This is a genomic window from Algoriphagus sp. SE2 (assembly GCF_039563885.1).
In the GTDB taxonomy this organism is placed as follows: domain Bacteria; phylum Bacteroidota; class Bacteroidia; order Cytophagales; family Cyclobacteriaceae; genus Algoriphagus.
The window spans coordinates 288358-346028 of the sequence record NZ_JBCLWJ010000001.1; the positions used below are offsets into that span (position 1 = coordinate 288358).

The 57671-nt window shown below is 36.3% G+C and carries 55 protein-coding genes and 2 tRNA genes (2 of these 57 only partly in view); 30 read left to right on the forward strand and 27 right to left on the reverse strand.

Annotated elements, in window-relative coordinates:
- The 13 genes from AAGF08_RS01160 to AAGF08_RS01220 form a co-directional block, all read right to left on the reverse strand.
- Positions 1–1774 carry the 5' portion of an acyl-CoA dehydrogenase family protein gene (locus AAGF08_RS01160; RefSeq protein ID WP_343509059.1) on the reverse strand. Its footprint begins 20 nt before the window's first position, so only the first 1774 of its 1794 coding nucleotides appear in the window; the start codon lies at positions 1772–1774; its stop codon lies beyond the left edge, outside the window.
- 40 nt (positions 1775–1814) lie between these two features.
- A complete protein-coding gene (locus tag AAGF08_RS01165; RefSeq protein WP_343509060.1) occupies positions 1815–2990 on the reverse strand; it encodes an acetyl-CoA C-acyltransferase in 1176 nt (391 codons plus the stop codon).
- A gap of 51 nt (positions 2991–3041) precedes the next feature.
- The gene (locus tag AAGF08_RS01170; RefSeq protein WP_343509061.1) at positions 3042–5447 is read right to left on the reverse strand and encodes a 3-hydroxyacyl-CoA dehydrogenase/enoyl-CoA hydratase family protein; all 2406 of its coding nucleotides are present in this window, start codon (positions 5445–5447) and stop codon (positions 3042–3044) included.
- A 45-nt stretch (positions 5448–5492) separates the two neighbouring features.
- On the reverse strand, positions 5493–5963 hold the full coding sequence (locus AAGF08_RS01175) for a MarR family winged helix-turn-helix transcriptional regulator (RefSeq protein WP_343509062.1): 471 nt from the start codon (positions 5961–5963) through the stop codon (positions 5493–5495).
- A gap of 280 nt (positions 5964–6243) precedes the next feature.
- Positions 6244–7992 carry a long-chain fatty acid--CoA ligase gene (locus tag AAGF08_RS01180; protein WP_343509063.1) on the reverse strand — a complete coding sequence of 583 codons (1749 nt, stop codon included), beginning with the start codon at positions 7990–7992 and terminating at the stop codon, positions 6244–6246.
- A gap of 476 nt (positions 7993–8468) precedes the next feature.
- Positions 8469–10130, reverse strand: a complete 1662-nt coding sequence (locus AAGF08_RS01185) for an Ig-like domain-containing domain (RefSeq protein WP_343509064.1) — start codon at positions 10128–10130, stop codon at positions 8469–8471.
- The gene (locus tag AAGF08_RS01190) at positions 10127–11023 is read right to left on the reverse strand and encodes a class I SAM-dependent methyltransferase (protein ID WP_343509065.1); all 897 of its coding nucleotides are present in this window, start codon (positions 11021–11023) and stop codon (positions 10127–10129) included. The genes AAGF08_RS01185 and AAGF08_RS01190 overlap by 4 nt, the downstream gene beginning before the upstream one ends.
- 2 nt (positions 11024–11025) lie before the next feature.
- Positions 11026–12891 carry a tRNA uridine-5-carboxymethylaminomethyl(34) synthesis enzyme MnmG gene (mnmG, locus tag AAGF08_RS01195; RefSeq protein WP_343509066.1) on the reverse strand — a complete coding sequence of 622 codons (1866 nt, stop codon included), beginning with the start codon at positions 12889–12891 and terminating at the stop codon, positions 11026–11028.
- A 78-nt stretch (positions 12892–12969) separates the two neighbouring features.
- Positions 12970–13395 (reverse strand): rRNA maturation RNase YbeY, encoded by a 426-nt coding sequence (ybeY, locus tag AAGF08_RS01200; protein WP_343509067.1) that lies wholly within the window; start codon positions 13393–13395, stop codon positions 12970–12972.
- 3 nt (positions 13396–13398) lie between these two features.
- Entirely contained in the window at positions 13399–13800 is a 402-nt protein-coding gene (locus AAGF08_RS01205) for an ATP-binding protein (protein ID WP_343509068.1), read from the reverse strand.
- A gap of 32 nt (positions 13801–13832) precedes the next feature.
- Positions 13833–14597, reverse strand: a complete 765-nt coding sequence (locus tag AAGF08_RS01210; protein WP_343509069.1) for an exodeoxyribonuclease III — start codon at positions 14595–14597, stop codon at positions 13833–13835.
- Between the two features lie 3 nt (positions 14598–14600).
- Entirely contained in the window at positions 14601–14963 is a 363-nt protein-coding gene (locus tag AAGF08_RS01215; RefSeq protein WP_343509071.1) for a hypothetical protein, read from the reverse strand.
- An 8-nt stretch (positions 14964–14971) separates the two neighbouring features.
- A complete protein-coding gene (locus AAGF08_RS01220; protein WP_343509072.1) occupies positions 14972–15313 on the reverse strand; it encodes a carboxymuconolactone decarboxylase family protein in 342 nt (113 codons plus the stop codon).
- 83 nt (positions 15314–15396) lie between these two features.
- Between AAGF08_RS01220 and AAGF08_RS01225 the strand changes: the two genes are divergently transcribed.
- The 8 genes from AAGF08_RS01225 to AAGF08_RS01260 all read left to right on the forward strand — a co-directional run bounded on the left by AAGF08_RS01225 (position 15397) and on the right by AAGF08_RS01260 (position 21276).
- Positions 15397–16089, forward strand: a complete 693-nt coding sequence (locus AAGF08_RS01225) for a ComF family protein (protein ID WP_343509073.1) — start codon at positions 15397–15399, stop codon at positions 16087–16089.
- A 7-nt stretch (positions 16090–16096) separates the two neighbouring features.
- Entirely contained in the window at positions 16097–16630 is a 534-nt protein-coding gene (locus AAGF08_RS01230) for a YfiT family bacillithiol transferase (protein WP_343509075.1), read from the forward strand.
- 32 nt (positions 16631–16662) lie between these two features.
- Positions 16663–18078 carry an MBOAT family O-acyltransferase gene (locus tag AAGF08_RS01235; protein WP_343509076.1) on the forward strand — a complete coding sequence of 472 codons (1416 nt, stop codon included), beginning with the start codon at positions 16663–16665 and terminating at the stop codon, positions 18076–18078.
- A complete protein-coding gene (locus tag AAGF08_RS01240; protein WP_343509077.1) occupies positions 18078–18989 on the forward strand; it encodes a hypothetical protein in 912 nt (303 codons plus the stop codon). The genes AAGF08_RS01235 and AAGF08_RS01240 overlap by 1 nt, the downstream gene beginning before the upstream one ends.
- A gap of 5 nt (positions 18990–18994) precedes the next feature.
- On the forward strand, positions 18995–19753 hold the full coding sequence (locus AAGF08_RS01245; protein ID WP_343509078.1) for an SDR family oxidoreductase: 759 nt from the start codon (positions 18995–18997) through the stop codon (positions 19751–19753).
- A gap of 38 nt (positions 19754–19791) precedes the next feature.
- Positions 19792–20382: a hypothetical protein gene (locus AAGF08_RS01250; protein ID WP_343509080.1), complete on the forward strand. Its 591-nt coding sequence runs from the start codon at positions 19792–19794 to the stop codon at positions 20380–20382.
- 9 nt (positions 20383–20391) lie between these two features.
- The gene (locus AAGF08_RS01255) at positions 20392–20838 is read left to right on the forward strand and encodes a PaaI family thioesterase (RefSeq protein ID WP_343509082.1); all 447 of its coding nucleotides are present in this window, start codon (positions 20392–20394) and stop codon (positions 20836–20838) included.
- A gap of 228 nt (positions 20839–21066) precedes the next feature.
- Positions 21067–21276, forward strand: a complete 210-nt coding sequence (locus tag AAGF08_RS01260) for a hypothetical protein (RefSeq protein WP_343509083.1) — start codon at positions 21067–21069, stop codon at positions 21274–21276.
- On the opposite strand, the gene AAGF08_RS01265 is transcribed toward AAGF08_RS01260, so the two are convergent.
- Entirely contained in the window at positions 21273–21806 is a 534-nt protein-coding gene (locus AAGF08_RS01265; protein WP_343509084.1) for an RNA methyltransferase, read from the reverse strand. The two genes, AAGF08_RS01260 and AAGF08_RS01265, sit on opposite strands and share 4 nt — an antisense overlap.
- A 91-nt stretch (positions 21807–21897) precedes the next feature.
- Between AAGF08_RS01265 and mutS the strand changes: the two genes are divergently transcribed.
- The 6 genes from mutS (at position 21898) to AAGF08_RS01295 (ending at position 28322) form a co-directional block, all read left to right on the forward strand.
- Positions 21898–24504, forward strand: a complete 2607-nt coding sequence (gene mutS / locus AAGF08_RS01270; protein WP_343509085.1) for a DNA mismatch repair protein MutS — start codon at positions 21898–21900, stop codon at positions 24502–24504.
- Between the two features lie 56 nt (positions 24505–24560).
- A complete protein-coding gene (locus AAGF08_RS01275; RefSeq protein WP_343509086.1) occupies positions 24561–25370 on the forward strand; it encodes a LuxR C-terminal-related transcriptional regulator in 810 nt (269 codons plus the stop codon).
- Between the two features lie 126 nt (positions 25371–25496).
- Positions 25497–25569: transfer RNA gene (locus AAGF08_RS01280), tRNA-Gly, on the forward strand.
- 66 nt (positions 25570–25635) lie between these two features.
- Positions 25636–25719: transfer RNA gene (locus AAGF08_RS01285), tRNA-Leu, on the forward strand.
- Between the two features lie 228 nt (positions 25720–25947).
- Complete coding sequence (gene betB, locus AAGF08_RS01290) at positions 25948–27399, forward strand: betaine-aldehyde dehydrogenase (RefSeq protein WP_343509087.1); 1452 nt, start codon at positions 25948–25950, stop codon at positions 27397–27399.
- Between the two features lie 71 nt (positions 27400–27470).
- Positions 27471–28322, forward strand: a complete 852-nt coding sequence (locus AAGF08_RS01295) for a mechanosensitive ion channel family protein (protein ID WP_343509088.1) — start codon at positions 27471–27473, stop codon at positions 28320–28322.
- Between the two features lie 2 nt (positions 28323–28324).
- Here AAGF08_RS01295 and AAGF08_RS01300 read toward each other — a convergent pair whose 3' ends face one another.
- A complete protein-coding gene (locus AAGF08_RS01300) occupies positions 28325–28792 on the reverse strand; it encodes a nucleoside triphosphate pyrophosphohydrolase family protein (protein WP_343509089.1) in 468 nt (155 codons plus the stop codon).
- Between the two features lie 254 nt (positions 28793–29046).
- Between AAGF08_RS01300 and dapF the strand changes: the two genes are divergently transcribed.
- From dapF to AAGF08_RS01325, 5 genes are all read left to right on the forward strand, one after another.
- Positions 29047–29820: a diaminopimelate epimerase gene (dapF, locus tag AAGF08_RS01305; protein ID WP_343509090.1), complete on the forward strand. Its 774-nt coding sequence runs from the start codon at positions 29047–29049 to the stop codon at positions 29818–29820.
- A 97-nt stretch (positions 29821–29917) separates the two neighbouring features.
- Positions 29918–33295: a preprotein translocase subunit SecA gene (gene secA, locus AAGF08_RS01310; RefSeq protein WP_343509091.1), complete on the forward strand. Its 3378-nt coding sequence runs from the start codon at positions 29918–29920 to the stop codon at positions 33293–33295.
- A gap of 9 nt (positions 33296–33304) precedes the next feature.
- A complete protein-coding gene (locus AAGF08_RS01315; protein ID WP_343509092.1) occupies positions 33305–33847 on the forward strand; it encodes a hypothetical protein in 543 nt (180 codons plus the stop codon).
- Positions 33828–35018, forward strand: coding sequence for a M20 family metallopeptidase (locus AAGF08_RS01320; protein WP_343509093.1), 1191 nt, complete (start codon positions 33828–33830; stop codon positions 35016–35018). Before AAGF08_RS01315 ends, AAGF08_RS01320 begins: the two co-directional genes overlap by 20 nt.
- Positions 35019–35076: 58 nt before the next feature.
- Positions 35077–35850: a S1/P1 nuclease gene (locus AAGF08_RS01325; protein ID WP_343509094.1), complete on the forward strand. Its 774-nt coding sequence runs from the start codon at positions 35077–35079 to the stop codon at positions 35848–35850.
- Between the two features lie 178 nt (positions 35851–36028).
- Here the strand turns inward: AAGF08_RS01325 and AAGF08_RS01330 are convergent, their stop codons facing one another.
- A complete protein-coding gene (locus tag AAGF08_RS01330) occupies positions 36029–38068 on the reverse strand; it encodes a cytochrome c biogenesis protein CcdA (protein WP_343509096.1) in 2040 nt (679 codons plus the stop codon).
- 54 nt (positions 38069–38122) lie between these two features.
- A complete protein-coding gene (locus AAGF08_RS01335) occupies positions 38123–39511 on the reverse strand; it encodes a dipeptidase (protein ID WP_343509097.1) in 1389 nt (462 codons plus the stop codon).
- Between the two features lie 104 nt (positions 39512–39615).
- Here AAGF08_RS01335 and AAGF08_RS01340 point away from each other — a divergent pair, with 104 nt between their 5' ends.
- The 3 genes from AAGF08_RS01340 (at position 39616) to AAGF08_RS01350 (ending at position 43261) form a co-directional block, all read left to right on the forward strand.
- Positions 39616–40593, forward strand: coding sequence for an NADPH:quinone oxidoreductase family protein (locus tag AAGF08_RS01340; RefSeq protein WP_343509098.1), 978 nt, complete (start codon positions 39616–39618; stop codon positions 40591–40593).
- A gap of 174 nt (positions 40594–40767) precedes the next feature.
- A complete protein-coding gene (locus AAGF08_RS01345; RefSeq protein ID WP_343509099.1) occupies positions 40768–41931 on the forward strand; it encodes a BamA/TamA family outer membrane protein in 1164 nt (387 codons plus the stop codon).
- 10 nt (positions 41932–41941) lie between these two features.
- On the forward strand, positions 41942–43261 hold the full coding sequence (locus tag AAGF08_RS01350; RefSeq protein WP_343509100.1) for a BamA/TamA family outer membrane protein: 1320 nt from the start codon (positions 41942–41944) through the stop codon (positions 43259–43261).
- Between the two features lie 105 nt (positions 43262–43366).
- Here the strand turns inward: AAGF08_RS01350 and AAGF08_RS01355 are convergent, their stop codons facing one another.
- The 4 genes from AAGF08_RS01355 to AAGF08_RS01370 are packed head-to-tail and all read right to left on the reverse strand — an operon-like array spanning position 43367 to position 46838.
- A complete protein-coding gene (locus AAGF08_RS01355) occupies positions 43367–43789 on the reverse strand; it encodes an Ohr family peroxiredoxin (RefSeq protein ID WP_343509101.1) in 423 nt (140 codons plus the stop codon).
- Positions 43786–44226: a MarR family transcriptional regulator gene (locus AAGF08_RS01360; RefSeq protein ID WP_343509102.1), complete on the reverse strand. Its 441-nt coding sequence runs from the start codon at positions 44224–44226 to the stop codon at positions 43786–43788. Before AAGF08_RS01360 ends, AAGF08_RS01355 begins: the two co-directional genes overlap by 4 nt.
- A gap of 58 nt (positions 44227–44284) precedes the next feature.
- On the reverse strand, positions 44285–45502 hold the full coding sequence (locus AAGF08_RS01365) for a redoxin domain-containing protein (protein ID WP_343509103.1): 1218 nt from the start codon (positions 45500–45502) through the stop codon (positions 44285–44287).
- Positions 45503–45530: 28 nt separating this feature from the next.
- Positions 45531–46838, reverse strand: a complete 1308-nt coding sequence (locus tag AAGF08_RS01370) for a Gfo/Idh/MocA family oxidoreductase (RefSeq protein ID WP_343509104.1) — start codon at positions 46836–46838, stop codon at positions 45531–45533.
- A 178-nt stretch (positions 46839–47016) separates the two neighbouring features.
- Here AAGF08_RS01370 and AAGF08_RS01375 point away from each other — a divergent pair, with 178 nt between their 5' ends.
- Complete coding sequence (locus tag AAGF08_RS01375; protein WP_343509105.1) at positions 47017–47949, forward strand: LysR substrate-binding domain-containing protein; 933 nt, start codon at positions 47017–47019, stop codon at positions 47947–47949.
- Here the strand turns inward: AAGF08_RS01375 and AAGF08_RS01380 are convergent, their stop codons facing one another.
- The 5 genes from AAGF08_RS01380 to AAGF08_RS01400 all read right to left on the reverse strand — a co-directional run bounded on the left by AAGF08_RS01380 (position 47950) and on the right by AAGF08_RS01400 (position 50040).
- A complete protein-coding gene (locus tag AAGF08_RS01380) occupies positions 47950–48411 on the reverse strand; it encodes a copper resistance protein NlpE (RefSeq protein WP_343509106.1) in 462 nt (153 codons plus the stop codon).
- Between the two features lie 114 nt (positions 48412–48525).
- Entirely contained in the window at positions 48526–48762 is a 237-nt protein-coding gene (locus AAGF08_RS01385; protein ID WP_343509107.1) for a hypothetical protein, read from the reverse strand.
- A gap of 12 nt (positions 48763–48774) precedes the next feature.
- Positions 48775–49134, reverse strand: a complete 360-nt coding sequence (locus AAGF08_RS01390) for an energy transducer TonB (RefSeq protein WP_343509108.1) — start codon at positions 49132–49134, stop codon at positions 48775–48777.
- 85 nt (positions 49135–49219) lie between these two features.
- Positions 49220–49591 (reverse strand): glyoxalase, encoded by a 372-nt coding sequence (locus AAGF08_RS01395; RefSeq protein WP_343509109.1) that lies wholly within the window; start codon positions 49589–49591, stop codon positions 49220–49222.
- Positions 49588–50040 (reverse strand): DUF1569 domain-containing protein, encoded by a 453-nt coding sequence (locus AAGF08_RS01400; protein WP_343509110.1) that lies wholly within the window; start codon positions 50038–50040, stop codon positions 49588–49590. Before AAGF08_RS01400 ends, AAGF08_RS01395 begins: the two co-directional genes overlap by 4 nt.
- A gap of 133 nt (positions 50041–50173) precedes the next feature.
- Between AAGF08_RS01400 and AAGF08_RS01405 the strand changes: the two genes are divergently transcribed.
- The 4 genes from AAGF08_RS01405 (at position 50174) to AAGF08_RS01420 (ending at position 52230) form a co-directional block, all read left to right on the forward strand.
- Positions 50174–50749, forward strand: coding sequence for a hypothetical protein (locus AAGF08_RS01405; RefSeq protein ID WP_343509111.1), 576 nt, complete (start codon positions 50174–50176; stop codon positions 50747–50749).
- Entirely contained in the window at positions 50742–51023 is a 282-nt protein-coding gene (locus tag AAGF08_RS01410) for a transcriptional regulator (RefSeq protein WP_343509112.1), read from the forward strand. Before AAGF08_RS01405 ends, AAGF08_RS01410 begins: the two co-directional genes overlap by 8 nt.
- A gap of 42 nt (positions 51024–51065) precedes the next feature.
- On the forward strand, positions 51066–51569 hold the full coding sequence (locus AAGF08_RS01415; RefSeq protein ID WP_343509113.1) for a hypothetical protein: 504 nt from the start codon (positions 51066–51068) through the stop codon (positions 51567–51569).
- A 106-nt stretch (positions 51570–51675) separates the two neighbouring features.
- Positions 51676–52230, forward strand: coding sequence for a hypothetical protein (locus AAGF08_RS01420; RefSeq protein ID WP_343509114.1), 555 nt, complete (start codon positions 51676–51678; stop codon positions 52228–52230).
- A gap of 9 nt (positions 52231–52239) precedes the next feature.
- Here the strand turns inward: AAGF08_RS01420 and AAGF08_RS01425 are convergent, their stop codons facing one another.
- Positions 52240–52824, reverse strand: coding sequence for a TetR family transcriptional regulator (locus AAGF08_RS01425; RefSeq protein WP_343509115.1), 585 nt, complete (start codon positions 52822–52824; stop codon positions 52240–52242).
- A gap of 187 nt (positions 52825–53011) precedes the next feature.
- Here AAGF08_RS01425 and AAGF08_RS01430 point away from each other — a divergent pair, with 187 nt between their 5' ends.
- The 3 genes from AAGF08_RS01430 to AAGF08_RS01440 all read left to right on the forward strand — a co-directional run.
- Entirely contained in the window at positions 53012–53896 is an 885-nt protein-coding gene (locus tag AAGF08_RS01430) for a metallophosphoesterase (RefSeq protein ID WP_343509116.1), read from the forward strand.
- Between the two features lie 341 nt (positions 53897–54237).
- Positions 54238–57477 (forward strand): TonB-dependent receptor, encoded by a 3240-nt coding sequence (locus tag AAGF08_RS01435; protein WP_343509117.1) that lies wholly within the window; start codon positions 54238–54240, stop codon positions 57475–57477.
- Between the two features lie 19 nt (positions 57478–57496).
- Positions 57497–57671, forward strand: the beginning of a protein-coding gene (locus tag AAGF08_RS01440; RefSeq protein ID WP_343509118.1) for a RagB/SusD family nutrient uptake outer membrane protein. 1616 nt of this gene lie beyond the right edge of the window; 175 of the gene's 1791 nt are visible here — the first part of the coding sequence; its start codon is at positions 57497–57499; its stop codon lies beyond the right edge, outside the window.

Consider the following 57671-nt stretch of genomic DNA (forward strand, 5'->3'; position numbering starts at 1 on the left):
TCTCGATCATGTAATCAGCTACTTTCCTTCTGAGCTCTTTTGTATTGACTAAATCTGCTTTAGTAAACCTCTTCAATCCCATAAGCATGACTTTTTGCTCATCTCCTTTCGTGAAACTGGCAATCGCTTCTTTGGCAGCTGCATTGATTTTATCCACTGCTTCAGCCAGGTAAACTTGGGACATTGCAATTTGATTTGCACATTCAGATTCCCCTTTGATTCCTACTAGTTTTTCTGCTCTTAGGATTGCTGATTCCGCTGCGTAAATTTCAATCATCACATCGGCAAGATTCATCATGATTTCCTGTTCATCCTCAATTTTATCTTGAAGTGCCATCGCTGCCTTTCCACCAACCATCAAAAACACTTTTTTCAGCTTTTTAATAGTTTCTTTTTCTGATGCAAAAAGCTCTGAAGTATCAATTGTTTCAAAAGATGGTACCGATGTTAACTCCGCTGATACAGCCATTGCAGGCTCGAATAAATTGATTTCACCTTTCATCGCTCGTTTCAACAACATACCAATCATAAGCATCCGGTTGATTTCATTGGTTCCCTCGTAGATTCGGGCAATTCGTGCATCTCGATAAGCTCTTTCCATAGGAGCTTCCGCGGAATAACCCATTCCACCATAAACCTGAACACCCTGATCTACTACATAGTCCAAAACTTCTGAGCCATGAATTTTTGCTATTGCACATTCCATCGCAAAGGCTTCAACGCCTTTTAGTTTCGCCTCATTTTCTTCCATTCCCTCAGCAACATAAGTATTGATTTGTTCTTCAATATCTTGTCCAGCTCTGTAACAAAGAGATTCTGAAACGTAAGTTCTAATCGCCATTTCGGCCAACTTTGACTTAATGGCTCCAAACGAGTTGATGCTAACCCCAAATTGTTTTCGCTCAGTCGAATATTTAATGGCTTTAGTAGTAACTGTTCTGGTGCCTCCTAAAACCCCTGCTCCTAATTTTACTCTACCAATATTCAAAATATTTACTGCTATCTTAAATCCATTCTGACGATCAGAAAGCATATTTTCTACAGGAACTTTACAGTCATTGAAGAAAACCTGACGGGTAGAAGAACCTTTAATTCCCATTTTCTTTTCTTCTTCATTCATAGTGATTCCACCAAAAGTCTTCTCCACGATGAATGCTGTCAAATTTTTATCATCTTCAATTTTTGCAAAGACAATAAACAAATCAGCAAAACCTGCATTTGAAATCCACATTTTCTGCCCATTAATCAGATAGTGCTTACCATCCTCAGTCAAAGTAGCCTTTGTCTTACCACTATTTGCATCCGAACCCGCATCTGGTTCCGTCAAACAATAACAAGCCGCCCATTCACCTGTTGCAAGTTTAGGAAGGTACTTTTCCTTTTGTTCTTCTGTACCATAATACAAAATTGGTAATGTACCGATACCAGTATGAGCACCATAAGTAGTAGAAAAAGAACCGGCTGATCCAATGATATCTGCGATAAGCATGGAAGTATTAAAACTCATACCCATTCCACCATATTCCTCAGGAACTGAAATTCCCAATAGTCCCAATTCTCCTGCTTTTTTGAAAATAGACGGCACAAGATCTGGGTTCTTCATACTGTCAATCTCCTCAATATTTGGGGTAATTTCAGTATCAATAAAATCTTGGCAAGCTTGCGCCATCATTTTTTGTTCTTCAGTGAACTCCTCAGGAATAAATATTTCCTGAGCTTCGGTTTCCCGGATAAGGAATTCTCCTCCTTTAATAGATTTTGATATTGTTGCCATATAGAATGGATATTTTTAATTTTTGAAACTCGACCAAGAATTATTTTAATAACTCGTAAACTCCGGCAACTCCCTGACCTCCTCCTACACAAGCTGTCACTAAACCGTATTTTTTGTTTTGCCTTCTTAACTCATTAAATATTTGAACAGATAGTTTCGCCCCAGTACATCCCAGCGGATGGCCTAATGCTACGGCGCCCCCATTAACATTGACGATTTCAGGGTTCATTTCTAAAGACTTAATTACTGCCAAACCTTGTGCAGCAAAAGCTTCATTTAATTCAATCAAATCGATATCATTCAATGTAAGGCCTGCTTGTTTCAATGCTTTTGGAACAGCTTCTTTCGGACCTATTCCCATGATTCTAGGATCAACACCAGCTACACTGTATGACATCAAACGAGCGATAGGCTCCAATTTCAAAGATTTCATGAATCTCTCAGACATAACAACTACGAAAGCTGCTCCATCAGATGTTTGAGAGGAATTTCCCGCAGTAACCTGTCCGCCATTTTTGAATGCAGGCTTCAACCCCGCCAATACCTCTTTTGTCGTTCCTGATCTTGGGCCTTCATCGGTGTCAACGATATATTTTCTAGTTTTCTTTTTTCCTTTTTCATCCAAATAGGTTTCCTCTACCTCTACGGGTACTATTTCATCTTTGAATTTACCGGCAGCTATTGCTGCCAAGGCTTTTTCGTGTGATTTAACCGAAAATGCATCTGCCTCTTCTCTGGTTATATCATATTCCTTTGCGAGTTCTTCTGCTGTCAACCCCATACTGATGTAATAAGAAGGGTGTTCGGTAGCGATCTTATAATTCAAAGCTGTCTTGTATCCCATCATTGGAACAAGAGACATACTTTCAGTTCCACCAGCGATGATACAATCGGCCATTCCTGCTTTTATTTTTCCGACTGCTAATGCAATTGCTTCCAGGCCTGATCCACAATATCGATTAATGATAAATCCAGGGTTATCAATACCCATGGCAAGAAGAGAAATCATCCTTCCCATTTGCATACCCTGTTCCGCTTCGGGAACTGCATTACCTACTATAAGATCATCCACATGTTTAGGTTCCAAACCAGGGGTATTTGCTATCAAATGCTTAATTACATCTGAGGCAAGATCATCTGGTCTATAAAATCTAAACCCTCCCTTTTTAGCTTTTCCTACTGCTGATCTATATCCATTTACTATATATGCTTCCATGATTTATTGCGTTTTTTGATTGTTGAGATGCTTGATTCTTACTACTAGCTTCTAATTTCTGAGCGGTTTTCCCTTGAATAGAATACTATGAATTCTTTCCAATGTCTTTTTCTCACCGGTTAAACTCAAGAAAGCCTCTCTTTCCAAATCCAATAAATATCTTTCTGATACTTCCGTAGGAGAAGACAAGTCTCCTCCAGACATTACCCAAGCTAATTTTTTGGCAATCTTAGCATCATGTTCAGAAATATAGGCTCCATATCTCATGCCTGTAATCCCTGCTTCAAATAGTGCAAGAGAAGATTTACCCAAAACTTTGATGTTTTTTTGCTCTAAGGGTTGAGTGTACCCTTCATCAAAAAGGGATAAGACTTTTGCTTTTGCGTCTGCTAATTGTCTTTTTCTATTCAAAGTTATCCCGTCGCTCTTCCTTAAATAACCAAGATTTTTGGCCTCTTTGGCTGACGTTGAAACTTTTGCCATAGCAATATTCATAAAATACTCTTGCAATTGGTTCAACTCGACATCTCCATCAATAAGGCTGTTGGAGAACCTTAAGGTCATTTCTTTGGTACCACCTCCAGCAGGGATCAATCCTACTCCAACTTCCACTAATCCCATATATAATTCAGCATGTGCTTGGACATGATCAGAATGAAGCGAAAGTTCGCAACCTCCTCCTAAAGCCATATTGTGAGGTGCAACGACTACAGGAATAGATGAGAAACGTGCTCTCATCATTGTGTTCTGAAATTGGGCAATCATTAAATTGATTTCATCAAAGTCTTGATCGCCTGCAAACATGAACAACATCGCTAAATTGGCTCCTGCAGAAAAATTAGCACCTTCATTTCCTATGACTAATCCCTTGTGTGATTTTTCAGCCATTCCAATTGCCGTATTGATTCCTTCAATTACTTCAGCTCCCATGGAATTCATTTTGGTATGAAATTCCAATCCGATCACGTCATCTCCCATATCGTAAACAGTCGCTCCAGAATTTCCCCAAACCTTCTTTCCAGCAGATTTTAAGGTATCTAAAATGATAAATTCCTCAATTCCAGGAATTTCCAAATATGATTTTGAAGGAATGTCGTAATAATGCTTTTTACCATCAATGACTTTATAAAATGACTCATTGCCAGCTTCTAACATCTCATGAACCCAAGCTGCTGCTTTTTCACCAGCAGCTTCCATATTCTTGACTGTTTCTTTTACTCCCAATACATCCCAAGTCTCAAAAGGACCAAGTTCCCATCCAAAACCTGCACAAACTGCTTGATCTATTCGATACAGCTCATCTGATATTTCTGGAATCCTATGAGAGCAATATTTAAATAAATCGTAAAAAGATGTTCTATAAAATTCCCCGGCCTTGTCATCAAAATTTACCAAGAACTTGATTCTTTTTTTAAGATCCTCGATTTCCTTGGAAGCTTCTAATGCTTTGAATTTAGGTTTCTCTACATCTTTGTATTCGAAAGATTCGAAGTCAATCTCTTTGAGCTCCTTCGTACCATCTTTATGTCGAATCATTTTGAAATAACCCTGTCCTGTCTTATCTCCAAACCACTTGTTATTATAAAGAACCTCGACAATTTTAGGAAGCTTGAATTTATCTCTTGACTCGTCATTCGGCAAGGCCTTGTAAAGGTTATTAGCCACATTCACTGTCGTATCCAAACCTACTATATCCATGGTTCGGAAAGTCGCAGACTTTGCTCGACCAATTACAGGACCAGTAAGTTTATCTACCTCAGATACACCCAACCCCATCTTTTCGATAGCGTGCATACCAGAAATAATCGCGTAAACTCCAATTCTATTGGCAATAAATGCAGGCGTATCTTTACAGAGTACGGTCTCTTTTCCTAAAAATTTATCGCCATAATCCATTAAAAAATCGACGATTTCAGGGTTAGTCTTAGGTCCTGGGATTATTTCCAATAATCTCAGATATCTCGGAGGATTGAAAAAGTGCGTACCAGCAAAGTTTACTTGAAAATCCTCAGATCTTCCTTCACACATCATATGCATGGGGATCCCCGATGTATTAGAAGTAATTAGAGTTCCAGGCTTTCTAAATTTTTCTACTTTCTCGAAAAGTGATTGCTTTATATCTAATCGTTCAACAACTACTTCCATTACCCAATCATAATCCTTGATTTTGGGTAAGTCATCGTCAAAATTTCCCGTTTTTATCCGGCTTGCAAATGCTTTGTCATAAATGGGCGATGGATTAGACTTTAATGTGCTTTGTAGAGCTGTGTTTACTATTCTATTTCGAACACCTGGATGTTCTTTTGTATGTCCTTTTTTTTGCTCCTCTTCTGTTAATTCAAAAGGGACAATATCAAGTAAAAGTACTTGTACGCCAATATTAGCGAAATGACAGGCAATTCTTGACCCCATCACTCCTGAACCTAAAATGGCAACATTTTTAATTGCTCTTTTCATTTTTTTGGGTTTTTCGGTTATTCTTGGCCGAAACCAATTATTATTTTACAATTCAAATACGATCTTATTTATTTCAACTGAACCTTCAGATTGAACTTGGTCTATAACCAGTTGAATTTTTTCAAAAACCTTAAAGAAATTGGTTAACTCTGACTCGCTTACCACTTCTCTTATCTGCTCATTAAACTCCCGAATAGTATTGATTGAAATTTCCTTCTTTCTCTTTCCCTCTTCAGTTAAAAATATTCTTACGGATCGCTTGTCCACTAAATCAGGTTTTTTGTAGATCAATCCCTTTTCCTCCATATTCTTGAGCATCCGGGTAAGACTCCTAGTTTCCAATCCCATTAGGGGAGCAATTTTTGTGGCTGGTGTACCTTCTTTGGAATTTATATTTATCAAAACGAATCCAATTGCAGTAGTAAAACCTTCTCCCGCAGCCTTCTGGTTATACATCCTCGAGATGGCATGCCACGCACTTTTAATATGATAATCTACTGTCTCTTCTCGCTTCATACTACCATTATTATCCAAATTCTATAGAAGTCTAATGTAACGAATATTTTGTATGCATGCATACCATATTCAATAAAAAGTTATGCATGCATCACAAATTAAAAATTGTTATTTTTAATAATTCAGAATATTTGTCTGATAAACAATATTAAAAAGTATAAATCAGAATAAAATTTAATTTTTTTATTGGAATCAAAATCATGTTTGGAAAAAATCAATTATGGAATTAAAAATACTCTAAGACCTTGTATTGTATATTTTGATCTGGATCAAAACACATTTAAGAGTTATAGATTGAATCAACATGTTTTTCATACTTTGACATAATCACTTTTCTCTTCAATTTTAAAGTCGGGGTCAATTCTCCAGTTTCGATTCCCCATGGATCAGATAGAAGCTTAAAGCGTTTTATTGTTTCCCATTTTGCAAAATATTTATTCATATCCTCAATGACCCGATCATATTTTGCTACAATCTCAGGTTTTTGAATCATTTCACTCATTTCTGTAAAAGGAAATCCCTTATGTCTACAATATTCTTTTAAACCTTCTTCACTCGGTACAATAAGAGCTGCAGGGTAATTTCTGTTTTCACCTACTACCATTACCTGGTCAATGATATTTGATTCCTTTATCTTATTTTCTATAACCTGAGGAGCAACATATTTTCCTCCGGACGTTTTAAACATCTCTTTCTTGCGATCAGTGATTTTCAAGTATTCTCCATCCAGCTCTCCTATATCTCCTGTATGAAACCAGCCATTTTGGAGTACTTCCGCAGTCATATCAGGTTGCTTATAGTAACCCTGCATTACGTTAGGTCCTTTGACCAAAATTTCACCATCCTTAGCGATTTTTACCTCAACATCTTTTATGATTTTACCAACGAATCCAATTCGAATCTCATCATAATTACAAATTGAAACTGAAACAACGGGTGAAGTTTCAGTTAATCCATATCCTTCACAAATTTTTATCCCAGCTGCCCAGAAAACTCGGGCAAGTCTTGGTTGCAACGCTGAGGCACCAGAATTTATTTGTAAAACTTCACCACCCAAAGCTTCTCTCCATTTACTAAAAATCAGTTTATTTGCCATTTTTAATTGCCAGTTATACCATGCTCCCTGGTCTTTACCGGGATCATATTTATGTCCCAACTTCAAAGCCCAAAAGAAAAGTGACTTTTTAATCCCTGATAATTCATATCCTTTTGAGACAATCTTATCATATATTTTTTCCAACAGTCTTGGAACAGTGTTAAAACCTTGTGGTTTAATTTCCTTTAGGTTATCACCTATTTTTTCTAAACTCTCCGCATAATAAATTGATAACCCCATATACAAACAACAAAATGAACCAGTCCTTTCATAAATGTGACAAAGCGGCAAGAAACTTAAAACTCTATGTTTGCCTTTTTCAAGTAAAAATGTATCTGAAACTGCTAAAACATTACTCAATACATTGTGATGAGTCAACATTACTCCTTTTGGTCTACCAGTTGTACCAGAAGTATAAATTATAGTAAATATATCATCTGACTTCACTTTAAATTTTGAATTTTCCAGTAATTCCAAGTCTCCATTTTCACCAGAAATCATGAAGTCTTTCCAAAAATTTACTCCCTTCATTTTTAAAAAACTATAAATTTTTCTTTCCCCAGCTACATTTTTTGCTTTCTCATAAATCTCCTCATCGCCAACAAAAATCATTTTGACCTCAGCATGCTCAAAAATGTACCTAAAATCTTCAGAAGTGATAGTTGGATACATCGGAATAGAAATAGCACCTATTTGCTGAAGTCCTAAATCAATAAAATTCCATTCCGGTCGATTTTGAGAAATTATTGCGACCTTATCTCCACCTGATATTCCAGCGTTTAAAAAAGCTAAACTTAAATTGTCTACAATTTTTTTTACTTCTCTTGATGAATAAGTTACCCAGACTTCATTTTCTTTAAAAGCTAAGGCAATCTCTTTATCATACTCACTGATCTGATAGGATATTAGATCAAATATTCGATTTAAGAACATGGCTGAGTTTTTGGGTTTGGGGTATATAAGTTAATTAAAAAAATTAGCCTTTTTATCAAGCTATCAACATTGTCCACCTTTTAATAGTAATTACATCTTTTTTAAAAAAATAATCTATTATAGTTATTAGCAATGTGTATTTGTGGACAATTTACTTTTTAAAAGTTCTCCACTAGTTTCAAAAAGCTGTTTTATATTTATCCATCTAGTTATACCATGTTTATCAACACATAACTAATTGGTAATCTGAATAGTGATTATTTATCCACCAATTTCCTCTTTTATGATATTTATTCCTTGTTGGTAATTCTTCTGTGGATTAATTGATATGCTAATGTGGATATACCTGGAGTTATCCCCCAATGTATTTACTGTTTAATTAGCCAGTCTTCAAATTGGGGATAAACTGGAATTTCTTCTTTTTTATGAGCTACTTTTCCACCGTTATTACACACTTATCAACATAAGATTTTTGATTAATTTAGTCCTGTTTTTGGTGTAGCAATTATGCTAAGATCGTCCAAAGTCCAACCTGCTTTAATTACAACTTCTTGAAGTTTGGTTTCTTGATCTTGAAAGTAAAAGATCCTTTCTGCATATCTTTTTTCAATATAATTCGATGGATCCCATCTCTTATTGCCATTTATATCTTCTATTACTCTGATTTTATAAGTTCCTGGCTCTATTAGGGATATCATAAAGTTGTTTTGATCTTCCACATAGATTTCTCTATTAATTTGAGATTTAGTGTCAATCAATTGGATGATGTAAGGAGGAGTGGCCCCTAAAATCTTTCCAGATATCCCATCTGCAAGAGTTTCTCTTTTAAGCTTTCTATAATTAGCAGATAGAACTGCCTCGTTAAATTCCCCTTCAATGTCTAAAAAAGTAGAATCAGATGCTTTTATTGTAAATATTTCTTTATTTAATGAATCTGGTATGGTAAGATTTATTTGTATAAGATCTCTTTTTAAAGAATCAACTATTTCTACCATATCCGGTGTTATAGGGATCATTGATGCTGTATCATAGGTAACGTATAATGAATCGTAACTTATTTCTATGATTGGTTTATTGAATTTTAATTCGATGTTTAAATCTTGATAAAAGCTTTTGCCTGAATTTGCATTGAAAGTTAGTTTTTCAGCTCTTCTTTCTGATTCTTTAAATTTAGCATAGATCGTTGTGTCAACTTTGAAACTTAAAGAGTCCTGTAATTTTAATTCGATTTTAACACTATCTGTTAAAGGTAATCTTGAGTAGAGCTTAATACGTTGGTCGCTGACATTATAATTAATGCTATCCCCTATTTTTTCATTTATTAACTGTATTTGTAAAGGACTTTTGTTTAAGACTATATCGTAATTACTTCCTGATTCTGAGGATCTTGTAAGTTTTATAGGAGTTAGATCTGCTTTCGATATGTTGAAAATAGCACCTGTGACATTCGATTCAATAGAAATGGTATCTAAAATAAAATCGTAATCCTCACTTTTATATTCTGCTTTCAGCGTGTTGTTTCCATCATGCCAAGCATAAGCTCTATATTTTCCAGATTTAATATTTCCAATAGAAAATAAACCTAATGAATCTGCTTGTGAAAGGTAGTATGGCTGGGCTGTAAAGACATCGGTTGTATCCTCATATTCATAGAGTCCAACTATTACATCATTATAAGAAAAACCTCTACTTGGTAAATAATTATTGACCTTTCCGGAAAATGATAAACTATCTATGCTTTGACCAGTAGAAAAAACAAGTTTTAGATTTTCGGTAGGATTACTTTCAGACAAGTCCTGAATCGATTTCTGAAAATTGAAGACATAAGTTGTACTGTCCTCTAATTCTTGGTTTAACTCTATTTTAACCGTGTTTTTTAGAGCTGTAATGACGAGCTCATCCTTATTTAATTTTGGTGTGATAATAATATTTTTATTGGGGTTATCAAGTTTGATATATTCGTCAAAGACTATTAGAATTTCGTCGGGTTTTTGATTCAAACTTTGATTTTCTGGATACATTTCAAGTACTACAGGGGGATCTTCATCTCTGGGACCTCCCATGGGCGTACTTTGCTTTGCACAAGAATTGAATAGGAAAGCAATAATAAATAAGGCTATGTATAGTCTGTAATTCACTTCTTTCTAAAAATAAATAGATTACTTGAGTATTGACCAATTTGGTTTTTTGCTGCTTTATTGGATTTCCACCCCTTTTTTATTGCTTTTAGATATTTCAAAATTATGGATTGATCTGGTTTAATGTAGCCTTCAGATAATAAGGAGACATAATAGCTATCAAAAGGCATTGGATTTACCCTAACTAACTCTAAATCAAAGAGTTGTTCAAAGTTTTTCATTGCTACCTGATCAAAATGATAAAGATGCCTAGGCACATCCCATCCTGCCCAATCTTTTCCATATAGTTTTGCATCATAACTTTCTGGGTTTGGTACAGCTATTATAATGTAACCATCTGATTTTAAATGTTTTAGTATCTTTTTCACCGTTTTTCTTAAACGATGAATGTGTTCTAATACATGAAATAAACTGATGATATCGTATTTCTTCTTATCCCCTATTAGATCTATATCTTCAACGATTGCATTTTCAAGAATTGTATTTGCTTGATTTCTTGCTTTTTCGGTTGGTTCTACTCCATTTACTTTCCATCCTTTATTTTTTGCTGCTTGCAGGAATTCGCCTGTTCCACAGCCATAATCTAATATTTTGCCTTCTCCTTTTAGTTCGGTAATCAGTTTTACTTTCTTTGATACTGTATACTCTCTAACAAGTTTATAGATAATTTGAGTGATGCTTTTATTATTCTTTTCATGGGAATAATATTCGGAGAAATCGTAGTATGGACCAATCTTGTTCTCTTTTGGTCTTGGATTTGTAAAGAGTAAAGAACACTTTTGACACCGACAAACAATAAAGGATTGTTTACTTACTGCGTGATCTTTTATCTCGGTATAGTTAAGAAAAAGCCCACTTTTACAGAGTGGGCATTTACTAAGTCTTTCGGCCATAATTATCTACCTAAATAAACTGTAAGTATAGAAAGATCAGCTGGAGACACGCCACTGATTCTTGATGCTTGCCCTAAAGTTTCAGGTTTTATTTTATTCAATTTCTGTTTGCCTTCATTTGATAGTGCGGAAATATTTAAATAGTCGAATTTTAGTGGAATTTTATAATTTTCCATGTTACTAAGTTTTTCAACCATTTGCTGTTCTTTTTCTATATAGCTATCATATTTAACCTGTACTTCAGCTTGTTCTCTTACTTCTTGAGGGAAATGGGAAAGATAAGTGTCAAATTCTGGATCGAGAATCATTATTTGGTTGAGTCCTATTTGAGGTCTTTTTAAGAGTTTCTCAGCAGAAACTTTTTCTTTTATTTCAGCAGTTCCTAGTTGTTCTAATCCTTTGTTTATTTGTTCAGGAGAAAGCTTTTTCTGTTTAAGATAATTTATCAAGCGTGCGGTTTCTTTCTTTTTGCTAAGAGTTTTATCAAGCCGTTCTTGACTGGCTAAATTTATGTCAAAACCGAGTTTGGTTAATCTTAGATCCGCATTGTCTTGTCTTAATAGTAATCTGAATTCTGCGCGAGAAGTAAACATTCTATAAGGTTCTTCGGTGCCTTTATTGATTAAATCGTCAATAAGAACTCCTATATAAGCGTCTGATCTTTTTAGAAGAAATGGATCTTTTTCCTGGATTTTTAAGCTTGCATTTATGCCTGCTATTAATCCTTGGGAAGCTGCTTCTTCATATCCTGTCGTTCCATTTATCTGTCCTGCAAAATATAGATTTTCGATAAGTTGGGTTTCTAAAGTTAATTTTAATTGAGTCGGCGGGAAATAATCGTATTCTATAGCATAGCCAGGCCTGAACATTTTAGCATTTTCAAAGCCTTCTATTTTCCGAAGGGCTTTATATTGTATATCTTCTGGAAGGGATGTTGAAAACCCGTTTACATAAATTTCCACCGTATTCCATCCTTCAGGTTCTACGAAAATTTGATGCCTTTCTCTTTCAGCAAATCTGTTGATTTTATCTTCAATGGATGGGCAATACCGAGGGCCTAGACCCTGGATTCGACCATTAAACATAGGAGATCGATCAAAACCTTCTTCTAGTGAGCTGTGAACCTCTTTATTTGTATAGGTAATCCAGCAAGTTCTTTGCTCTTTTATGGGACTTGTTTCATCAGAATAACTGAATTTTTCCGGGTTTTCATCCCCATATTGCACTTCCATTTTAGAATAATCAAGGCTTCTCCCATCAACACGTGGCGGAGTACCTGTTTTCATTCTTCCAGCCTCAAATCCAAGAGATACTAATTGTTCGGTTATCCCTTTAGCTGCTGATTCACCAGTTCTACCTCCTCCGAATTGTTTTTCTCCAATATGAATCAATCCATTTAGGAAGGTGCCATTTGTCAGTACTACGCTTTCAGATTCTATTTCTATTCCAATGCTAGTTCTAACTCCTCTTATCCTACCATTTTGCACTAAAATCCCTGTTATCATCTCTTGCCAGAAATCAACATTTGGTGTTTTTTCTAATGCTAAGCGCCATTCTTCTGCAAACCTCATACGATCATTTTGGGATCTCGGAGACCACATTGCAGGGCCTTTGGATCTATTTAGCATTCGGAATTGAATCATGGATTTATCAGAAATTATTCCTGACATACCTCCTAATGCATCAATTTCACGTACTATTTGACCTTTTGCTACTCCTCCCATTGCAGGATTGCAAGACATTTGGGCAATCGTATTCATGTTCATTGTACATAATAATACCTTTGAGCCCATCTTCGCTGCAGCATGAGCGGCTTCACAACCGGCATGCCCTGCACCTACTACTATTACATCATATTTTGGAAACATGATTTATTTCTTTTTACTGTTTCACGTGGAACATTAGGCTTTTAAGACCCAGGTTATTTAACTGTTTCACGTGGAACATTAGATTTCTTTAAATAAATTAATTGCAAACTCCTCTTTGAATCTCATTTTATCTGACTCTTCTTTGCTTTTATCCTTATAACCCATGAGATGGAATAGACCATGACTGATCACTCTGCTGAGTTCTTCTTGTATGGGTACTTGATGTCTTTTGGAGTTTTCTTTAACCCGATCAAAACTTATAAAGATATCTCCTTCTATTTCTTTATGTGTTTCAGAATTATCGAATGTTATTATATCCGTATAAGTCTTGTGGTTTAGATATTCGACATTGATGTTGTAAAGGTATTCATCGCTGCAGAAAATATAGTTCAATTCTTTGATTGTGAAGTTTTCCGTCTTTGCAATTTGTTTTAACCATTTTCTCCTTAGGAGCTTTTTGTCAAGTTGAAATGGAGTCTCTTCCTTAAAGAAATTTATTGCCATGATTTAATCCATATAAAATGACAAAACTGTCTTTCTTCCATCCTCTTCAAATTTTACTTCATCTGTTAGGTGTTTTATCAAGAAAATACCTCTCCCTCCCGTTTTTTCGATATTTTCTGGTTCCGTAGGATCTTTTAATTGATTCATATCAAAACCAGGGCCTTCATCTTCGATTACGAAACGTAACAGCTCCTTCTCTATAAATAATTCTAAGTGAACCAGTTTGGTTTTGTCATGCTGATTTCCATGAATTATAGCATTACTAATACATTCAGTAACGGAAATCATAATATTTCCATAGATATCATCATTTATTTCGAAATTTTCTCTCGCATTGTCGATGAAGCTTTCGATTATCTTAACGTTTTCAATGAGAGAGGGTATGGAAATTTTTATCGATTTCATCTGTTTATAATTGAATGACGAACAGTAATGTTTTATTCAGCAATTTCTATTAGTATTGGACAATGGTCGGAATGTTTGGCTTCAGGTAATATGATTGATCTATTTACTTTATCTATCATATTTTTTGATGCCATATGATAATCAATTCTCCAACCTAAATTTTTTGTTCTTGCATTGGCACGGTAACTCCACCAGGTGTAATTATGGGGATCAGGATTAAAGTGTCTGAATGTATCTATAAAACCTGACTCTGTGAATTTATCCATCCAAGCTCTTTCTTCGGGTAAGAAACCTGAACTGTTTTTATTTGAGATTGGATTATGAATGTCTATAGGTTTGTGACAAATATTATAATCTCCACTCAAAATCATGTTGGGTTTTGTTTTCCTCAAATCTTGAATATAGCCATAGATATCATCCAAAAATTCATATTTGAAGTTTTGTCTAGTATCTCCAGTAGTACCAGATGGGAAGTATGCAGAAAGAAATGAAAAGTTTTCAAAATCTACCTCTAATAATCTTCCTTCATCATCGTATTTGTCTAAACCAATACCGTATTTTATTGATTTAGGAGACTTTTTACTTAAAATTGCTACTCCACTATATCCTTTTTTGACCGCTGGATTCCAATATATCTCGTAACCTAAGTTTTTAAATATATCAGTATCAACTTGGCTTTCTAATGCCTTAACCTCCTGTAAACCAATAACATCTGGGTTAGTTTTTTCCAACCAATCTACAAAACCTTTGTTCATTGCGGCCCTAATTCCATTTACATTATAGGAGACAATTTTCATAATTCACTTTATTTCTATTTCGTACTCTTTTTCAAAGTATTCAAGTACTTGAATTTTTAATAATTTTTCTTGTTCTAATAAATCAAAATGAGGTAACTCTTTAACTAGGTTCCAATGCGGCCATCCGTCTTGATCTACGTAATCTAATTCGTAAAAGCCATCATAGCTTAACACTTTACAAACAGCAATATGCATTAAATCCTGTTTTTGCTCTTTTGTAAAGATTTTGTTTCCTTGTCCTAGTTCTTGTACTCCTATAAGGAACAAAACGCCATTTAGATCTGATGGTTTTTTACCAATCGTTTCTTTTAGACCATCTAGTAACTTAGCCCATCTTTTTTCAAGATCAAGATCTTTTTTAAACATTTTGTAAACTATTGATTATCAAGCTCTTCCCAATATTCTGCAGCTCTTCTTAGATGAGGAATAACGATGGAGCCTCCTATTAAAGTTGCGATTGAGAACACTTCAAATATTTCTACTTTATTTAAACCTACCTCTTTACATTTTCCAAGGTGATATTTTACACAATCATCACACCGTAAAACCATTGAACACGCCAATCCTAGCATTTCTTTAGTTCTAATATCTATGGCCCCTTCCGCAAAAGCGTTGGTATCCAAATTGAAAATCCTTTTTAATACTTTATTATCAGCAGCCAAAATCTTATCATTCATTCTGGCTCTATAATCGTTGAATTCCTCTATGAGATTCATTAAATTAACAGTTTAGGATACACATTTACAGGCAAATATAACATGTATTCGGCCTTGGTAAGTACTAACAGAACTTTTTGCTTATGCGTTTACATTATTTAAAAGATTTTTTTGACCTCATCTTCCCAAGAAATTGCGAACTCTGTGGTAGAAACTTATATGATTTTGAGACGGATCTTTGTAAAATATGTATTGGAGCATTGCCAAAGACGGTATACCATGCTATTCCTTATGAAAATGACCTTACTGATAAAATTAAAGGATTAACTAAAACTGGAATGGCAATGTCATTCTTGAGATTCACAAAAGAAGGTCAAAGTCAAAAAATACTCCATCTGCTTAAATACCGTAATAAGCCGGAAATAGGTACAAAAGTTGGTAAATTATATGCTCAAGAATTAATAGAAGCTGGACTTTCAACTTGTTGGGATACTATTGTGGCAGTTCCGTTGCACCCTTTAAAACATCAAAGAAGAGGTTACAATCAAAGCGAGGAATTTGCGAAAGGAATCTCAGAAGGGTTAAATCTTCCTTGTTATAATTACCTGGAAAGGAAAAAGTTTACAGAAACTCAAACTAAGAAATCTAGGATTGAAAGAATGGATAATGTTGACGAAGTATTTGCTATTGTATCAAATAAGTCAGTATCTGGCCTGAGAATTCTATTGGTAGATGATGTTATTACCACAGGGGCGACTCTTTGTTCATGTGCAAATGTTCTTTTGGCTAATGGGGCAAAAACTGTAGATTTGGCAACCATTGCTGCAGGAAAATAAATTGACTATGATAGACATTAATTTGTTGAAATATCCAATAGGTAAATTTCAAAAACCGGATAATATTTCATTTGATAATTTGAAAGAGGCTATTGAAGAAATCAAATCACTGCCCAAATATTTGGAAGAAACAGTTAAAGCTTTATCAGAGGAACAATTAGAAACTCAATACAGACCAGGGGGATGGAGTGTTCGCCAAGTTGTTCATCATTGCGCTGATAGTCATATGAATGCAATTATTAGGTTTAAATTGGCTTTAACTGAAAAAAACCCCACTATAAAGCCATATGATGAGGCTGCCTGGGCAAATCTTAATGATAATAAATTACCCATTGAGATCTCTATTGGGATTTTGAAAAACATTCACTTCAAATGGGGAACTATCCTAGACCAAATGACCGAATTGGAATTTTCTAGAACTTATTTTCATCCAGAATCCCAAAAATCAGTCCCTCTCGCTGAAGTGACACTGATGTATTGCTGGCATGGTAAACACCATTTGGCTCATATTCAAGCTCTTATCATGAGAGAAAATTGGTAAACTATTAACTATCAGTGTTTTATAATTAGGACATGCTATTTAATTCAATTGAGTTTGCCATCTTTTTACCAATAGTATTTATACTTTATTGGGTATCAAAAAACCATCATAAACTTCAATTATATATTATTTTAATCTCCAGTTATGTTTTCTACGGCTGGTGGGATTGGCGATTTCTTAGTTTAATCATTTTTAGTTCTCTGGTTGACTTTTTAATTGGAAGAAAACTGGGGAAGACTGTAGAAGAAAAAAAGCGAAAGCTATTATTGGGTTTGAGTTTGTTTACTAACCTTGGGCTTCTTGGCTTTTTCAAATACTATAATTTCTTTGCAGAATCATTTTCTGAGGCTTTTAGCTTTTTTGGAAAAGAAATTTCTCCAGAAAGACTTGACATAATTTTACCAGTTGGAATAAGTTTTTACACTTTTCAGACACTGAGTTATACCTTTGATATTTATAAGAAAAAAATAGAGCCGGCGGAAGATTGGTTACCATTTTTTGGTTTTGTTAGTTTCTTCCCTCAATTGGTGGCTGGTCCTATTGAAAGAGCTTCCCATTTACTGGGGCAGTTTCAGAAGCCTAGGGTTTTTGACTACTCAATAGCCGTATCAGGGCTTAGATTAATAGTTTGGGGGCTTTTTAAAAAGATTGTCATTGCAGATAATGCAGCTGTTTTAGTAGATGAAATCTTTTTAGATTACATGAATCAAACCAGTTTGTCCCTCATTTTTGGAGTCTTGTTATTTGCATTCCAGATTTATGGGGATTTTAGTGGTTATTCAGATATAGCAATTGGTTTATCAAGAATCTTTGGTTTTGACCTAATGCTCAATTTCAGATTTCCATATTTGGCACAAAACATCAATGATTTTTGGAAAAGATGGCATATTTCTCTTTCAAGTTGGTTTAGAGACTATGTGTACATCCCACTAGGTGGAAGTAGGGTTTCATCCTGGATCTCATTTCGGAATGTAATGATTGTATTTCTTGTAAGTGGGTTTTGGCATGGAGCTAATTGGACATTTGTTTTCTGGGGTTTAATTCATGGTCTGCTTTATATTCCATTTTTCTTCAGGAAATCACATCAAGATTTACATGAGCATTCTATAGTAAGAAAACTTCCACAAATATTTCTAACATTCACGGTGGTATGCCTAGGTTGGATCTTTTTTAGAGCAGATAATTTATTCCAAGCTTGGAACTATATAGGACATATTATAAGCAATGAAGGAACGGGAAATTATATTTTTGGAGCAAATAAGCGGGTCATTATCTTCGGAATAGTAATGCTGTTTATAATGTTGATGATGTTTGTAGAAGCCTATTACGAAAGCAAACAGAAAAAAGAAGTTTTACTACCTAGTTGGAGTCTAGTTCTATTGGTTTTAGTAATAGTTTTCTTTGGTGGCTTTAAAAATCATGAAAGTTTCATCTACTTCCAATTCTGATGAAAAAGTTTGTAATTAAATCTATACTTTATTTATTCATTACATTAGTTATTGCTAATGTGCTGGCTTACATAGGGTTAAGAATACTTGGGAAAAGTGATTTTTTCAAAACAACTTACTTGGTTCATCATTTTCCCGAAGGTCAGGCCTTTGATATGGCCGTTTTTGGATCTAGCAGGAGTTTAGCAGCTATTGATACAAAGTTAATTGGCGAATCAACAGGAGGACTAGCTGTTAACTTTTCTATGGATTATACCGCATTACCATCATCTCTTTTGATGCTAGAGCATTTTTATGCCCAGGGGTATACCGCTAATTGGGTAGTTGTTTCCTTAGATTTACCTGATTTTGAGGAATCTAAGACTACTATCTCTGAAAATGATCACAGGTTTCTACCCTATATTTCCAATAAATACATTAGAGATTACTTTTTGAAGTATGAAGAAGGGAATATGATAAAACCAATTTCTATTTCGAAGTACTTTCCTGTGCTTGGTTTTGCCTATTATAACATGGAATTATTGGCTCCTGCAGCTCAGGCATTGATCAAACCAACTTTTAAGTATCGCTTTGATGAGTTGGGAAATTATCAATACCCAGATTACTTAGCGCAGCAAGAAATGCCTGAACCTAGATATTTTAAAACTAGCCTTTCAAATCCTGTTTTAAAAAAAATAGCTGATCTGACTAAAAAAAATGGTAGTAAGCTAATCATTTACATTGGTCCTTATCTTCGAGATGATATTTCAGTTAATCCTAATGTAAGTTATAGGGTTATAAACCATTCTCGTCTGATTAATGAACCAAAGTATTTCTCCGACTATATTCATGTAGTAAATTCTGGAAAGAAATTAGCAACTGAATCCTTTATTGAGGATTTTCATAAAATTGATATTCAACCAATAAATTAATCACTATGAATATATCGCTTAAAGGTCAAAGAATCCTTGTTACAGGGGCATCAAGAGGAATTGGAAGAGCAATAGCTAAGCAGCTTTCAGAGTCGGGAGCAGAAGTAATAATACATTTTAATGCCAATGAAAAAGAAGCTAAAAAATTAAAAAGTGTATTAGTAAACCCTGCTTATATTGAAAAATGTGATTTGGCTGATTCTTCTAAAGTTATCGGTTTTATTCCTCGGTTGGTTGAAAAATACGGCCCTATTACTGGAATAGTCAATAATGCCGGTATTGCTAAATCTGCTCCTGATGATTTACCAACAGACCAATGGGTGAAGATCTGGAATGAGACTTTTCAAGTGAACACAACTTCTCTGGGAATTTTATGCAAAGAATTCATTGATCAAGCTAAAAAAAATCAAGAAGGTAGAATAGTTAATATTTCCTCTCGAGCTGCATTTAGGGGAGATACTACTGATTACTTGGCATATGCTGCTTCAAAAGGAGCTTTGGTTAGTCTGACAAGATCTATAGCGCGATACTATGGAAAAGAGGGGGTAAAAGCATTTTTGATTGCACCTGGATTTACCAGAACGGATATGGCAAAAGAGATTCTTTCTGAGTATGGAGAGGACTTTGCGCTAAATGATATTGCTTTAAGAAAACTTACCAAGCCGGAAGACATAGCACCTATGGTTACACTACTTTGTTCAGGAATGGCAGACCATGCTACCGGAGCAAGTATTGATATCAATGCAGGATCATACGTTCATTAGGAAAACTAACCATTCCACTTTGTTTTGGTTAAAATGATATGGGTACAAATTCTTCCAGAGATCCAATATTTACTCCTGAACTGGTTAAAATTCTAAAGATCTTTGTAATAGCATCAATTCTCTTAGTCTTGGTATTATCTTTTTTTAATGAAAGAAGAGCTGATAATACAGGAGAAGCGAGAACATTTAAAGTGAATTCTTCAAATCGTCTATTTTTTTTGAATCTCCGCGCTATCAATTATGATCGAGAAGCAAAAGTTGATGCAAAAATGCTACTATTCAGACATAAGGATAGAAAACAAGATGTAAATTCTAAGAGCTTAGATTTTGTAATTGTTTTAAACTCCTCGAAAGAGGAAGCATATATTTACCTTGAACCAAAAGAAGTTGATTGGCCATTGAAACTGAAAGCAAGAACGGATGATGGAATAAAAGAATTTATCCTTGAGAATGGAAATACTTCCACTTTCTTAGCTTATGCTCAGGAATTAAAGCCGTCGATTGACCAGGGCGCAAAGTTTTCTATAAATACAACGAATGGATGGATTCCTATTTGGGATCAGCAAGGTGAGATAGAATCACTAAAAGAAGTTTTAAAAGATTATTTTAACTTATTAAATGACAGATAGAAATTTCAAATGCCCACACCATTAGAGTTATTTTCGGAACAGATTGGAAAGAAATTAGATAAAACTTTTTCTCCGGCAGGAAATTGGCTTTTAGGAACCCTATTAGATGTTTCCAAAAGTCATATTAAAGTTCAATATGAAGTAAGGAAGGAAATGTGTAACCCTGCAAAGATTCTTCATGGAGGTGTTGCTTCATTAATGCTGGATGAGGTAATTGGAATGGCAAATTTTGTAGCGGGCTCCACTTATTTGATGACGAGCATTAATTTGAATGTTGATTTTTTATCACCAGCTCCAATTGGAGAAAAATTGGAGGTTTCAGCAAAATTAGTTCGGTTAGGATCAAACCTAAATCATTGGGAAGCCGTAATAACTAAAAGCTCAGGTAAAATTGTAGCAAAAGCTAGTTCAAATATGATTAAAACTCATACTAAGCTAAGTGAACTCGGGTTTTAATATTTTACACAAATTAATTTTATACAATTGATAAAAGCTCTACTTCTTGCCATTATAGGTTTATTTCCAATGGCCATTTATTCACAAACAGCGATTACTTTTCATTAAAGCAACTTACCTCTTATTGGAGTTAATTATCAATTTGGTGAGCAATTTATCCCTGAATTTCGAGTTGGGACAGATTCATGTGTTTAGTATTTATCAGCAGAACTTGATGCCAATTATATTTTGAAAAAGACCGATAGATTTGAATTTTATGGTGGCGGAGGCTTGAGGGTCGGCTCATTTGAAGAAATTGTTGATCCTATTGGTTTGAATAGCTATCCTTTTGAGCTGAAGGATTTTGGATTTCATATAGAAGGGGCACCTATTTTTGGTATTAATGATGATTTTTTTCGTGGTTCTTACTTTCTGAGGTACCGCTTTAGTAAAAATTAAAACTGCTTCAGTTTGACCATTAAATCCCAAACCGCAATTCCTAATGTCACAGATATGTTCAAGGAATGTTTCGTTCCGAGCTGAGGAATTTCAATCAACTGGTCACAGACTTGCAATACCTCATCTTCTACCCCAAAAACCTCATTACCAAAAACCAATGCAATTTTTTCTTCTGCTGAGGGTTGAAATTCATTAAGGAAAATGGACTGATCAACCTGTTCCAAAGCACAAATCTTATACCCCTCATTTTTCAATGAATTTATTGCCTCCACTGTACTTTTACTGTAGCTCCATTCCACAGATTCGGTGGCTCCTAAAGCGGTTTTTTGAATGTCTCGGTGTGGTGGTGTGCCAGTAATTCCACAGAGATAGATTTTTTTCACTCTGAAGGCATCCCCTGTTCGAAAGGCAGAACCTACATTATTAAGGCTTCGAATGTTATCTAGAACAATAACTATGGGTGATTTTTTTACCTTTTTATATTCCTCAATAGAGAGTCTTTCGAGCTCATCCATACTTAATTTTTTCATCGCCTTTTGTTCTGCTTATGGATTGCCTTATTTTCAGGTTTTAATCTGAGGGAAATTCCCGTCAAAAGTAATATAAAGAAGCATACCCCCCATGAGTAAATCTAAAGATAGCAAAGAAACCCCTTTAATGAAGCAGTATAATGCTATTAAAGCTAAACATCCTGGAGCATTATTGCTTTTCAGGGTTGGTGACTTTTATGAAACTTTTGGAGAGGATGCAATTAAAGCTAGTAAGATTCTAGACATTGTATTGACAAAAAGAGCAAATGGCTCGGCTTCACATATTGAGCTTGCTGGTTTTCCACATCACTCTTTGGACACCTACCTTCCGAAACTTGTCCGTGCAGGAAACAGAGTAGCTATTTGTGATCAGCTAGAAGACCCGAAATCTGTAAAAGGAATCGTGAAAAGAGGAGTTACCGAATTAGTAACACCAGGGCTTTCTTTTAATGATCAGGTTTTAGATACCAAAAGGAATAATTATTTGGCATCTATTCATTTTGGAAAAGAAAAGAATGGGATAGCCTTCCTCGATCTTTCCACAGGAGAATTTATGTGCGCTGAAGGGAGTTCTTCTTATTTGGAAAAGTTGATTCAAAGCTTTGCTCCTTCGGAAATCATATATTCCAAAGCAGCGAAAAAAGCAGCGCAGGATCTCTTAAAGAACGATTTCATTACATTTCATTGCGAGGATTGGGTTTATCAGTTTGATTTTACTTATGAAAAACTCAAAAATCATTTCAAAACAGCAAACCTTAAAGGATTTGGAATAGAGGATCAGGAATTGGGGATCATAGCTGCTGGGGCAATCCTATATTATTTGGAAGAAACCGAGCACAAAGAGATACAACACATCTCGGCCATCTCTAGAATTGCAGAAGAAAAGTATGTTTGGCTCGACAAGTTTACAATTCGCAATTTAGAGCTTGTTTATCCTCAACACGAAGGAGGGGTTCCTTTGATTCAAATCTTGGACCAAACGATAACTCCTATGGGATCTAGGATGATGAAAAAATGGATGGTTTTGCCACTGAAGGAGAAAAATGCTATTGAGGAACGCCTGAATGTGGTCGATTTTTTCTTCCATAACCCGGGTTTAATTGAAGAAATTTTAAGTGAGCTCAAGCAAATCGGTGACTTGGAGCGTCTGATTTCAAAGGTGGTAGTTGGTCGAGCTAATCCGAGAGAAATAAATCAAATAAAGAGGGCTTTAAAAGCATTAATTCCGATAAAAGAACTTCTCAAAGTCCAAAAAAATCCAACCCTGAAGCGGCTATCTGATCAGATAAATCTTTGTCAGTTTCTATTGGAAAAAATAGATAAGGAGCTTAAAGAAGATGCACCCATGCTTACCCATCAAGGTGGTATTATCAAAGATGGAGTGGATGATGAGTTGGACGAGTATAGAAACTTGGCCAATACTGGCAAAGACTTTTTGGTAAAGCTTCAGCATAGAGAAGTTCAAAATACGGGGATAACTTCTTTGAAAATCGCTTATAACAAAGTATTTGGCTATTACCTTGAGGTAACTCACGCACACAAGGATAAGGTTCCTCAGGAATGGATCAGAAAACAAACCTTGGTTAACGCAGAAAGGTACATTACACCGGTGCTAAAAGATTATGAGGAGAAGATTCTTCATGCAGAAGAAAGGCTGGTAGGGATCGAGCAAAAATATTTTATGGAACTTGTCCAAGAAACCGCCAATTATGTCACCCAAATCCAGCAAAATGCCAGAGTAATTGGCACATTGGATGTTTTATTATCATTTGCACAAATAGCCTTATCAAGTGGTTATACAAGACCAAAAATATCAGAAACGGAAACCTTGGAGTTTAAGGATGGTCGACATCCTGTAATTGAGAAACAACTTCCACTTGGTGAAAATTATGTTCCAAATGATATTTATTTGGATCACGATAGTCAGCAGATTATTATCATTACTGGGCCAAACATGGCAGGTAAATCGGCTTTATTGAGACAAACTGCATTGATTGTCCTCATGGCTCAAATGGGAAGTTTTGTCCCTGCTTCATTTGCGAGAGTGGGAATTATTGATAAAGTGTTCACTCGGGTTGGTGCTTCGGATAACCTTTCTAAAGGGGAATCTACTTTTATGGTAGAAATGACAGAAACAGCAAGTATTCTGAACAACCTCTCAAATAGAAGTTTGGTGCTCATGGATGAAATTGGGAGAGGAACCTCAACTTATGATGGGATTTCTATTGCTTGGTCTATCGTTGAATATTTGCACAACCATCCACAATTCAAGGCTAAAACATTATTCGCGACTCATTACCATGAATTAAACCAATTGACTGAAGATTTTCCAAGAATAAAAAACTTCAATGTCTCTGTCAAAGAAGTAGGTAATAAGGTGATTTTTATGAGAAAATTAAAAAAGGGTGGAAGTGAACATAGTTTTGGAATTCATGTAGCTCAAATGGCGGGGATGCCAAACCCAGTGGTATTAAGGGCCTCAGAGATCATGGGTCATTTGGAAAAGGATAAAGCAGTTAATGAGAAAAAAGATAATATAAAATCAATTCCTAAAAATAATTATCAGTTAAGTCTATTTGAACTAGATCCCAAAATTCAGGAAGCCAAAGAGTTATTAGATCAAATTGATATCAACGCAATTTCACCTATAGAAGCCTTATTGAAGTTACATGAGATTAAGAAGAAATTAGAAGCTTAGAGTTTAAGTTATTTTGTATATTAGGTCAGCTTTTTAAACACAACTAAAAGTTATTTATGGATAAGGTGCTTTTAAAGGACCTGAAGAAGCAGGATAAGTATTCAAAATTTTTTCATGAATGGAAAGATCAGGAGTTTAAAGAATCTCCCGATGAGGAAAAGATGATTTCTGAACTTGAAACCCTGAGCCAAACAATTGGCATGAGGGAAGGGTTAGTGATCGCTTGCTTTGATTATAGAAACCTTAGTTTAGCTTTCTTCACTGGTAATGTAGAAGAATTATCCGGCTATCCTGCCTCTATGTTTAGGTCTAAAGGGATGGAAACCTCTTTTACAATGATTCATCCAGATGATCGAGAAGAATTATTTCGATTTCAAAAAATTGTTTTTGATGCTTTTCATCAATTGACGATGGAAGAGAAGCATCGCTTTGAATTTTCATATACCACACGTTGGGTACATCGTGTTACGCAAGAAGTGTTTTGGATGATGGGAAGGGTAAAACCCTATTTGATTGATTCTGCAGGTAATTTTGCAATGGATTTACATATTATTCTAAAACTAGAGACCCCTCCAAAAACAAAAAATTATGATTGGAATTATTCCTACCTAAAAGACGATGGAACTAGGATTTTTGTAAGCAAGAATTCACCTGTTGACCGTGAAATTTCATTAACTAAGAAAGAAAAAGAAATTGTGAAATTGATTTTGGATGGAATGGAATCAAAAGAAATTAGCAATGAATTAAATATTTCATTTAATACGGTCTCTACGCATAGAAAGAATATATTAAGAAAGCTTGGTGCCAGAAATATAGGAGAAATGATTAAAATTCTGGCTTCATATGACTTTGATATGAGTCTGTAAATCAGGCTAATCTATTTTTTGATTAACAAAAAGGTAAAAATTCAATGAATAATTATTGTAAATTTATTTTCTGATCTTACCTTTGCATCCACAAATGACTCAGAGTACGTTTGAGTTTTGAAATATGCGAGAGTAGCTCAGCTGGTAGAGCACGACCTTGCCAAGGTCGGGGTCGCGAGTTCGAATCTCGTCTCTCGCTCTAGAAGCCCTTGATTCAAGGGCTTTCTTGTTTAAATTAGAAGTAGCTTCGGAATTCCGGAGTGAAGCCGGGATGGTGGAATAGGTAGACACGCAAGACTTAAAATCTTGTGACCTCACGGTCGTGCGGGTTCGATTCCCGCTCCTGGTACATAAGCCTCGCAGAAATGTGGGGCTTTTTTGTGCTTATACCTGTATAGGCTATTTCTTTAGTCACAGTTTTTTGAGAAAGTATTTGTTTCAATTTTGGCTGTAAGCATAATGAAAATTAACTTTGAACATCAAGCAATGTAATTCCTAACCTATTTCTATCCTTCCTTAGGAGTTTTTATTTTACATTTTTGATATCTATTTAATCACCTAATAATTCCTTTCTGCCATGCAAAGTATCCCTTTATTTATCGATAATAAGACTCTTTTAGGATCAGGAAAGAAGTTTGAAAACTATAACCCTGCAACCGGAGAAGTGACACATATTGTTACAAGTGCTTCTCCAGAAGATTTTGAAAAGTCAATAGAATCTGCAAAAAAGGGTTTTAAAATATGGTCCGCAATGTCTCCGACCGAGCGAGGAAGGATATTACATAAAGCTTCCGCCTTATTAAGGGAGAAAAATGACGAATTGGCAAATCTGGAATCTCAAGATTCCGGAAAACCTATTCGTGAAGCGCTGACTGTAGATGTTATCTCCGGGGCTGATTGCCTTGAGTATTATGCTGGGCTTGCTCCTACTTTACATGGAGAACATTTTCAATTAGGGTCTGATTTTGCCTACACCAAAAGAGAACCATTAGGAATCTGTGCTGGAATAGGAGCTTGGAATTATCCCATTCAAATTGCCTGTTGGAAGGCTGCGCCTGCTTTAGCTTGTGGTAATGTTATGATTTTTAAACCAGCTGAGCTTACTCCACTTACTGCGTTCAAACTTGCTGAAGTATTTAGAGAAGCCGGTTTACCGGATGGCGTATTCAACGTTGTCCAGGGAGATGCGTCGGTTGGACAAATGATGACAGCCCATCCAGATATTGCCAAGGTGTCAATTACCGGTGAGGTAGGAACCGGTAAAAAAGTGATGGCGGCTTCTGCAACTACATTAAAACATGTGACACTGGAACTTGGTGGAAAATCTCCTATTCTCATTTTTGAAGATGCGGACTTGGAGGAGGCAGTAAATGGAGCACTCTTAGGAAATTTTTATACACAAGGGGAAATTTGTAGCAATGGAACAAGAGTTTTTGTCCATGAGTCCATTAAGGAAAAATTTCTTGAAAAATTAATTCAACAGACAAAAAGTCTTAAGATAGGGAATCCATCTAATCCAGAAACTCAAATAGGAGCTCTTATCAACGAGACACATTTTATAAAAGTGATGGGCTATATCAATTTGGGAAAAGAACAAGGAGCAGAATTGATTTATGGTGGAAATCAAATTCAAGTTGCTGGTTGTGAAGGAGGGTTTTTTGTCGAGCCAACAATTTTTAGAAGTTCTGATGATCAAGATAAAATTGTAAAAGAAGAAATTTTCGGACCGGTAATGACAGTCATGACATTTACCGATGAAGAGGAGGTTTTAAGTCGAGCCAATGATACGCCATTTGGACTTGCAGCAGGTGTTTATACCAAAGATTTGAGAAGAGCTCATCGGGTTGTTTCAAATTTACAAGCAGGAATGTGTTGGATCAATACCTATAATATCAATCCGGTGGAAATCCCATTTGGAGGCAATAAACAGTCTGGAATAGGGCGGGAAAATGGTTTGGCAGCAATTGAGCATTACTCCCAGCTGAAAACGGTTTATGTTGCAATGAAAGATCTCGGAAATCCATTTTAGATTAATTTTTTCCTGAATTAATAAACCTAGTTGGGCTGACCAGCAAGATTTATTTTTTGTATTTTTCTTTCATGAATTACTTAGAATTTTTATCAACAGACTGGCCCACCGTTCAACATTGGTTAATCATTACAGGAATAGCGACGGCAACGTTTTTACTATTTGTATTCATAGCCAGAAAAGTAAAATCCTTTTTGCGAATCCGTCTAGTCCGTAGAATGGATGATGACCTCTTGGCAAGTTTCCTCTCGGGTTTATTCGGGTCTATTGTTATTTTGATAGGGCTTCTTGTGGTTTTTAGAATTATTGGGCTTTCTGGAGTTGTTTCAGGGATCTTGGCAGGAGCTGGGATATCTGCCTTTATCATCGGTTTTGCATTAAAAGATATCGGAGAGAATTTTCTTGCAGGGATTATTCTTGCATTTAAACGCCCCTTTCGAGTTGGAGATATTGTGGATATCAAAGGATTGAGAGGCCAAGTCCTTACCCTCAACCTCAGAGATACCCAAATCAAAACAGCAGATGGGAAAGATGTATTTATTCCTAATGCGGTATTGCTAAAAAATCCATTGATCAATTTTACAATTGACGGGTACCTTCGGTACGATTTTTTAGTTGGCTTAGATTACGGGAGTAATTATGAGGCAGCAGTTGATTTAATCAAAAAGACAATTTCTATCGTTCCAGGAGTGTTAAGTGATAGTAAACCACCTCAAGTTTGGGTAGTGGATTTAGCAGAAAGTACACTTAATATTCAGGCAACTTTTTGGGTAGATACTTTTGATAGAGTCATTTCAGATGCGGTCGTAAAAAGTAATGCAATTATTCAGGTTATAACGGCATTAGAAGAAGCCGGCTATAATATGCCGGCCCGAATTATTGAATTGAAAAACCATCAGGGAGGAACCCTGAAGACTTCTTAAAATTATTTTTTTAGTATTCCTGCCAGATCGGCTGGAGAATAATTCACAGATTTAAGTGTTTTATGATCTCCTTCCCTGAAAACGAGGAATAAATCACCCTCTTTTTCGTAAAAGCTTGGGGTACCTTTTGCCTCATAATGTTTTACAGTTGCTTTTGCCTCTTCTTCAGTTTTGCAGGCTTTACTCATATTTGAGCGTTGAACTTCGTCAAATAAGTCTTTAAATTTTTCACCTAATCCAAATTCAAGAATAGCTCCTGAAAGAACATATTGTAAATCACAAAGCGCATCTGCAATTTCCACCATATCTTTATTTTCAATCGCTTCTTCTAATTCTTTTAATTCTTCTGCTAATAAAGAGACTCTCAGATTGCACCTAATTTCTGAAGGAATTGTCGGCTCAGTCAAAACAGGATGCTTGAATGTTTCGTGAAATAGGGCAACGGATGTGAGTGATTTAGGATCTTGCATGGTTTATTTTGATTATAGTTCGAAATAAATGAAAAAGACCGGAATTCTAAGTCTTTTTCTGTTTGGATTATCTAGAGTCAAGGTTTAGCCCTTCTTAGGATTCTGTTTTTCACATGATTTGATACCGAGATCTGTCTTTATTTTGTATGAGAATCAGACAATAAGTCTGATTTTATGACAAGATGATTAAGTTTGCAAGCCCTTTTGTTCTTGGTTGAGTTTTTGAACTTGTAGCTGCTAATTGTAAAAGACCTATGGAAATAACCTTCTATAAATATCAGGGAACAGGAAATGATTTTGTCATGATCGATGATCGATCGGAGTCATTTGATGTTTCTGACCTAAAGTTAATCTCCAAACTTTGTGATAGAAAATTCGGCATTGGTGCAGATGGCCTGATTTTAATCAGGGATCACGTAGGTTATGATTTTGAGATGATTTATTTCAATGCGGATGGGACGCAAAGTATGTGTGGTAATGGAGCAAGATGTGCAGTTGCTTTTTCAGCATTTCTAGGGATTGTTAAGAAGAAGACTAAGTTTCTAGCCATAGATGGTCCACACGAAGCAAGTATCAAGGAAGGCTTAGTTCAGTTGCTAATGGGTGACGTGCAAGGAATAGAGGAAAAAGCAGAAGATTTCTTTGTAAACACTGGGTCACCTCATCATATTAGGTTAGTAGAAAATGTGGAGGCTTATCCTGTTTTTGCAGAGGGTAAAAATATCCGTTATGACAACTCCTACTCCCCAGCAGGAACAAATGTAAATTTTGTAGAACAAGTAGCTGCGGATGAAATCTTTGTTCGTACTTATGAAAGAGGAGTGGAAAACGAAACGCTTTCTTGTGGTACGGGTGTAACTGCAGCAGCTTTGGTTTTTGGAAAAGACCGTAACAGCGCTGAAATAAAAATTAATACCCTAGGAGGGAAGTTATCCGTTAAATTTACTTCAAAGGCAAACGGAGGGTTTACGGATATTTGGCTTATAGGACCTGCACAGCAGGTGTTTAGTGGTAAAATAAATATTTAGAATAAAAGGATCATCTGGTAGGTACTGGAGATCATTATCAATTGTAATAAAAAGGGGTTAATTTTATGACCCGATTTGAGAATCACATTCATTCGACATGTTAGAATTAATTGCAAAAGGACTCGCGAAAGTATTCGGTACTAAGTCCGATAGAGATATTAAAGAATTATCCCCCAAAGTAGCAGAGATCAATAATATCTTTGAAAGCTTTGCATCTATTACAGATGACGAACTAAGAGGGAAAACGCAGGAAATCAAGAGTAAAATCGACGATCGGTTAAAAACGATTGATGATAGCATTGAGGAGATCAGAGCCAAGATCAATGAGCTACCTGCCAATGCGATACATGATAAGGATCAACTTTTTAATGAAATTGACAAATTAGAAAAGCAGCGGGATGAATCGTTAGAAGATATTTTATCTGAAGTTTTACCGACGGCATTTGCAGTGGTAAAGGAAACAGCTAGAAGATTCAAGGAGAATAAACAGCTAAAAGTTACCGCTTCACTTTTTGACAGAGAGATTTCTGCGAAAAAGAAGAATGTAGAAATAGATGGAGATTATGCTATCTGGCATAATAGCTGGTTAGCAGCTGGGACTGAAGTTGTCTGGGACATGGTCCATTATGATGTCCAATTGATTGGTGGTATGGTTTTGCATAATGGTAAAATTGCAGAAATGGCCACTGGTGAAGGTAAAACGCTTGTATCTACGCTCCCTGCCTACCTAAATGCCTTAGCCGGAAGAGGAGTACATATTGTCACTGTTAATGATTACTTGGCAAAGCGAGACTCCGAGTGGAATGCACCACTTTTTGAATTCCATGGATTAACTGTGGATTGTATTGATAAGTATCAGCCAAATTCTCCTGGAAGAAAAAAAGCCTATGCATGTGATATCGTGTATGGTACAAATAATGAATTTGGTTTTGATTACCTCCGTGACAACATGGCTAGAGACGGTAGCGACTTGGTACAGGGAAAACATCATTTTGCGATGGTCGATGAGGTCGATTCCGTGTTAATTGATGATGCCCGTACCCCACTGATTATTTCTGGTCCGGTACCTAAAGGAGATGTTCATGAGTTTGATGACATGAAACCTCGAGTATCTGCATTGGTGGATGAGCAAAGGAAATTGGTACAGGGATTTTTGACCAGTGCCAAAAAGTTGATAGCTGAAGGAAATGAGAAAGATGGTGGATTGGCTCTATTCAGAGCATTTAGAGGAATGCCTAAATACAAGCCATTGATTAAATACCTATCTGAACCTGGAATCAGGGTTATTCTACAAAAAACAGAAAATTTCTATCTGCAGGATAATAAGAGAAATATGCCGGAGGCAGATGAACCGCTTTTGTTTACTATTGATGAGAAAACAAATGTGGTTGATTTAACAGATCGGGGCATAGAAACTATGACGACGAAAAATGAAAACGTAGAATTTTTCGTTTTACCGGATATCGGAGTTGTCATTGCAGATTTGGAGAAAGAGGAAGGGTTGGACGATAAAGAAAAGCTTATTCGGAAGGAAGAAGTTATCAAAGAATATGGTGTAAAGGCTCAACGAATTCATACTGTCAATCAGCTTTTGAAGGCTTATTGTATGTTTGAGCGGGATACAGAGTATATCATTGTAGATGGAAAAGTAAAAATCGTCGATGAGCAGACGGGCCGTGTGATGGAAGGAAGAAGATATTCTGACGGTTTGCACCAGGCGATTGAGGCAAAAGAAAATGTTAAGGTAGAGGATGCTACCCAGACGTACGCCACTATTACGCTTCAAAACTACTTCAGGATGTACCACAAGCTAGCTGGTATGACTGGTACAGCAGAGACCGAAGCTGGTGAATTTTGGGAAATTTATAAGTTGGATGTGGTTGTTATTCCTACCAATCGTGTTATCCAACGATCTGATAAAGAAGACAAAGTTTACAAAACTGTTCGTGAAAAGTTCAATGCTGTTGTAGATGAAATTAACGAGCTAGTCGCAGCAGGAAGACCTGTACTTGTAGGTACCACTTCTGTAGAGATATCGGAGGTACTGAGCAGAATGCTCACATTGAAGAAAATCCCTCACCAAGTATTAAATGCAAAGCAACATGCCAGAGAAGCGGATGTTGTTGCTGCAGCTGGACAATCAGGTACTGTTACTATTGCTACCAACATGGCTGGACGAGGTACTGATATCAAGCTTTCTCCTGAGTCCAAAGAAGCAGGGGGTCTTGCGATCATCGGTACCGAAAGACATGAATCAAGACGTGTCGATAGACAGTTGAGAGGTAGAGCAGGTCGTCAAGGAGATGTAGGATCTTCACAATTCTTTGTGTCTTTGGAAGACAGTTTAATGAGACTTTTCGGCTCAGAAAGAATTGCCAAGCTAATGGATAGAATGGGACTGGAAGAAGGAGAGGTGATTCAGCACAGTATGATTACCAAATCTATCGAAAGGGCTCAGACTAAAGTGGAAGAAAACAACTTTGGCACAAGAAAGAGACTTTTGGAATATGATGACGTAATGAACTCACAACGTGAGGTAGTTTACAAGAGGAGAAGAAATGCACTCAAAGGAGATCGTCTGGAGCTGGATATATTGAATATCATGTATGATGTCTGTGAGAGTAACATTGAGATTGGGAAATCTACTGGTGATCCAGAAGATTTAAGATTGAATGTGTTTACTTCTTTAGGATTGGATTATCAAATATCTGAAAGCGATTTGAAGTCCAAAGATTCGGCGACTTTGACTCAGGAATTATATGAAGCGGCTTTTGACAATTATCAGAAGAAGAACGAGTTAATAATCAGTACTGCCCTTCCTATATTCAAGAAAGTTCAAGAAGAAAGAGGAGCAACGGTTAAAGACATTATGGTTCCTATTTCTGATGGTATCAAACAAATTGGTGTAGTAGTCAATTTGGAAGGAATGATCAACAGTGAAGGAAGGGAATTAATTAGATCCATTGAGAAAAATGTGACACTTGCCATTATTGATCAAAACTGGAAAGAACATCTCCGGGATATGGATGATTTGAAGCAATCTGTACAAAATGCCGTTTATGAGCAGAAAGACCCGCTTTTGATCTATAAGTTTGAGGCATTTGAAATGTTCAAACGATTTATAGGAAAACTAAATGAGGACATGATCTCCTTTATTTCTAGAGCAGATTTGCCAAAGCAAGACCCTAGTCAGGTTCATGCAGCTCAGCCAAATAGAGTGAGTGAGCCTCAGGGACAAGCAAGTAAAGCGGAAGTCTCTAGCACACTCAATCCAAGGGCAAACAGAGCAGCAGCAGCTGCGGCAAGCGCTGGAAGACCTGCACCGCAAGTGGTTGCTCCTAGAAAGTCAGAAAAAGTTTACGGAAGAAATGATAAAGTAACTGTTCAATACACGAATGGAACTACAAAATCGGATGTGAAGTATAAAAGTATAGAGCAGGATATTCAGGAGGGGAAATGTATTGTAATCGACTAATTTATTGATATGAAGTTTGTTTGGATTCTTGGCTTATTTGTAATTATTGTAGGATGTAATTCCAGTAAATCTACCACAGGTGGTGCCGCTGCTTATTCTTCCTATCAAGAAAATCTGACTAACTCTTTGCCTGCTTATCCGGATTATAAAGCAGAACTTGCTGCTCTGGAAAGTAATAAGGTGACAGCTTCCGTAAAGACCGTTGATGCTGAACTGAATCAAAAGATTACTGAGATCTATGATAAAAACTTATTAGAACCCTATTTCAATGGATATTCAGTTTTAGTTTATTCGGGTATAGATAGAACAAAAGCATTTGAGACACAGGAAGAACTCGCAGAAAACTTTCCGGATATCAAACCAGAAATGCAATATCAAGAGCCCCGCTATCTCGTAAAAGTGGGTAAGTTTAATTATAAAATTGAGGCTCAGAAGAGCTTTTCACTGATAAAATCTCAGTTTCCTACTGCAAGAATAATTCAAGATAGATTTCAGAGAAAAGAATATGAAGCCCCTGAAATCTTAGATTCCAATGCTGAAAGACAAAATTAAGTCACTGGCTAAGGCCTATAAAGATGAAGTTATTGCCAATCGGAGACATCTTCATGCCAATCCAGAGCTTTCTTATGTTGAATTCAAGACCTCCGCTTTTGTAGAAGAAAAGTTAAAATCTTTAGGTATAACCAAGATTGATAAAAAAGCGAAAACGGGATGGTCTGCTTTGATAGAAGGAAAGAACCCTAAATCAAAAGTAGTCGCTCTTCGGGCAGATATGGATGCCCTTCCGATTTTTGAGGCAAATGAGGTTTCTTACAAATCTACCAATGATGGAGTGATGCATGCCTGTGGCCATGATGCACATACAGCATCCTTATTAGGGGCAGCCAAGATTCTAAACGAATTAAAAGACGATTTCGAAGGGACAATCAAATTGATTTTTCAACCCGGAGAAGAAGTAGTTCCAGGTGGAGCTTCTTTGATGATCAAGGATAAAGTTCTTGAAAATCCACGCCCAGCAGGAATTATTGGGCAGCATGTCATGCCCTATATTGATGCAGGAAAAGTTGGTTTCCGAAAAGGAATTTACATGGCCAGTGCGGATGAATTGTACATAACTGTCAAGGGTAAAGGAGGCCATGGAGCAATGCCCGAAACGTTGATTGACCCAGTGTTGATTGCATCTCATATGATAGTTGCACTACAGCAAGTAGTTAGCCGTGCAGCAAGTCCAAAAATCCCTTCCGTACTTTCTTTTGGTCGTGTGGAGGCTTTAGGAGCAACTAATGTAATACCTAATGAAGTTAAGATTCAAGGAACCTTCAGGACTTTAGATGAAGAGTGGAGAGCAAAGGCACATGAAAAGATGCTTCAAATTGCTCACGGAATAGTAGAAGGTATGGGAGGAGAATTAGATTTTGAAATCCGTAAAGGGTATCCATTTTTAAAAAACGATCCTGAATTAACTGGAAGATCCCAGCAAGCTGCAATAGAATATCTGGGAGCTGAGAACGTTTTGGATTTGGATATTTGGATGGCAGCAGAGGATTTTGCCTATTATTCCCAAGAAATTAATGGTTGTTTTTATCGTTTGGGTACCAGAAATGAAGCCAAAGGAATTACTTCAGGAGTTCATACACCAACATTTGATATTGAAGAAGATGCCTTGGAAATTGGTGCAGGTTTGATGGCTTGGTTAGCTGTTTCTGAATTACAAAATTCTTAACATTCAGAATACAATTTTTCTAAACTAACCTATTAGCTTTACCGATTATTTATCAGCTATGAAAATCAACAAAACGCTCATTCTGACTTTTTGTATGTCCTTGTTAATGTCTCAAGCTTTTGCTTGGGGACAAATCGGCCATTATTTGATTGGTTATATGGCATCCATTCAAATGAAAAACTCATCCCGTAAGAAAGTGGAAAAAGTTTTATTCCCTATGTCTATAGCAAGAAGTGGAATTTGGATGGATGAGATCAAATCAGATAGAGCTTATGATTACGTAAATTCCTGGCACTATTTGACTAGTAAAAACGGGGAATACGATCCTGAATTACAAGAAAAAGGAGGGAATGCCTATGAAGCGATCAATACATTGAAAGCAGAATTAAAAGCAGGTAACCTCAGTCCAAAAGAAGAAGGAGAAAAGTTGAAAATGCTCATTCATTTGGTGGAAGATATTCATCAACCATTACACGTGGGAACAGGTGAAGATCGGGGTGGAAATGATGTAAAGCTTGAGTTTTTTTGGCAGCAATCAAATCTTCATGCAGTCTGGGATTCCGGAATGATTGATCGTTGGGATATGAGCTATACCGAAATTGGGGACGAATTGATGAGAAGATGGACTTCAGATATAATTACCCAATATAGAAATTCTACGATAGACGATTGGTTAAAGGAGGCTGTTGCACTAAGGCCGATGGTCTATAAACTCCCAGAAAACAAAAAACTATCCTATAGCTATGGTTATACTAATCGGGATATTGTGGAGGAGAGATTAATAGCAGCTAGTATTCGATTAGCTGAGATTTTGGAAGAAATCTATGGGTAGTTAAGTAGCCCAACAAGTCAATTTTAAAAGTGTTGAGAGTTTTTTTGGGGAGCTGAAAGCTTATCCGAATTCGGAAGTCGAAAAGAAGTCAGTTAGGAATAGAATAATTCAGAGCTACAAAAAATGCTCACTTGGAACTTCTAATTATTGAAAGCTGAGATTTCAGCATTTTGGTTTTTCAATTCCTGTTTTTAAACTCAGCTTTTGCTCCATCTAAAAATTCCACAAAATTTTGGATATCTGTGTCATAACCTTTTGGTGTTGCCAGAAGGTTTTCCTTATGATCCAAAATCACATAATAGGGTTGGGCGTTGTTATTGAACTTGGTGATTTGAAAATCTGCATTTTGTTTTCCCAACGTCTTCTTTACTTTTCCATCGTAATCTGAAGTATACCATTTGCTCTCGGGAAGTTCTAATCTCTCATCGATATAGAGTGCTACCATAACAAAGTCATTTTTTAGGCGTGTCAAGACCTGAGGATCTGCCCAGACATTCTCTTCCATTTTACGACAGTTAACGCATCCATGACCCGTAAAGTCAATCAAAAGTGGTTTGCCTTGTGCCTTGGCTGCAGCCAAAGCTTCTTCGTAATCAAAGTAGCCCTGAATTCCGAAAGGAATTTCAAGTAAATCACCGTATTTAACCGGAGATCTTTCCTCTTCTGAATTAGAAGATGCCTCTCCGATTTTGAATTGCTGCGTGGTCAGGGGAGGTAAATAACCGCTGAGGTATTTGAGTGGAGCTCCCCATAGGCCTGGAATCATATAGACCACAAACATAAAAGTCACCAGAGCTAAAAGTAATCTCGGAACTCCAATGAAGTCAATGGGTGAATCGTGAGGTAATTTTATTTTCCCAAGGAGATATAATCCCAATGCAGCAAATATTACGATCCAGATAATTAAGAAAATATCCCGGTCCAAAATTCCCCAATGATATACCAAATCTGCTATGGAAAGGAATTTAAATGCCAAAGCAAGTTCTAAAAAGCCTAAAACAACTTTTATTGAATTCAACCAACCGCCAGATTTAGGAAGCCGTTTCATCCATTCAGGAAATATGGCAAATAATGTGAATGGGATTGCAAATGCCAAAGAGAAGGCAAACATTCCCATAATTGGTTTTATCAATTCTCCTCCTGCAGAAGATATCAAAATGGAGCCGACTATGGGGCCAGTACATGAAAATGATACCAAGACTAATGTAAACGCCATAAAGAAAACACCAGTTAACCCTCCTTTTTCAGCTTTAGCATCTATTTTATTTACAAAATTTGATGGAAGATTTATTTCAAATAATCCAAGAAAAGCAAGTGCGAAAAATATGAAAATACCAAAGAAGAAAAGGTTTGGAAGCCAATGCGTTGCAAGCCAATTTGCAAATTCAGGACCTTGAATCGCAGCGACAGCAGTACCGGCGACGGTATAAATGGCAATTATTGAAAAACCATAAATAAATGCCTGTTTTATTCCTGATGCCTTAGATGAAGACCGTCCGGTGAAAAAACTTACGGTCATGGGTATCATGGGGAAAACACATGGAGTGAGTAATGCTGCCAGCCCAGCTAGAAAGGCCAAAACCATAAACCCGAATAATGATTCATTGATTGTGGAAGATTCCAAAGTATAGGTTTTGGGTTCGTCTTTAGGCCTTGCGTCCACCTCTTCAAATGGGCTTTCAGCTCCGCTTTGTTCATTTTCTTTAATTTCACTTGAAGCGGTATTGTTATTGGATTCTGAATTGAATGATAATTCGAAATCTTCTTCGTAATTAATGCACTGTCCAGTGACGTCTGAACACATCTGATATTCTAACAAACCTTTGATTTGGCCTCTGGGTGAATTGATAAGAATTTTTTGTTCAAATCTACCTTTACCCATAAAGTAGGTCACATCTCCTTCCCAGATTTCGTCAAACTTTTTCTTGGGATTTATAGGCATTAAGGGACCAGATACAGAATAATCTGATGACTCATCTAACTTAAGGACTGTCAGATTAGGCCCTAAATCCGGATCAAAGTCATTGGAATAAACATACCATCCAATTGGAATTTCTGCTTCAAAAACAAGAGTTGATTCTTCACCAATAACTGTTTTCTCTGGCTCTAAAGTAATAGTCCATGTTGGAGGCGAAATGATTTGTGCTTCAACAAAAGAATTAAAACTCAGAAATAAAATAAATACAACAGTAACCTGCAGAAACCTAGAGATTTTCATGGATTCAAGAATAATTGTAATCGAAAGGAAATTGGAAGGAAATTAGTTCCTGATTTAATTCCCGCTCAAGGACCTGAAATGCTTAAAGAAAGCAGCAATAGTTTCTATTCCAATGAAATAATTGGCTACTCCATAATGTTCATTTGGAGAGTGAAGTGCATCTGTATCCAGACCGAAACCAAAAAGGATTGGGTCTGTTTCCAGTTCTTTTTGAAATAGAGCAACTATAGGAATTGAACCCCCTTCTCTTGTTGGAATAGGTCTTTTTCCAAAAGTTTCTTCCATAGCTTTTTCTGCCGCTTGATACCCTATCGAACTATCAGAAACAACTGCGGGAGCTCCTCCGTGATGTGCTTTTACTTTTACTGTAACTGAATCCGGAGCGATAGATTTGAAATATTTTTCAAAAAGCTGAGAGATTTCATGCCAATCTTGGTCTGGAACTAGACGCATGGAGATCTTTGCAGAAGCCTTGGATGGTAATACAGTTTTCGCTCCTTCACCAATATAACCTCCCCAGATCCCATTCACATCCAAAGTTGGTCTGATACCCACTCTTTCAATGGTTGTATATCCTTTTTCTCCCTGGACATCCGCAATTTTCAATTTCTTCTTGTATTCACTCAGGTCAAAGGGAGCTTCATTAAGCCTGTCTCTTTGTTCTGAAGTCAATTCTGCGACTTTATCATAAAACCCAGGAATAGTGATATGATCATTTTCATCTTTCATAGAAGCGATCATCTCACAAAGTATATTAATTGGATTTGCAACAGCTCCTCCATAAGTTCCGGAATGCAAATCTCGATTCGCTCCAGTCACTTCCACTTCCATATATGCCATGCCACGAAGCCCTACGGTAATGGAAGGGTCTTTCATGCTAATCATATGTGTGTCCGAAATCAGAATTACATCCGCTTTTAGCTTTTTTTTATTTTCTATGACGAATTTGTCCAAATTGTCAGAGCCAACTTCCTCTTCACCTTCTATCATAAACTTCACATTACATGGTAAGTCATTAGATGCCATCATTGCCTCAAAGGCTTTTACATGCATGTAAAACTGGCCTTTATCATCTGCAGAGCCTCTCGCGAAGATGGCTCCTTGTGGATGTTCATCAGTTTTTTTTATGACAGGTTCAAAAGGAGGAGAATCCCACAATTCGTAAGGGTCTGCAGGCTGAACATCGTAATGTCCATATACCAATACAGTAGGAAAGTCGGGGTTTATAATTTTCTCACCATAAACAATCGGATAGCCTTTTGTTTGGCAAATTTCAGCAGAATCAGCACCTGCTTTTATCAAGCTTTCTTTTACAAATTCTGCAGCGGCAAAAACATCTTTCTTGAACTTTGGATCTGCGCTGACTGAAGGAATTCTAAGCAAGTCTAGCAGTTCATTCAGGAAGCGATCTTTATTAGTTTTGATATAATCGTTTACAGCCATAGAAATATGTAATTGGGTTTTGAAAGGCTCAAAATTATCCTTTTCGTAAGGAAATGCCTACTTTAAACCCATATTTCCACCAAAGGTTTCCATTAAAATTTCAAATGAAAGCTATTATTTGTGAGGAGTTTGGTTCTCCTAAAAATCTTAAGTTTGGTGAATTGCCAGACCCTGTACCGAATAAGGATGAGATACTTATTAAAGTGGAGGCATGTGGAATAAATTTTCCTGATATTTTAATTATTCAAAATAAGTATCAATTCAAGCCAGAATTTCCTTTTTCTCCAGGTGGTGAAATAATCGGAAAAGTAATCCGCTTAGGTGAAAACGTGGATAATTTTCAATTAGGAGATTCTGTTTTAGCTCTTTGTGGTTGGGGAGGATTAGCGGAACAAGTAGCAGTAGAAAAAACACGTGTTTTTAAGCTTAACGAGGGTTTGCCCTTATCGCTGGCTTCAGCCACTTTATATAATTATGGAACTTCGTTTCATGCTTTGAAAGATCGGGCAAAGTTAAAAGAAGGTGAAACTTTATTGGTACTGGGTGCAGCAGGAGGTGTTGGTTTGGCTGCTGTGGAGCTCGGAAAGATTATGGGTGCCAAGGTGATAGCTGCTGCTTCCTCAGAAGAAAAACTGAACTTATGTAAAGATCGTGGGGCAGATGAAATAATTAATTATGAACAAGAGGATTTGAAATTGAAAATTAAACAGCTTACCAACAATGGGGGTGTAGATGTTGTTTTTGATCCTGTTGGCGGAAAATACACAGATCATGCTTTGCGTGGAATAGCTTGGAAAGGGAGATACTTGATCGTTGGATTTTCAAATGGTGAAATTCCTAAAATTCCAATGAATCTCCCTTTGCTAAAAGGTTGTGAAATTGTCGGTGTTTTTTGGGGACGTTTCTCCAAGTTGGAAAAAGACCTGAACTTAAAAAATCTGAATCAGTTGATTGAATGGATTTTGGAAGGAAAAATTCAAGGTCCAAAGATAAAGGAATATAAAATGGAGCAAGCTCCTCAAGCAATAGCAGCATTGTCTGACCGAAAAAAAAACAATAAAGGAGTTGTAATAATGAAGTAAAGTAGCCAGCAACACTGGTTAGCAGAGATTACTTTAAATACGCCATTTTTATAATAAAACTTAAATTATATTATGAGCCATTTTTTTGATATATAAACAAGAATTTTTTCAATTATGAGAATAATAATAAATTATTTAGTTTATTAGTCTCTATTCATTTTTGAGAGAAAAATAGTGATAAAAACAAGTTGTATCTTTTTTATTGCATTGTTTGTAATAGGAATTATTCCATTGGAAACAATGGGGCAGACAGATACCTTGCCAGAAAAATCAAAAAAGATAAGTTTACGAGATCCTGAAGATGGAGCTTTAGATGTGAGTGAATTCTTAATCTCGCCTAAAGGAATTTTTCCAATTCCAATCATCATTACGGAACCTGCTCTTGGCTATGGGGGGGGTGCCGCTTTATTGTATTTCCATCCCCATAAGGGTAAAGGTGGAGACAATATCTCTCCAAATATATCAGGTGTTGTTGGCCTATATACCCAGAATAAAACATGGCTGGGGGGAGCTTTTCATCGGCATATATTTGGGGACAATCGTGTGATAACTACCACAGCAGTCGCAAAACCAGATGTTTTTATCAAATACTTTGGAAACAATAATGAGTTTTTGAGCAATAATCCAGTTACCATAAACCTAGATTCATGGGTAGCTCATCAAGGAGTAAAAGTTAGACTAAGAGATTCTAATTTTTTTGTAGGATTAAACTATACTTATTTTAGAGCTGATGTGAGTTTGGATACCATACCGGGAAGACCCTTGATCAACCTTATTCTCAATAGGCTAAAAGGAACATCAACGATTAGTACTATTCAACCGAAAATCAATTGGGACAATCGAGATAATATTTTTACCCCTACAAAAGGTTTTGATACAGGAGGATCCCTTTCTTACAATGCTGAATGGTTGGGTGCAGATGACACTTATTATGCTTTGAACACCTATTTCAAAGGGTATTTTCCGATTTCGAACAAATTGTATTCTTCATGGAGGTTTGATGGAAAGTTCTTACTGGGAGATGCTCCTTTGTATGCTTATCCCTTTATTCAATTACGCGGGATTCCAGCAATGCGGTACCAAAGCGACAATACCCTAGTAGTAGAATCAGAATGGAGATATGAGGTCTACAGGAGATGGTCTGTCCTAGGCTTTGTGGGAGGTGGAAAGGCGTTGGATTCATTTGACAATTTCAATTCTTTTGATTGGGCTTATAGTGGAGGAACGGGAATAAGGTATAAGATTGCTAGTGCCTTTGGCCTACATTCTGGGGTCGATTTTGCCTGGGGAAGTGCTGGAGATTTTGCGTTTTATATTGTTTTTGGAACCTCTTTATAATAGTACCAGTATGAGGAAAGGCAATGGAATAAAGGAAACTCTAGAAAGAATTGGATATTCAATACCTAAATTAAAAAAATATTTTTTCATAGCTTGTCTGACCTTTCAAGCCCTTTTCCTAGGACCAGTATCGAACTCTGTAGCAAGACAGCTTTTTAAAAAGGATTCTACCAAAGCTGAGGTTAAGCCTAATAAACTTTATTTAATTCCTTTGCCAGCTCTTTCTTATAACCCAGCTTTTGGATTTATTTATGGGGTGGCTGCTTCTAGTAATATCCTAATTGGAGATTCCAAGGACACGAAACTTTCTTCAGGGTTTTTGAACGCGACTTATTCTTCCAAAAAACAATTGATTTTGAGCTTGAAGACAACAATTTATTCCAACCATAATAATTGGATTCTTCTGGGAGATTGGAGGTTTTTGGATTCTTCCCAGCCCACTTATGGCCTTGGAACAGGTATACAAAGCGAAATATTAGTCACAGAAATGCAAGATGGTTTTGAATTGGGAGATTACAAAGACGGAGTAGATTTGGCCGAACTGATGGAATTCAATCTTATACGCTTTCATCAAATTGCTTTAAAAAGAATCAAGAATAGCCTTTATGCTGGGCTGGGTTATCATTTGGATAGGTACTCCAACATACAAGATAATTTGTTGGATCTGGAAAGTGATCCTCCAAGGATTACCAACCATTTTGCTTATAATACCCTTCATGAATTTGACTTGGAAGAATATACCATTTCAGGACCAAGCCTGAATGCAATATTGGATACACGAGATAATGTGAATTTCCCATTTAAAGGTAGGTATGCCTTTTTGCAATACCGATTTCTTCCTGGCTGGCTGGGTAGCGAAAAAAGTACCCATTCATGGTGGTTAGAATACCGCCAATATTGGAATGTTTCCCAAAAAGTGGAAAGGAATACCATTGCTTTTTGGGCATTTGCAAATATTACCCCCTTCGGGAAATTACCTTATATGGGATTACCGGCTTTAGGTTGGGATCAATTGGGAAGGTCGGGGCGAGCATATCCTCAAGGAAGATTTCGAGGAGAGAACCTTTTTTATAGTGAAGTAGAATATAGGTTTCGGATTCCTCTATTAAATAAAAACCCCGATTTTTTGGGAGGAGTTGTTTTTGCTAATACTACCTCAGCCTCTTCTTTAGACCAAGATTTGAAACTCTTTCAGACCGTAAAAGGGGGTGCAGGAGTAGGGTTAAGATTTATGTTTCAAAAAGCCACTCGCTCCAATGTGACTTTAGATTATGGGATAGGCGCAGATGGAAAAGGGGCGATTTATTTTAATCTTAACGAATATTTCTAATCGGCTTTCTAACGCTTGAAACTAAGGATTTAAAAAAACAAAGAATTGAATATTTAAGAATAGAGTCGTTTAATCTATTTATTAAGATAAAATGATTCATGAACCCTACTCTATGACATGGACATTTACTTCCATACTTCCTTTGGTTGCTTTAGAGATTAAACAAATTTCATGTGCTGCTTCTGCTAGCTTTTGTGCTTCCTCCAAAGAACTTGCATGAGGAATTTTTACATAAATATCTGCTGCAATTCCATAATCTTCAGGACCAAAACTTCCTAAATGAACTTTGGCGGTAATCTCTGAATCTCTCAAACTTACTTTTCCAGCGACGGAAGCTAAAGCACCTCCAAAACAGGTAGAATAAGCAGCAGCTAATAATTGCTCCGGGTTAGTCTTTCCCCCTTCCCCTCCAATTTCTTTAGGCATGGCAACATCAAAATCCAATAAACCATCCTCAGATTTTACGTGTCCTTTTCTTCCACCGGTATTAATTGCTACTGCTGTGTAATCAACATTTAATTTTTTCATGTTTGGCTTGAGTTTTTCAATGAATTAAAACTTTCTAACAAGTTTTGTAGGGAATGGTTTAATTCTGCCAAATCTAAATTTGTAACTTCATTTAGTTTTTCTTCCAAGGGTAAAAGCGACTGTTTCACTTTAGATTCAAGTGATTTTCCGGGATAAGTCAATTCAACATGAACGGTTCGTTCATCCGAATCCCCTCTATGCCTTTTCACATAATTGACACGCTCCAGTTTTTTGATAAGAGGTGTTAGAGTGCCGGAATCCAGATGAAGTCTCTCGCCGATCTCCTTCACCAGAATACCATCCTCCTCCCAAAGTACTTTCATCGTTAAATATTGAGGATATGTCAGGTTATGTTCTTTTAATATGCTTTGAATAAGTTGAATAAGTAACCTCGAAGAACTGTAGAGGTCCAGGGAAAGTTGATGTAGAGAAAACATGAAGGAGATTTTAAATTTTATACAATTTAACTGTATAAAAATTGATTCAAAATTTGATTCAATAATATCTACCAATCATTGGGTGATCAACGATCTCTTTTTTCAAAGCTAAGGCATCGATAGTACCGGGAACATGATATGCAATTTTTCCACCTGGTTCAATTAAAAGACTGATTGGTAAACTACCATCCCAATTTTCTCCAACCACTTTTATTACTTCATATTTATCTTCTGTATCCATGAGGTAATTTGGTACTGCAGATGCTTTTCCTTTAAGGAATTTCAAGGCTTTGTCAAATTGGTCAGGGCTATCCATACTTACCGAAACAAATTGAAAATCACGTTCTCCATACATTCTTTGTATCGTCACAAATTCTGGATACTCTATAATACATGGCCCGCACCAGGTGGCCCAGAAATTTACAAGTAACAATTCGTCAGTGTCATTTATTAAGAGTTCAGCAAGTCCTGACGGAGATAGTTTTTCTAAAGTAACCTCTTTTTCTTTCCAGGCTTTATTCGTCTTAATTGCATATTCATTTTTCCAAGCCCACTTCATTGAGCAGCCAAAGGAAGGGGTTTGTTCTCTATCCGAAGGAAGAGGCTTTCCCTCTAAGGTTAAATCTATAGCATACCTCAAATCTTCAGCATTAGCAGTACCCGGCTTTTCTGAGGAATCAATTCTTCCAGAATAAGCGAGTTTCCTCTCTTTATCAAAAACAAATACATGGGGCGTAGCCACTGGACCATATGCTAATGAAAACTCATGTTTGTCTCCATCATATAAGTATGGAAAATTATAAGCTTTGTCTTTGGCTCGAATTTTCATTTCTTCATAAGTGTCACTCAGGTCGGTATAACCAAGCTCTTCAGGAAGAATGCCAATAGGGCTATTTGCAGAAATGGCCACAAAAGCCACACTTTTTCCTTTATAATCCTTCACTGCTTGAATAAACCGATCTTCATAAGCTTGTGCGGTAGGACAATGGTTGCAAGTAAAATTAATTACCAAGACATCAGAGTCTGCGTAGTCCGAAAGCTTATGAAATTCTCCATCAATTCCCGGCAAATTGAAATCAGGGGCTTTATCTCCAATAAGCAATTTTGAGATTGGTTGTTCATTTATATATTGTGGATCAGCCACAAAACTGGATTCTATATTACCTGCTTCAGAAACTGCACTTTCTTCCGTTGATTTGGTCGAACACCTGGAAAATAGAAATGCCAAAAGCAATAAAATTTCAGCGAACAGGATGATTTTTAGCTTTGATTTCATCTAAATGAATTTTATGAAAATTTCAAAATCAGCCTAATTTATAGCCATGCTGATAGACATAATGTTTATGGGTATTTGCTTCATAATCATCTATAAATTCCTGAGTAACCGGATCCCATTTCAAAGGCCTACCTAACTTGTGGGCGATATTACCTAAAGTACAGGCAGTACAGGTACTATGTCCAATTTCTACTGGAACGACAGGATCCTTTCTCTTCAAAACGGAATCTATAAAATCTATATGATGTGCTCCAAAACCAGTTTCTTCTCTTGAAAACGTTCTTTCACAACTGGGAACATTCGTATCGTACTGACCTCTGGATACTTTAATCCACCCATTTTCTCCAAAGAATTTCACTCCTTGTCTTCCCTCGTCAAATGGGGTAATATGAATTTTAATTCCGTTTGGATAGAAATAGGTTAATGGGCTTGAATCTGTTCCTGGGATTATTTCTACGGGACCATTTCGATCCATGCCAATTCCCCACTGGGCGATATCGATCATATGTGCTCCCCAATCTGTCATCAATCCACCTCCGGTTTCTTCATACCATCTCCAAGCTCCCCACATTTTTTCATTTTGTTCAGGGTTCAAACTAATCGGTGGATTTAATTCCTCATTGTAAGGGATATCCGGGAGTGGACCTGTCCAGGTTTTCCAATCTAATCCTTCAGGGATTTCCTGTTTAGGCAAATCATATGGTTTAGGGTGTGGAGGGGTTCCTACATTTACAAGTACTTCTGAGATTTTACCAAGATTTCCTTTTTGGACCATTCGAACGGCATGCTGGAAATTTGCTCCAGATCGCTGCATACTTCCTACGGCCAACACAATGCTATTTGCACGAACTGCTTTTACTAATTCCTGACCTTCTTTGATAGTAAAGGTTAGGGGTTTTTCCAGATAGATATCTTTACCGGCATGGCAAGCATCTATGGCCATCATTGCATGCCAATGATCTGGCGTAGCTATTACCACAGCATCTACATCTGGATTTTCCAATAGCTTTTTGTAATCAGAGTAAAGGGTTACTTCTTTTGCTTCGCGATTTTGTTCATTATAATTTTTAGCTACTCGTTCCTTAAACCTCTGAAGTTTGATTTCATACACATCTGCTCCTGCAATAACATCGACAGCTGGGTTTTTCATCATATTATTGAGTAGTCCCATGGCTTGTCTGCCAACTCCTATAAAGCCAAGTCTTACTTTACCCGATTCAGGTTTAAAAGCAAAACTTGAATTTGCGTATGAAAAAGCAGGAAGGCTGCTGAGTCCAATCGTGCTAAGCAGGGAAGTACCCAGAAATTTTCTTCTGGAAAAAGAGGATTTACTCATCGGAGTTATTTTTAGGGTTCATAATTGTTAAATAACATAAAGTGGAAATAAATTACTGTTTTTCTGAAGGATAGAGAAATTTTCTAGATGGAATTTGATCAGAGGTCATAAGTTCTACTTTACTTTGAAAAGAAACTATTGTAAAAAAATTTTACTTTATAATACCTAAGCCTATTCTATGACAATCCAACAACTTGAATATTTAATCGCAGTAGACAAACATCGACATTTTGGACATGCCGCTGAAAGTTGTTTTGTGACGCAGCCTACCTTAAGTGCTCAATTAAGTAAGTTGGAAAGAGATCTTGGAGTTATTCTTTTTGATCGAAGCAAAATGCCAGTCATTCCAACTGAAATTGGGGTTCAAATTATCTCTCAGGCAAAAAAAGTTGTTTCCGAAAGTAAAGGAATTTTGGAATTAGTTGCCAACCTGAAAGGTGACATTTCAGGTGTAATTAAACTTGGTATAATTCCAACGTTAGCGCCTTACTTGCTTCATTTATTTATTAGAAACTTTCTGGAGAAGTATCCTAAAGTAAAAATGGAGGTACAGGAAATGGTAACGGAAGAGATAATCAGAAAGCTAAAAAATGATGAATTAGACCTTGGAATTGCTGTTACTCCGCTTCTTGAAAATGGTATCGTAGAAAAGCCGATGTTTTATGAAAAGTTTTACGCCTATCTATCTAAAGATCATCCCTTACTTAAAGAAAATCTATTTGAACCCGAAATGGTAAAACAAGAAGATCTATGGATTCTTCGGCAAGGTCATTGTTTTCGGGATCAGGTAATTAATCTCTGCGATCAGACCATGAGTGGGCCAAGTAATTTTCATTATGAAAGTGGATCGCTGGAAGGATTGAAAAATATGGTAAATAAGTATAAAGGTGTGACTTTACTTCCTGAGTTGGCTACTGTTGATCTTTCAGAGGAAGAAAAGTCCAGGATTAGACCTTTCGCAGGGGTGCCTCCAACAAGGGAGGTTAGTATTATTTTAAATAGGAGTTATTTAAAACAAAAATTGGTGGAGTTACTATATAATGAAATTACCGATTCTATTCCAAAGGAGATGACTTCAAAGGCTCACGGTAAAATTATTCGATTTAAGTAATTAAGGTTTTTTGGTCAAAACATAATGATCTGCTAAATCTCCGGTAATCATTTCGCCATTTTTATCAAGTTGCCAGATCCGGTTTTCTCCAACTTTAAACTGGTTGGGAGCGTATTTTACTCCTTCAAGAATTACTTTTGATCCCGTGTCATCCCATCTAAAATTGCCATTGAACGTTTCCTCCAAAGCATCATTTCTTCCCAAGTAATTGGTGACTATTGTATAAGTTAAATCATCGTTTAGAGTCAGGGTAGTTTCAATTCCCTCACAATCTGCACAAGGAACTATTCCGGAATAAGTACCATTCCAATCCAAAGAAGTCTTGGAGTTGTCTCCAATTGGAAGTCCTTCTTCGTTTATCGGGTTTTGTTCAACTGGGGTAGTCTCCTCAACTTTTACAGCTTGTTCTTGCTTACATGAAAAAAGAAAGGACGCTATTAGCAGAAACTTTAAATACTTCATTTTACTAAGATTTTGAACAAAGTTAGTCTTACAACCAAAACGACCAAAAAAGCTTTTCCCATAAAAAAAGAGAACTTATTTTAAGTTCTCCATAGAATAGGTCAATTCCAATTTTTATAATGCCTTAGGTTGATTGGTGGAACCATAACCCACAATTACAACATTTGTGATTTCATTTTTTTTCAAAAACTCACTTTGGCTGTAGTCTAATTTCGAAAGCCACATTTCGTTAATCATGGCATAATAATCTGCTCTCTTTTTGTACAATTGTGATGAATATGGATTGTCTTCAATGGCTTTATCTAACGCAGAAAGATGATCTACTTTCTCTTGTGTTTTATATTTTGTCATTGGGTTCTTGATTTACTCTTCTCCCTTGCTTAAAATGAATTCAAAAGACATCAAGTAATCTTCTCCTACTTTCTTTCCATCTAAATATGAAGGGGCCCAAGATTCCTTTACGATTTCATAGCTCATTAATACTTCTTCAGATAATTCTGGCACTCCAGAATATACTTTCGGTTCACCGATAGGGTAGCCTTTTTCGTCAATAGAAATAGATAAGGTTACGAATCCGGTTTTATCTTGAAGCCTTGCTTCAGTGGGGTATTTGACGTTTTTTGAAAACATCATATTCATTTGTCTTGGCCCTTTTGTAGTTTGAGCGAATACTCCAAAACCTATAAAGAATAGAAGGAGAAGAAATAGGCTTAATTTTTTCATCTTGTTATTGGTTTAGTATTAGTTCTACTAAACTATTGATTATGAGTTGTATAAAAAAATAAAAGTTAGTTAAAAAATGAGTTGTTCAAGATTTGTTGAAAACTCCAAAATGCCATAAAACACCTGCAGGATCATGTAAAAAAAACTCACTTCCCCAATCTTCTTTTTTTATAGTACTTAGTTTTACACCTTTGAATTTATCAGGAAGTCCGAGTATTTTCATCGCCTCCCAATAGGATTCTAAATTTTCCACTTCAAGGAAGATCATAGAATTTTCACACCATTCTTTAGAATAATAATCTTGTAAATAGAAACAGATATTTTCTTTGACAGTGACGAGAGAAAACCCTTTGCTTAATGGCTTTACTGTGAAGCCAAGCGTTTCGTAAAATTTTGTGCTTTCCTGAAAGTTTTTAGCTCCAATAAAAGTTCGAATAGATTTAGCAGGATGTATCATACGCCAAATTGGGTCAAATGATGATCCAAATGTTTATAAAATTGATTGTTCCATTCCTGAGTAGTCATTGGACCGAAAGAAATCGATTCTTTTCCATCAAAGTAATTAGGTCCATAATCAAAGGTCTTTTGGATGTAGGAGATTAATCTGTTTTTCTCATCTTCAAAATCCTTTCTATCGGAAATGATGAATTGTGGAGCCGTTCTTGAGTTTTTTGGATAAGGCTTCTCATTGACCACTCCATTTTTCACAAACGTTTTAAGAAGAAATCTTAAGAATGCATTTGGCTTGGGATGTTTGTTGGTATAGGCCATTTCATAGGCCACGCAGCAATGGGCAAGCATTTGATCTACAGTCATCTTTCCCCATTGAGCTTTTGTATCAGGGGTAAGTTTGTTGATTCTATTGATCAATTCCTCATGGACTTCTGGGTCAAAAATATTTTTCATAGTTCGCTTTGTTTATTCCAAATTATATAGTTTTCCTAAAATCGAAAGTCTGTAGAATAATAATTAAAAATAAATTGGTTTATAATATAAACTTATTTATGTTTGTATCATTATAGTCTAAAAAGCAAAATCAATGGAAAAAGAATTAAGCACAAATGAATCTCTTGCCATCATCACAGAGATGATCGGAAAGGCGAAAAGAGAAGCTGCCGGAGATGGTAGTTTTCAAGTTTTACTTTGGGGGTGGGTAATTTCACTTTGCAATTTGGGTCATTACGCATTAGAAAAAATGAGTTTTTCCCAACCTTACATCGTGTGGTTATTGGTAATTCCTGCTACGCTTATCAGCATTATTTATGGAATTAGAAAATCTAAAAATGCGAGGGTAAAAACACATCTAGACTTGGTAATAAATCAATTATGGATGGCAATTTTTGTAGGAATTATCATTGTTTTGGCATTTATGCCTGCCCTGCAATACAATCAAAGCCCAGTTATTTTGATTTTAGCAGCTTTGGGTATGTTTTCCACTGGAACATTAATCCGAGTTGGAATAGTGAAGATTGGTGGAATAATTTTGGCAGTGGCTGCAATTATTGCATTTACAATGCCGGTAACAGAACAGTATTTAGTGTCTGGGATTGCCATAGTTTTAGGATATCTTGTGCCCGGTTATTATTTGAAAAGAAATTATCGTGAGCGTGTTTAAGCCTTTAGACCCACTTCTTCATTCCCAATTAAGATTGGCGATTATGTCTCTTTTGCTAAGTGTAGAAGAGGCAGAGTTTACATTCTTAAAAGAAAAAACAGAGTCCACCGCAGGCAATTTAAGTGTGCAGCTGGATAAGCTTGAGAAGGCCGGATATATAAAAATCGAAAAATCCTTTAAAGGGAAAAGACCTTTGACAACTTGCCAGATCCAGCCAAAAGGAGTAAAAGCGTTTGAGGATTATGTTGAAAACCTTAAGAATTATATCAAGTAAAAAAATTTCTAACATTAGTTTATAAAATAAACCAGTTTACAAATGAAAAATACAATCTTTCTGTGGATGTTTTGTTTGCCATTGATGGTAAACGCTCAAAATTATGATCTCAATCTTGAGGCTCGTAATGAAGTTAAAAAATTGGATTTTCTGCTTGGGGAATGGTGTGGAAGTGGATGGATGCTAAATCAGAGCAGGGAGAAAATGAATTTTGAGCAAAATGAAACGGTCCAATTGAAAATCAATGGAACAGGAATCTTAATTGAGGGAATTGGTACTTCAGAAGGCCAAATCGTTCACAATGCCCTCGCAGTTATTACTATGGCGGAAGGAAATGGGGCATACAATTTTGATTCTTTCCTCCAAAGTAATCAGCATGGGACGTTTAAAGCAGAGCTAATTGAAGATGTACTATATTGGTATCCCACAGAAAATGTCCGATATGTGACCCGAATCAATGAAAGGGGTCAGTGGTTTGAAATAGGAGAAGCTCATGTTGGAGAAAATTGGTACCAGTTCTTCGAGATGACTTTGGATAAAAAGTAATTAATGGTCATTTTTCGAACTTCTTACAGTTTTAAGCAAGGGTTTTCCCTTGCTTTTTTTTTATTAGCTATCGAACTAAATTGTAAAACATTTTAATCTTGAAGCCATGAGAAATTTTTACTTCGGTTTATGTTTTACCGTAGTCAGTTTTCTGTCTATTCCGGTTATAGCCCAAGAAGAAGTAGAGGATGGAATAGAAATGGAAGAAGGTAAGCACAGTTTAGCCTTTATTCTGGGACATGCCAAAATAGGGCAAGGCCGAAATGCAGAAGGGGAAAAACAGTTTACAGTTGTACCATCTTTTGCTTTGGATTACAATTATTGGATTAGCGGAAAATTTGCTTTGGGCCTTCACACAGACTTCCTAAATGAAATTTTTTTCATTGAATCAGAATCTGAAGGAACTCTGATTGAGCGGGAAAGACCTATTGCTCCTGTTCTAATGGGAACCTTAAAACCCGGAGAGCACTGGTCTTTTGGTTTAGGTTTTGGAGGGGAATTTGTCGGAGGGGGAGAAACATATTTTGTTACTCGAATTGCAATAGAATATGGAGTGGAAATCCGAAATGGCTGGGAAGTTCTGGGTTCTTTAACTCAGGATTTAAGATCAAATGCCTATAACGTGACAGGTATAGGAATAGGGATAGCTAAAAAATTGTAGAAAAGGTTCCTAGCTTTTTAACAGATCATAAACTTGATTTTTGAAGATTATTACCTTTTCCTCATAAAGTTCCTCATCATCAATCATTGATAAATAATAATAGGCTCCTTCTACGACCACAAAAATCTGTTCTGAAAGAAGGGCTGTATTTTTCAGTTTTAACTTTTCATCTTGATCAAGGATTTCCTTTAAATTTTCACGTAGTTTCAAATGAAGGTTTCTATACTCTTTTTTAATTCTATCATTTCTGAAAATCAAACTAAAGCAGCTATAGAATACACCATCATCAATCAAAAGATTCCAATCTCTTGAAAACATTCGATCCACAAAAGTATGTGGGTCAGTGTAGTTTTGAACTCTTAGCTCTTTAATAATAGGAGTGTATATTTTTAATAATCTTTCGAGAATAAAGGAGATTAAATGAGAAATCAGAATTTCCTTTGTCGGGAAATAATGCATGATTAAACTGGGAGGCATTCCCAGGTGTTTTCCAATCTTTGCTATTGATGTATTTTCCAATCCATTTTCTTTAGCAAGTTCATAAAAACCTTCAATTATTTCCTTTTTTCTATCAATGGAAATCTTCGTAGTCATGTTAATAAAACATTATAGTTTTGTCAAATACGCCTTTTAATTATAGGATTTGCTTTATATTTAAGAATAACAATATATAATATTGAATGATCGTTCAATATATTTTTTTTATTCGAGACTAAAAAGAATCTATTTTGCTTGTTCAATATTTGTTTGGAAACAACATGATTAAATACTCCTTAAGCTTATGAATAGAAGAAAGTTTTTAGCCAAAACCACTTTAGCATCTGCAGCAGTAGCAATTCCTGATAATGTATTGGCTTCTAACAAGAAGCCAACCTTAAAGATAGCTCATATAACAGATGTACACATCAGACCCGAGGAAGAGATTCCTAAAAGGGCTATCGATTGGTTGACAAAGGTAAAAGCACATCAGCCAGATTTCTATCTTAATGGGGGCGATAGCATTCACGATGCTTCTTATGATGATGTGTCAAAAAACCGGGTTTTGGAACAGTGGGAGGTTTGGGACCTATTTCGAAACCAAATTTCTGAATCAAAAGTCTATAGTTGCATCGGTAATCATGATCCTTGGTGGGATGTTCCCGATAAAGAGAAAAACCCTATGTATGGAAAGCCCTATGTTGTAAAAAGACTAGGTATGCCATCTCCATATTATAGTTTCAATGAAAAAAATTGGCATTTTATCATTTTAGACGGAAACCATGAAGGGATCAGTTTAGGTGAAGAACAAATGCAATGGTTAATAAATGATTTGGAAAACATTCCTTTGAATACTCCTACTTTGATCATGTCACATTTTCCCATCACATCTATAACCAATGCTTTGGTGGGAGGACAACACAAAGATCATAAGGAGTTGAAAAAGCATTTTTATAAACATCGAGATAAGGTTCGTGTATGTTTAAGTGGTCATCAACATCTATTGGACAGGACTTGGTATAATGATGTCCATTATTTTTGCAATGGATCTCTAAGTGGGTTTTGGTGGGGAGAAGGAGATGAAGAGTCTGCTGGAAAGCAATATTATTTAGAAACACCACCGGGATATGCTATTTTGCAATTATATGAAGATGGAAGTGTTGAGAATGAATATTTTCCTCTTGTTTAAAATTTTCGATAAAAAAACATTCAGGGACCACCAATATTTGGCGTTTTTTTATTTCCAATAAAATCGAACTCCACAAAAATGTACCCTCGTATAAGCAAATTTTTAATTGAAAAAATCAAAAATAACTTTGTATTAATGCATCATTGAATTAATATTAAATTATGCATTTCAGTATTAAATTTTTATTACTATCCATTTAATTCAATTTTAATTGTTTTGAATTGTGAAAAACAGTATTTAATATTGAATGAATATTCAATAAATTTTGATTTTTAATTTGGTCAATGGAGGCCTGTTTTTGTCATAGAATTCTGGAGATATTTTAAATTAATTTATAAGAAATGGAACAAATTTTACACAGAAAGTTTAACCCAAGCATCTTTAAAAGGGGTTTGGGACTTCTGGTTTTAGTGATCCTGACAGTCTCTTTTGAGGCATTTGCTCAAACCCAGATAAGAGGAACAATTACCGACAAGGAGGGTCTCGGTATTCCTGGAGTATCTATATTGGAAAAAGGAACTCAAAATGGTACCATTACGGATCTTGATGGATCATATGTAATTGGTGTTTCTAGTGACGATGCTATTTTGGTTTTTTCGTTCATCGGATACAAAACAGTTGAACAACCAGTAAGCGGTAAAAGTATAATTGACCTCACTTTTGAAGAAGAAGATACCTTACTGGAACAGGTAGTCGTGGTTGGTTATGGTACGCAGAAGAAGGTGAATGTTACTGGTGCAGTAGATCAATTGGCTGGAGAAGATATTGCAGACCGACCTATTGCAAATGTAATGCAAGGTCTCCAAGGAATGAGCCCAGGATTGAATATCACTTATCAAGGTGGTAGACCTGGTTCAATTCCAGACATCAATATACGTGGTTTTACCTCGATCAATGGTGGTGGTCCTTTAATTGTAATAGATGGAATTGCTGGAAATAACAGTGATTTACTTCGATTAAACCCAGCAGACATTGAATCTTATTCTGTTTTACGTGATGCTGCTTCAGCGGCAATTTATGGAGCTAGAGCCGCTTTTGGTGTAATTCTAATTACGACCAAGAAAGGTGTTGAGGGAACCCAAAGGATTACATACAACAATTACTTTGCCTGGGGAAGGCCATCTGTATTACCAGAACCTGTTACAGACCCATATATTCACTCAAGAGTATTGGAAACATCGACCAATAATACACCTTGGGATTACGTAAATTATTCAGACGCACACTATCAATGGGCAAAAGAAAGATCTGAAAATCCTTCCATAGAAGACACAAGAATTGACCCTAATAATCCCAATCGATGGGCATATATGGGGAATTATGATTGGTACGATTACTTTTTTAACAAATCCAGCTTTTCTACAAACCATAGTTTAGCAATAAGTGGAAATAGTGGGGGAAAAATGCCACTTGGGTATTATGTCTCCGGAGATTATACCAAGGAAAATGGTCTAAATAAACTGGCAGATGATTATTGGAACAGATACTCCCTGAGGGCTCGTGTCACCGCTAAACCACTGAAATGGTTAAACATTGATAACAACCTAAATATTTACCAAACAGAAAGGGAAGACCCGACCAATAATATTACAAGTGTCTACAATTTGAGACCAATTGATGTTGCAGTAAATCCAGATGGAACTTGGGCAAATACCGAAACAGGTCGATTAGCTGCACGATTAGTAGATGGAGGTGAGAACCAAGAAAACATGTTTGGTTTCCAAAATATTTTAGGTGCTACGGCTACTTTTCTTGATGGTGATTTAAGTTTCAATGGTACTGCAAGTTTTAAAAGAGAACAATGGAAATATCATTGGGATAGGAAAAAGTATAACATTGGTTTTGGGCCTGAAGATATCAGAACTGAAGGTGGAGATGGCTCTGTAATCGAAAGAAACGGGTCTTTAAATACTACAATTTTGGACTTCTATGCTAAGTATTCAAAAACGCTTGGAAAGCATAATTTCAATATTTTAGCAGGTTACAACCAAGAGAATTATGATTACTCGACTATACAAGCAGAAAGAAGAGTTTTGATTTCATCTTCTCTTCCTTATATAGGTTTGACCACGGGTGACTCATTTATCACGCCATCTTATAGCGCTTACGCTTTAAGAAGTTTGTTCGGTAGAATTAATTATACCTTTAATGAAAAGTATATTCTTGAAGTAAATGGCCGTTATGATGGATCTTCAAGATTCCCTAGTGATAACAGATTTGGCTTCTTCCCATCAGTATCCGGTTCTTGGTTAATGATGGATGAAGATTTCTTCCAACCTTTAACTAGTGTAGTATCGACCTTTAAATTAAGAGCATCCTATGGTAGCTTGGGTAATCAAAATGTAGCCAACTTTGGATACATCCAAGCCCTGCCTACCAATCTATCAAGTTATTTAATAGACGGAAGCAAGAGAACCATCATTAGTTCCGCGCCTTCTTTGGCAGTTGATCCAAATTTCTATACTTGGGAAAAAGTAGTATCAACAAATGTTGGTATTGACTTTGGAATGTTTGGAGATAGAATCACCGGTACTTTTGATTATTTCATCCGAGATACAAAAGGGATGTTAACTGATCCGGTTGAACTTCCAGGCGTGTTGGGTACAGCCCCTCCAAAGCAAAATGCTGCTGATTTAAGAACAAAAGGTTTTGACCTTTCAATAGGCTATAGAGATCAGGTAGGAAGTACTTCTAATCCAGTACAATTTGGTGTGAAGATGATCTTGTCTGATTCCCGATCAACAATTACGAAATTCCAAAATGAACAAAATCTCTTCTCCAATTGGAGAGTAGGTCAGGAAGTAGGTGAAATTTGGGGATTGCAAAATGATGGACTTTTTGAAAATGAGGATGAAATCGCCAATCTCGATCAAACAAGTATTATTCCATGGGGAGCCTTAGACATTGTTCCAGGATGGCCTAAATATGTTGACCTGGATAACGATGGGAAAATAGAAAGAGGACAGACTTCTGACGACCCAAAAGATCTCAAGCTCATCGGAAACGCTACACCTAGATACAGATACGGTGCTAATATTGATGTGAGCTGGAGTGGATTTGATTTATCAATCTTCATGCAGGGAGTTGGTCAAAGAGATTATTATCCTCAATACTATTTATTCTGGGGCCCATATCAACAACCTTATGGAAATGTTTATCCATGGAACCTTGACTTCTATAGAGGGCAGGCAGATGGTGCTGATTTAATGGCTCAGCATTCTCAGTCTTATATTGATGCAGGTCTTGCCGACCAAAACCTTGATTCTGAATACCCAGTGCTTCAGTCATGGTTGGCTGATAATAACTACGGTTCAGGTCTTGATATTCCACAGACCAAATATTTATTGAGTGGTGCCTATTTAAGACTTAAAAACATCACGTTGGGCTATACTTTACCACAACCTCTTCTTGACAAATTAAATGTGAATAGAGTAAGACTTTATGTTACAGGTGAAAATGTATTTGAGTTTTCTTCTATCAACACTTTTGTAGATCCTGAGGCAATTAACTCTAGTGCAAGAGGTGCTTTTGCTTATCCTTTCCAAAGGAAATTTGCTTTTGGAGTTAACATAGATCTGTAATTAAGAAATGAATAATATCATGAAAAAATATATCCTTTATTTATGTGCAGCTATGGTATTGGCTTCATGTAACGATGATTTTCTGGATAAATATCCACAGACTTCAGTTGCTCCGGAAGAGTTTTTCAAAACTGAAGAAGATTTGGAATTGTACGTAAATGGTCTGCTTACGATGGCAGGTCCTGGAAACTACT

Coding starts and splice junctions, on each gene's coding strand:
- AAGF08_RS01165 (WP_343509060.1), bottom strand. CDS start 2,990: ATGGAAGCATATATAGTAAATGGATATAGATCAGCAGTAGGAAAAGCT.
- AAGF08_RS01170 (WP_343509061.1), bottom strand. CDS start 5,447: ATGAAAAGAGCAATTAAAAATGTTGCCATTTTAGGTTCAGGAGTGATG.
- AAGF08_RS01175 (WP_343509062.1), bottom strand. CDS start 5,963: ATGAAGCGAGAAGAGACAGTAGATTATCATATTAAAAGTGCGTGGCAT.
- AAGF08_RS01180 (WP_343509063.1), bottom strand. CDS start 7,992: ATGTTCTTAAATCGAATATTTGATCTAATATCCTATCAGATCAGTGAG.
- AAGF08_RS01190 (WP_343509065.1), bottom strand. CDS start 11,023: ATGGCCGAAAGACTTAGTAAATGCCCACTCTGTAAAAGTGGGCTTTTT.
- mnmG (WP_343509066.1), bottom strand. CDS start 12,891: ATGTTTCCAAAATATGATGTAATAGTAGTAGGTGCAGGGCATGCCGGT.
- ybeY (WP_343509067.1), bottom strand. CDS start 13,395: ATGGCAATAAATTTCTTTAAGGAAGAGACTCCATTTCAACTTGACAAA.
- AAGF08_RS01205 (WP_343509068.1), bottom strand. CDS start 13,800: ATGAAATCGATAAAAATTTCCATACCCTCTCTCATTGAAAACGTTAAG.
- AAGF08_RS01210 (WP_343509069.1), bottom strand. CDS start 14,597: ATGAAAATTGTCTCCTATAATGTAAATGGAATTAGGGCCGCAATGAAC.
- AAGF08_RS01215 (WP_343509071.1), bottom strand. CDS start 14,963: ATGTTTAAAAAAGATCTTGATCTTGAAAAAAGATGGGCTAAGTTACTA.
- AAGF08_RS01220 (WP_343509072.1), bottom strand. CDS start 15,313: ATGAATCTCATAGAGGAATTCAACGATTATAGAGCCAGAATGAATGAT.
- AAGF08_RS01225 (WP_343509073.1), top strand. CDS start 15,397: ATGCGTTTACATTATTTAAAAGATTTTTTTGACCTCATCTTCCCAAGA.
- AAGF08_RS01230 (WP_343509075.1), top strand. CDS start 16,097: ATGATAGACATTAATTTGTTGAAATATCCAATAGGTAAATTTCAAAAA.
- AAGF08_RS01235 (WP_343509076.1), top strand. CDS start 16,663: ATGCTATTTAATTCAATTGAGTTTGCCATCTTTTTACCAATAGTATTT.
- AAGF08_RS01240 (WP_343509077.1), top strand. CDS start 18,078: ATGAAAAAGTTTGTAATTAAATCTATACTTTATTTATTCATTACATTA.
- AAGF08_RS01245 (WP_343509078.1), top strand. CDS start 18,995: ATGAATATATCGCTTAAAGGTCAAAGAATCCTTGTTACAGGGGCATCA.
- AAGF08_RS01250 (WP_343509080.1), top strand. CDS start 19,792: ATGGGTACAAATTCTTCCAGAGATCCAATATTTACTCCTGAACTGGTT.
- AAGF08_RS01255 (WP_343509082.1), top strand. CDS start 20,392: ATGCCCACACCATTAGAGTTATTTTCGGAACAGATTGGAAAGAAATTA.
- AAGF08_RS01265 (WP_343509084.1), bottom strand. CDS start 21,806: ATGAAAAAATTAAGTATGGATGAGCTCGAAAGACTCTCTATTGAGGAA.
- mutS (WP_343509085.1), top strand. CDS start 21,898: ATGAGTAAATCTAAAGATAGCAAAGAAACCCCTTTAATGAAGCAGTAT.
- AAGF08_RS01275 (WP_343509086.1), top strand. CDS start 24,561: ATGGATAAGGTGCTTTTAAAGGACCTGAAGAAGCAGGATAAGTATTCA.
- betB (WP_343509087.1), top strand. CDS start 25,948: ATGCAAAGTATCCCTTTATTTATCGATAATAAGACTCTTTTAGGATCA.
- AAGF08_RS01295 (WP_343509088.1), top strand. CDS start 27,471: ATGAATTACTTAGAATTTTTATCAACAGACTGGCCCACCGTTCAACAT.
- AAGF08_RS01300 (WP_343509089.1), bottom strand. CDS start 28,792: ATGCAAGATCCTAAATCACTCACATCCGTTGCCCTATTTCACGAAACA.
- dapF (WP_343509090.1), top strand. CDS start 29,047: ATGGAAATAACCTTCTATAAATATCAGGGAACAGGAAATGATTTTGTC.
- secA (WP_343509091.1), top strand. CDS start 29,918: ATGTTAGAATTAATTGCAAAAGGACTCGCGAAAGTATTCGGTACTAAG.
- AAGF08_RS01315 (WP_343509092.1), top strand. CDS start 33,305: ATGAAGTTTGTTTGGATTCTTGGCTTATTTGTAATTATTGTAGGATGT.
- AAGF08_RS01320 (WP_343509093.1), top strand. CDS start 33,828: ATGCTGAAAGACAAAATTAAGTCACTGGCTAAGGCCTATAAAGATGAA.
- AAGF08_RS01325 (WP_343509094.1), top strand. CDS start 35,077: ATGAAAATCAACAAAACGCTCATTCTGACTTTTTGTATGTCCTTGTTA.
- AAGF08_RS01330 (WP_343509096.1), bottom strand. CDS start 38,068: ATGAAAATCTCTAGGTTTCTGCAGGTTACTGTTGTATTTATTTTATTT.
- AAGF08_RS01335 (WP_343509097.1), bottom strand. CDS start 39,511: ATGGCTGTAAACGATTATATCAAAACTAATAAAGATCGCTTCCTGAAT.
- AAGF08_RS01340 (WP_343509098.1), top strand. CDS start 39,616: ATGAAAGCTATTATTTGTGAGGAGTTTGGTTCTCCTAAAAATCTTAAG.
- AAGF08_RS01350 (WP_343509100.1), top strand. CDS start 41,942: ATGAGGAAAGGCAATGGAATAAAGGAAACTCTAGAAAGAATTGGATAT.
- AAGF08_RS01355 (WP_343509101.1), bottom strand. CDS start 43,789: ATGAAAAAATTAAATGTTGATTACACAGCAGTAGCAATTAATACCGGT.
- AAGF08_RS01360 (WP_343509102.1), bottom strand. CDS start 44,226: ATGTTTTCTCTACATCAACTTTCCCTGGACCTCTACAGTTCTTCGAGG.
- AAGF08_RS01365 (WP_343509103.1), bottom strand. CDS start 45,502: ATGAAATCAAAGCTAAAAATCATCCTGTTCGCTGAAATTTTATTGCTT.
- AAGF08_RS01370 (WP_343509104.1), bottom strand. CDS start 46,838: ATGAGTAAATCCTCTTTTTCCAGAAGAAAATTTCTGGGTACTTCCCTG.
- AAGF08_RS01375 (WP_343509105.1), top strand. CDS start 47,017: ATGACAATCCAACAACTTGAATATTTAATCGCAGTAGACAAACATCGA.
- AAGF08_RS01380 (WP_343509106.1), bottom strand. CDS start 48,411: ATGAAGTATTTAAAGTTTCTGCTAATAGCGTCCTTTCTTTTTTCATGT.
- AAGF08_RS01385 (WP_343509107.1), bottom strand. CDS start 48,762: ATGACAAAATATAAAACACAAGAGAAAGTAGATCATCTTTCTGCGTTA.
- AAGF08_RS01390 (WP_343509108.1), bottom strand. CDS start 49,134: ATGAAAAAATTAAGCCTATTTCTTCTCCTTCTATTCTTTATAGGTTTT.
- AAGF08_RS01395 (WP_343509109.1), bottom strand. CDS start 49,591: ATGATACATCCTGCTAAATCTATTCGAACTTTTATTGGAGCTAAAAAC.
- AAGF08_RS01400 (WP_343509110.1), bottom strand. CDS start 50,040: ATGAAAAATATTTTTGACCCAGAAGTCCATGAGGAATTGATCAATAGA.
- AAGF08_RS01405 (WP_343509111.1), top strand. CDS start 50,174: ATGGAAAAAGAATTAAGCACAAATGAATCTCTTGCCATCATCACAGAG.
- AAGF08_RS01415 (WP_343509113.1), top strand. CDS start 51,066: ATGAAAAATACAATCTTTCTGTGGATGTTTTGTTTGCCATTGATGGTA.
- AAGF08_RS01420 (WP_343509114.1), top strand. CDS start 51,676: ATGAGAAATTTTTACTTCGGTTTATGTTTTACCGTAGTCAGTTTTCTG.
- AAGF08_RS01425 (WP_343509115.1), bottom strand. CDS start 52,824: ATGACTACGAAGATTTCCATTGATAGAAAAAAGGAAATAATTGAAGGT.
- AAGF08_RS01430 (WP_343509116.1), top strand. CDS start 53,012: ATGAATAGAAGAAAGTTTTTAGCCAAAACCACTTTAGCATCTGCAGCA.
- AAGF08_RS01435 (WP_343509117.1), top strand. CDS start 54,238: ATGGAACAAATTTTACACAGAAAGTTTAACCCAAGCATCTTTAAAAGG.